The sequence below is a fragment of the Noviherbaspirillum autotrophicum genome (assembly GCF_000818395.1).
Taxonomy (GTDB): domain Bacteria; phylum Pseudomonadota; class Gammaproteobacteria; order Burkholderiales; family Burkholderiaceae_D; genus Noviherbaspirillum; species Noviherbaspirillum autotrophicum.
The window spans coordinates 3800904-3858574 of the sequence record NZ_JWJG01000028.1; the positions used below are offsets into that span (position 1 = coordinate 3800904).

Consider the following 57671-nt stretch of genomic DNA (forward strand, 5'->3'; position numbering starts at 1 on the left):
AATGTGACGTTAAGTAACAGGTTACGCCGACAAAACAGGCACAATGCATGACAGCCATGCAACACGGCCGTCGGCGCGGGGCGGAAGGGGATGGGCGCGGCTACCTTAACGAAAAATCCACCTTGCTCAGTGGGGCCGGGTTCCCGCCCGTCTTCGCTTCCTGCTGCCCGGACTTGGAAGCGAGGATGAAGATACGCTCGCCGGGGATCTTGCCGAACTTGAGCAGCCAGTCCTTGACGGCCTGCGCGCGCCGGTTCGCAAGGAAATTCAAGTCATCCTCGTCGATCGGGGTGTTCTCCTTGATCAGGTTTTCCATTTCCGCCGCCGGCAAGGCTTTTTGCAGGCCGATCACATTGCGCGGCTTCGGAAACTTTTCATCCTTGTAGACGCGGGCGAGCAGGCCAGGGTATTCGTCGGGCGTGACGGTGATGCTGGACAGTTCAGCAAACTGTCCTTTTGCCTGCAGGTCCTTTTGCTTGATGGCGCGCATCTTGCGGTCGATGGCGGCGCGTTTCAATCCTTCGTGGTCCGCGACCTGGTCGGCCCAGCCGGTGATTTCCAGCTTCAGCGCAGGGCGGGCGGCAAGCGCCTTGGCCAGCGTATTGAGCGCGGGTTCGGCCGATGGCCGGATCACGGCGCGCCCTGGCTCGAACGGCAGGGACGACAGTTCGGTGCCGCCGCCAAACATCGAGCCGAGCAAGGCAAATGGCTTGCTGACTGCCTTGAGGACGGCATTGCCGATCACCTTGAGGACGATGCCGCCGACCGAGAAATGGGGATCGTCGAGCGATCCGTCGACTGGCACGTTGACGTCGATGACACCGTTGCTGTCCTGCAGTAGTGCGATCGCCAGCTTGACCGGCAGCTTGGTCGCGGCGGAACTGGCGCTGCGCTCGCTCAGGGTGAGCTGGTCGAGGATGAGGCGGTTGGCCGCGTTGAGCTGGCGGTTTTCGACATGGTAGGCGACCTCGAAGGACAGCTTGCCCTTCTCGATGCCATACCCAATGTAGCGGTCGGCGTAGGGCGACAGGTCGGCCAGCTCCATGCCGCGCACATTGGCCTGCAAGTCCAGCAGCAGGTCCTTGCGCAGCGGGTGGATGCGTCCGACGATCGACAGCGGCGCGCGGTTGACTTCGCCGTGCAGGTCCACCCCCGCGCTGGCCGACGGATCGGAGGACAGGCCGGCCACCACGCCGCCGAGATTGGTGAGGCTGGCCGAGTAATTGGGCTTGATGAAGTTGTCGGAGAAGCGTACCCGGCCGCCCTCGAAAGTGAGCTTGCGAATACTGATCGGGGGCATGTCATGTTTTGATTCGCCCTTTGAGTCGGTGGTGGTACCGGCCTGCTTGGCGGCGGCGCGCGCGGTGCCTGCCTCGGTCAAGCTCCTGCGCTCGTTTGCGTCGCCGCGCGCGATGTCCTGCAGGTTGATGCGCCCGGACGGATCGATGATGATGCGGGCGAAGAAATCTGCCAGCGCGAGGTTGTCCACGGCCAGCGCGAACGGCGCAAGCCGCACGTCCATGCCGTTGGCGGACAGCGATTTCCAGCGCAGGAAATCGTTGCCGCTGATTTCGTCCACGGTCGCCAGGTTGGTCAGGCTGGCGTCGCCCTTGAAGCCGCCTTTCAAGCTGCCGTCCTGCGCCGTATCGAGCTGCAGCTTGCCTTTCGAGGACAGGCTGGCGCGGGTGACGCGCAGATTGATCCTGTCCTCGACCAGCGGTTGCAGCGGAAGGATATCGACGCCGCTCAGGTCGAGCATCAGGTCGGTGTGGAACGGCGCAAGGCCGAGGCTGCCGTCGGCCGCCAGACGGCCGCTCTTGTTGACTGTCGCCTTGAGCGCCACGCGCGCCGGCGAGGTGCCGGCGGTCGAGGCGTCTTGCACGGAGATACTCAGCGGCGCGATCGTCGTCACGATCGGCTGCGGCGCGTTCTGGTCTTCCAGCCGCGCCGACCAGTTGTCGATGCGCAGCCGGCCGACGCTTACCGCATAGGCCGGGCCGCTATCCTTGGCGGCGGGCACCTGCGGTTTGTTCGTGGCAGGTGCGGTTGCGCCGGACGCCGCTGCGCCGGGCTTGCCCTGGTGCAGGAACAGCGCGGCATTGTTCGACACGGCGTCGCCAATGCTGACCGTCTTCTTGCCGGTGTCGACGGCAAGCTTTTGCAGCTTCAGCGCGAATTTCTCGACACCGGCACGCATCGGGCGCGCGCCGGCATCGTCCGCATAGCGCACGGCGCCGTTGCGGATTTCCAGTTCGTCGAGCGCGATGCGCAGCGGTGCCGATGGCGAAGCTGGCTTGGCGGCCGGCTTGGACGCCGGCGCCGGCAGCAGGCGCTGCAGGTTGAGCTGGCCGTCGCGTCCGCGCGTCAGATCCGCTTCCAGGCCGTTCAATGTCACTTTCGTCAAGACGACAGGGCCGCTGAACACATTGGTGCTGCCCAGAGTGACGGCCAGTTCCGGCAGCTTGAGGAGGGGGGCGCCGTTTTTCTCGACGAGCTGCGCCGACTTGAGCGCGGCGCTGCCGGCCAGCAGAAGCACCGGCGCGCCATCCTTCGGCTGCTGGAAGCTCGCGCTCAGGCGGGTGTCGAGCCGGGCGCTGCGCAGCGTCGCACCAAATGCGAACGGCAGGTACTCAACATAGCGGGTCAGGTCCAGATCGTCGAGGTTGAGCTCCACCACGGCATCCCTGGCCTCGGCGAAGGGGCGCGCCTTGCCCTTGAGTTCCAGCGGCGAGCCGTCGACCTGCATGCGCAGCAGCGGCTCGACGAAGATGTTGACCTGCGACGGCAGCGACGAGATGAAGGGGATGCCCAGCGACAGGTCGGTCACGGCATGGGAGGACTTGCCCGGCCGGTCCTGGAAGTCGACGCGGCCGTTGTCGATGCGGATATTGTTGACGGAAAAGCGCGCGGGTTGCTGCGAAGGAGGCTGGCTGGTAGCCAGTTCGATCAGGTCGTCGATGTTGTAGCGGTAAGGGGCGCTGCGCACCAGATGCACATAAGGCTTGTCCAGTCGGACTTGCTGTATCACCGGCGCCAGGCGAAACAAGGATTCGGCCGCCAGGTTGACCTCGAGTATGTCGAACGAGGCGAAAGCGACGTCGCCCTCCGGCTCCATCAGCTTGAAGTCGCGGATGGTCATGTCCAGGGTAAACGGGTTGACCTTGACATCGCCGAAGCTGCCGCGCCGATGGAGCTTTTCCGCAAACAGCGTTTCGGACTGCGACTTGATGACGATCGGCAGCACGACGAAGCCGACGAGGCTGTACAGAAGCAGCAAGGCGACCAGCGCCACGAAAGACCGTCGAACCGCGGTGTTGTGCAGGATGGAATGGAGTCGCTGTGACGGGGCATTGGACATGAGAGATTGAGGTGAGCGACAGGACATGGAAGAGTGAAATTTTACCAGTGGCGCGGGTGGGAATATTTACCGAATGGAAGCTGTTTGGCCCGACCTTCGTTGCGGCGCGTGAATAGCCCCTGTTGAACATGGCAGTCAGATTGAGCCGTATCAAGATTGCATTGGCGTGGAAACCTAGATTGGATGAGACCGAGCACGGCTGCGGGCTTCACTTGCCGTGCTCGCGCCGCTTTCCATGTAGACGCCAAGCCGAAAGAAACCAGATGAACCCTTCCGTCCTCGACGAATTCCTGCACGTGTCGCGTATCGCCTATTTTTCAATGGAAATCGCCCTGGAGTCGGATATTCCGACCTACAGCGGCGGGCTGGGCGTGCTGGCCGGCGACAGCATGCGCACGGCGGCGGACCTAGAGTTGCCGATGGTTGCAGTCACGCTGTGCAGTCGCGCCGGTTACTTTACGCAAGAGATCGATGCCGGCGGCCGCCAGATCGAGCATGATGCCTGCTGGGACCCGGCGGCGCGCGCCGTTGCGTTGCCGGCCAAGATCGCGCTTGCCATCGAGGGGCGCGATGTCTGGATCATGAGCTGGCTGTACGAGATCGATGCCGGCGCGGGCGGCAGCGTTCCGGTGCTTCTGCTCGATACCAATCTGCCCGAAAACGCCGAGGATGACCGTCGCATCACCGACAAGCTGTACGGCGGCGATCCGCAATACCGGCTCAAGCAGGAGACCGTGCTCGGCATCGGCGGCATGCGTATGCTGCGCGCGCTCGGCTTTCGCATCCAGTGCTACCATCTGAACGAAGGACACGCGGCGCTGTTGTGTCTGGCCTTGCTGCGCCGCACGCGCGGGACGCAGCGGCCCGCGCTCCATGCGCACACGTCTCTCTATAACGTCGATGAAGTGCGCTCGCTGTGCGCCTTCACCACCCATACGCCGGTCGATGCCGGGCATGACAAATTTTCATACGAGCTGGTTGCGCGCGTGCTTGGTCCATGGGCCGACCTGGCCCTGCTGCGCGAACTGGGGGGCGAGCAGCATCTGAACATGACCCGGCTGGCGCTCAACTTGTCCGAATACGTGAACGGTGTGGCGCGCAGCCATGCGGAACAGTCGCGCCGCATGTTCCCCGGTTACCGGGTGCATGCGATCAGCAACGGCGCGCATCTGCATACCTGGACCAGCCCGAGCTTCCGTGCTTTGTACAGCCGGCACTTTCCGCATTGGTGCCACGAGCCCGAGACGCTCAGCCATATCGACGTCGTTGATGATGACGAGTTGTGGCAGGCGCATGCGGCGGCCCGCGCTGCGCTATTTGACTTTGTGCGGCGTCGCTGCGGGCTGGCGCTGCGCGAGGAAGTTTTTACACTGTGCTTTGCGCGCCGCATGACCGGTTACAAGCGGCCCGATCTGCTGTTTGGCGATCTGGATCGCCTGCGGCGCATTGCGCGCGGCCATCCGCTGCAAATCCTCATCGCCGGCAAGGCGCACCCGCACGATACCGAGGGCAAGTGCCTGATCGAGGCGCTGCACCGCCACATCGAGGCGCTGCGCCCTGACGTGCAGGCGGCATTCATTCCCGACTACACGATGGATATCGCGCGCCTGATGGTGGCCGGCGCCGACGTCTGGCTCAACACCCCGCTGCCGCCGCTCGAAGCATCGGGCACCAGCGGCATGAAGGCCGCCTTCAATGGCGTGCCCAGCCTGTCGGTGCTGGATGGCTGGTGGCTCGAAGGCTGCATCGAGGGCGTCACCGGATGGGGCATCGGCTCGGCCAGCGATGCGGCGCCCGCCCACGGCGAAATGTTGTACGAAAAGCTGGAAGGGGAAGTGCTTCCGCTGTTCTATGGCGACCGGGCAGGTTGGCTCAAGCTGATGAAAGGCGTGATCGGGCACAACGCGGTGCTGTTCAACTCGCAGCGCATGATGCGCCGCTATGCCGCCGAGGCGTACCTACGGCACGCTCTATGAAATGAGGACATGCGACGCGCCGGAAAGGGAGGATGGCGCTGGCCTCGCGCGCCATTTACCCGAAGCGTCGCGCGGCATCCAGCGCCAGTCCAGTGCCGATGCTGCCGAATAAATCGCCCTCGACCCGCCGCGCGGCAGGAAACAGCGCCGCGATCCTTGCGCGCAGCAGCGGCACGCTGCTCGACCCGCCAGTGAAGAACACCGTGTCGACCGCGCCCGCGACGACGCCGGCGTCGCGCAATAGTTGAACGACTGTCTTTTCCACGCCACCGACCAGGGGCGCGATGGCGTCGTCGAAGGCTGGCCGCTGCAGCTGAAGCATCAGGTCGGGTGCCAGGCGGTCGAGCGCCAGCTGTGCCGTGTCCTGCGCCGAGAGCGCGATTTTTCCTTGCTCGACCTGCAGCGCCAGCCAATGGCCGTCGCGCTGTTCGATCAGCTTCAGCAGGAGGGCGAGCTTGTCGCGCTCGCGCGCGTCGCGATACACCTCCTGCAATTCGCGCCAGACTTTTTGGGTATAAGCGAAATTGATGGTGTGCCAGGTCGCGAGGTTGAAGTAGTAACTCGACGGCACTTCCTTGTCGTTGGCCAGCCGGGTGCCGAGGCCGAGGAACGGCATGGCGCAGGCCAGGCTCAGGTACTTGTCGAAGTCGGTGCCGCCGATGTGCACGCCCCCGGTGGCGAGGATGTCGTCGCGTCGTTCGGTCTTGCGCGCGCGCTGCGGCGCGAGCCTCAGCAGCGAAAAGTCCGAGGTGCCGCCGCCGATATCGGCGATCAGCACCAGCTCTTCGCGCGCGATGCCCGATTCATAATCGAAGGCGGCGGCGATCGGCTCGTATTGGAAAGCGACTTCCGCGAACCCGGCCGCGCGCGCCACTTCTTGCAGCGTGCTTTCCGCTTGCCGGTCCGCTTGCTCGTCGTCGTCGACGAAATGCACCGGCCGGCCGAAAACCGCCCGCGTGAAAGAGCTGCCTGCGGCTTGTTCGGCGCGGTGCTTCAGTTCGCGCACGAATTGCGCGAGCAGTTCGCGAAACGGCAGGGCCCGGCCCTGTACTTCGGTCTGCCCGTCGATCAGGCTGGTGCCGAGCAGGCTCTTGAGCGAGCGCATCAGGCGGCCTTCGTGGCCGGCGAGATAGTCGGCCAGCGCGGCGCGGCCGAACGTGACGGCATTGTCGTCGGCGTTGAAGAACACCACGGAGGGCAGGGTGGGCTTGCCGTCTTCGAGCGGGAGCAGGGCGGGATGGCCGGGCCGGTAGCAGCCAACGGTCGAATTCGAGGTGCCGAAATCGACGCCGCAAACGTCAGACATGTTCAGGCTTTCAACGCAAAAGGGGGACCATGATACGGGAAATGAAGCGACTCCGATGCAGGAACGGCGCTTTCGTCGCCACCGGACGGGAGCGCGCCGTCCGCCGGTGCCGCGCGGGCTGTCGCCGTGACATGATTATTAGAAATATTAGACAATCTCGTGGCGCAGAATGCCGTTGCATGTTCGGCACTCGACAACCTGAGGAAAACGGAAATGACGGATAGAAGCCGCAGCAACTGGTACTTTGGATGGAATATCGTGGCGGCAGCTACCTTGCTGACCCTGCTGACGGTCGGCATGCGCATGGGGATCGGCCCATTCTTCCTGCCGATCGCCAGGGACCTCGGGTTCAGCCGCAGCCTGCTGGCCGGGATCGTCGCCCTCGGCATGCTGTCGTACGGCCTGGCCATGCCGCTGGCCGGGCACATGGTCGGGCGGTTCGGCACCCGCTTCGTGCTGCTGCTCGGAACCGCCATCGTCGTGTCATCCGCCATCTGGACCGTCATCGCGCACACTGCCGCCACCTTCCTGCTGTCCTTCGGCGTGCTGATGTCGGCCGGCCTCGCATTGACCAGCCCGGTGGCGCTCACGCCCGTCATCAGCCGCTGGTTCACCCGGCGGCGCGGCATGGCCCTGTTCTTCCTGTCGACCGGCTCGATGGCCGGCATCGCGGTCATGACGCCGGTGTTTACGTATGCTATCGACGTGGCCGGCTGGCGCGCGACGCTCCTCGGTTTCGCCGCGGCCTTTGCCGCTATCACCGTGCCGGCCGCGCTGTTCGTGATCCGCGACAGCGCGCCGCCGCACACCGATCTGCTGCCCGAGCAGATTGCCGCCCAGGGAGCGCGGACGGCAGGAACGCCGCCGGGGCTGACGTTCGGCCAGGCGGTCCGCACCGCGCCCTTCCTGAAAATCTGCCTCGGCCTGTTTGCCTGCGGCTTCAGCATGAACCTGCTGGGCACGCACGGCATGCCCATGCTGATGGACCACGGCTTCGATGCGATGACGAGTTCCCTCGGCATCGGGCTCATCGGCCTGGTCGCCATCTTCAGCACGCAGATGCTCGGGCGCTTGTCCGACAGCCTGCCGCGCAAAAACCTGCTCGCCGCCATCTACTTCGTGCGCGGACTCGGCTTCTTCGCGCTGCTGCTGGTGGGCACGCACTGGGAGCTGTATGCGGCTGCCACCATCGGCGGGATCGTCTGGGCCGGCAGCATCGCCATGTCGTCCGCCATCCTGGCCGACGTCTACGGCGTGCGGCTGGTCGGCATCCTGTACGGCTGGGCCTACCTCGGACATCAGGTCGGGGCCATGATCAGTTCATGGCTGGGCGGCTGGGGCTACGAAACCTTCGGCACCCACTGGATCGCGTTTGGCGCGACCGGCGCGCTCCTGCTGGTTGCGGCCGGCGTGTCGCTGCGCTTGCCGCTGAAGGATTTTACGTTGATGGCGCCGCGGCCGGCCGCGCAATGAAAAATCGGTATTGCTTCTGTCGAATGTTCCGCTATAATTGCGGCCTTTCGCATCGCCCAGATGGCGGAATTGGTAGACGCACTAGGTTCAGGTCCTAGCGGTGGCAACACTGTGGAGGTTCGAGTCCTCTTCTGGGCACCAAGTTTAAAAAAGGTCCGCACTTGCGGACCTTTTTCTTTTCCGGCTATCACCACGGAGTCCTCGATTGCCTGCACTTCCAACATATCCGCATGTGCCAGCATTCGATAAGTAAAAAACCCGTTGGCTAGCCAACGGGTTTTTTACTTATGAGTCAGAAATCACGATCTAGTTTCACTCAATTCACTTCACCCTTTTTCAGCCATGCAGTAAGCTGATGGGGGCGCAAGCCGTCGAACTCTTCAAAAGGCTGATGAATCCACGGATTGTGCTGCAAGTATTGCAAAAAATAATCCGGGTGGACTGCTGAACAGGCTTTACACCAGATGACTGCAGATCGGACCTCGGTCACGGCAGGAAAATTCTCCTTCAGATGGTGCTGTACATTCTGCAAAGTGACGCCGGAATCGACGAGGTCATCAATCAACAGAACTTTTCCGCCCAACGTTCCTTTCGTCATCGTGATGTGCTTGGCGATATCCAGCACTCCTTGGACTGTACCGGCCTCTTCACGATATGAGCTGGTCGAGAGAATCGCCAACGGCACATCAAAGATCCGCGAAAAGATATCGCCTGGACGCAAGCCGCCGCGAGCCAAACACAACACCTGCTCAAACTTCCAACCGGACTCATGGACCATGCGTGCCAGCTCGGCAATCGCATTGTGATATTCGTCCCATGACACCCATAAGTGCTTCTCGTTCGAAACGTTCATTGCTTACCCATCCACCTTATTCGAACGGATGGCGCAAAACAATCGTCTCTTCGCGATCAGGGCCGGTCGACACCATGTCGATGGGGACGCCGACCAACTCCTCGATTCGCTTGATATACGCACGCGCATTCGCCGGCAATGCGGAAAGCGACTTGGCCCCAACAGTCGACTCTTTCCAGCCGGGCATTTCTTCGTAAATCGGCTCACAGCGGGCCGCATCTTCGGCCCCGACCGGGAATATATCAACAATCTTGCCGTCGAGCTTATAGCCAGTGCACAGCTTGAGTGATTCAAGGCCATCAAGGACATCGAGCTTGGTCAGGCACATGCCGGAGACGCCATTGATTTGCACTGAGCGACGCAGCAATGCTGCATCGAACCAGCCGCAGCGGCGCGCCCTGCCCGTGACCGTCCCGAATTCATGACCAACGCTGGCAAGGTGCTTGCCGATACCCTGATCAGTCAGCAGTTCCGACGGGAATGGCCCGGAACCAACACGAGTTGTGTAAGCCTTGGTAATACCCATAATGTAATGCAGCATATTGGGACCGACGCCGGAGCCTGCCGCCGCATTGCCCGCAACACAGTTACTCGAAGTAACAAACGGATACGTGCCGTGATCCACGTCCAGCAAGCTGCCCTGGGCACCTTCGAACAGCAAGCTAGCCCCTGCCTTATGGGCGGCGTAAAGAGCACTTGATACGTCCGCTACCATCGGCGCAATACGCGGCACCGTTGCAAGAGCATCATCCAGCGTTTTCTGGTAATCGACCGACTGCGCCTTTAAATAGTTGGACAGGACGAAGTTGTGATAATCGAGATTCTCTTTGAGCTTCTCGGCAAAACGCTGCTCGCTCAGCAAATCGGCAACACGAATAGCACGGCGTGCGACCTTGTCTTCGTAAGCAGGGCCGATGCCCTTGCCGGTCGTACCGATCTTCGCTGCACCACGGGCAGCCTCGCGCGCTGCATCCAGTGCGGTGTGATATGGAAGAATGACCGGGCAGGCTTCCGACACCTTCAGGCGCGACGCAACTTCGACGCCATTGCCTTGCAGCTTATCGATTTCCCGCAGCAGATCCGGGACCGACAACACAACACCGTTGCCGATATAGCATGCCACGCCGGCACGCATAATTCCGGATGGAATTAGTTGCAGAGCCGTTTTCTGTCCGCCAATCACCAGCGTATGGCCGGCGTTATGCCCCCCTTGAAAGCGGACGACGCCCTGCGCATGATCGGTCAGCCAATCGACGATTTTTCCTTTTCCCTCATCGCCCCATTGGGTGCCGATGACAACGACATTTTTTGCCATACTGATAACCTAATTTTTAAGAACCCAGTTTCCGTTTTCAAACACGATTGCACGATCGCAATCGAATTCATCCTGATCGTTTTCATGCCCCGGCAAAGCCTGGATGACAACCTCGCCCATTCTTCGCAAGTCCGCGATCTTTTCCTTCAACGCCGGCTCCGCACTCCAGGGAGCCCGAATCGCACTCTTGCGCTCCGCGACCGGGATCAAGCGCGCGAGCTCGCGTAAATCGAGCGAAAAGCCGGTTGCTGGCCGTGCGCGTCCGAATGCCTCGCCGACATGATCATAGCGCCCACCGCGCGCCACGGCGTTTGGCAAGCCCGGCACATAGGCGGCAAACATCACGCCGCTGTGATAATGGTAGCCGCGCAAATCGGCCAAATCGATTGTGACGCTCGCGCCGTCAGCCGACCTGACCAGAAATTCAAGCTCGTCCATCGCCTTCGCAATTCCGGCCACATCCGGCAGTACGCGACGCGCGCGTTCAAGCGTCGCCGCGTCGCCATACAATGTGGGCAGCGCTAGCAATGCATCGCGCGTCACACCCTCAAAATCCTGTGTCAGATCCCGCAGCCCGGGAAGGTCTTTCGCCTCCAGCAGGCTGAACAGCTCTGCCTCATACTTTTGCGCTCTGACATCGTTTGCGATGATGGCACGCAGCACACCTACATGGCACAAATCGAGGCGTACCTGCGAGATACCGGCCAGCGATAGCGAAGCCAAAACCAGCTCTTGGATTTCCGCATCGGCTTCCAGCCCGCAATGACCATAAATCTCTGCGCCGATCTGCAGCGGCTCACGTGTCGCATGCAAGCCGGAGGGACGGGTCTGCAAGACGCTACCTGCATAGCACAGCCGCGTAACCGATGCACGATTAAGCAGATGGGCATCGATGCGCGCAACCTGTGTCGTCATGTCTGCGCGAATCCCCATCGTGCGCCCGGACAGTTGATCAACCAGTTTAAAGATGCGCAGGTTCATGTCCTGCCCGGCGCCAGTGAGCAACGATTCCAGATACTCAAGCATCGGAGGCATTACAAGCTCGTATCCGTATAGCCGGAAGTTATCGAGCAGCTTACGACGCAACTCTTCAAGTTTGCGCGCTTCAGACGGCAAAACGTCGGCGATGTTTTCAGGTAATAGCCAATTGGGCATGACGAGAATGTCTTAAGAAAATAGTTCGACGAACCCCAGTACTAGGATGCCGCACGATAGCGCGATTAGCCCCAGGAATCGGATCTGGCCGTCAGAGAAACGAGTAATGCGGTTAAATGTTTCGCGCCACTGCCTTGGAAAGAGAAAAGGAAAGATGCCCTCTAACAGCAGCATCAATCCGAGTGCGACGATCAATGATCCTTTCACGACGCATCCGTATCATTTCCTCGGTGAGCCCGAAGCTGCTCCCGATCCGGCGCCTCTGAAATACTTGAAAAACTCCGAGTTCGGATCAACCACCATCAAATCGTTATGGTTCCGGAAGCTAGCGCGATAGGCTTCAAGGCTCCGATAGAACTTGTAGAACTCTGGATTCTGCCCGAACGCTTGCGCATAGGTCTGAGATGCCTTGGCATCCCCATCGCCTCGAATCTTTTCGGCATCCCTATAGGCTTCCGCAAGAATCACCGTTCGTTGCCTGTCAGCATCAGCACGGATTTTTTCGGACTCTGCGGCCCCTGTGGAGCGCAACTCGTTGGCAACCCTCGCACGCTCCGCCTTCATGCGTTCATACACAGAATTATTGATCTGCTCGACATAGTCCACCCGCTTCAGGCGCACGTCGAGTATCTCCACGCCAATCTGCTTCGCCTCTTCGGCGACCTTCTGCCGGATTGCATCCATCACCTTGCCGCGCTCGCCGGAAATCACTTCGCGTACCGTGCGCTTGGTGATCTCGTCATTCAACGCTGCCTTCACGATCTGCGACATGCGGTCTTGCGAGCGTCGCTCGTCCCCGGTAAAGCTGATGAAATACAGACGCGGATCGACGATATGCCACTTCACATACGCGTCAACCAGGATGTTCTTTTTTTCCGCAGTGATGAAACGATCCGCTTCCGGGGTATCAAGCGTCAGAATCCGTTTATCCAAAAACAATACGTTTTGAAACGGTGGCGGCAGCTTGAAATGGAGGCCAGGATCATTGATCACTTTTTTGACTTCACCGAGCGCAAACACGATCGCATACTGTCGCTGGTCAACCACAAACAAGGTCGAGAACATCAGTGCTAGGACGATCAGCGCCGCAATGACATAGGAAACAAGACGATTCATTACCGCGTCTCCCTTTCACGCGAATCGCGTCCGTCGCGACTGCGAGAATCCCTTAATCTTTGGGTATCCATCGATTGTAATGATTCGTTGTTCGATTGTGACACGGCAGGTGCTTGCTGCTGCGTCGCGGCTCCGGACCTCGCAGCTACCTGATCGCCAGCGGCAGACTGTGAAATCAATTTATCCAGTGGAAGATATAGGAGATTGCTTCCATTCTTACTGTCCACGAACACCTTCGTGGTATTAGCAAAAATCTGCTGCATGGTATCCAAGTACATCCGGTCGCGCGTCACTGCCGGCGCTTTCTGATACTCGACCAATACTTGCTTGAAGCGAGCTGCATCTCCCTCGGCATTAGCCACCACGCGCGCGCGATAGGCTTCCGCTTCCTGCATCAGGCGCGACGCCGCACCACGCGCCTTCGGAATAACATCATTGGCGTAGGCCTGCCCCTCATTCTTCTGGCGTTCGCGGTCTTGCCCCGCCTTGACTGCATCGTCAAATGCCGCCTGCACCTGTTCCGGAGGCTGTACGCCTTGCATGGTGACGTTGGTGATCTGCACGCCAGTCTTGTAGCGATCGACGATCTGCTGCATCAACTGACCGACATCCATCGCAACTTTTTCTCGCCCCTCGTAAAGTACAAAATCCATCTTGCTGCGACCGACGACTTCGCGGATTGCAGTTTCGGCAACCTGCCGCACCGTTTCTTCGTTATCGCGGTTATTGAACACCCAGTCGGATGCACTCTTGAGCTTGTATTGAACGGCGAACTGGATATCGATGATATTTTCATCATCGGTCAACATTAACGACTCACGAGCCAGTTTGTTGCGGACATTGGACCGGTAGCCGACCTCGACCGTACGCACTTGGGAGACATTAACGATTTCATGACTCTGGATTGGATATGGCCAGCGCCAGTTAAAGCCGGCTGGCGCCATATGGCTGTACTTGCCAAAAGTCATGACTACCGCGGTTTGGCCTTCCTGCACGATGAAGAAACCGCTGACCAACCACAGAAATAGAATGATGGCGCCTATCAAACCGACGCCGACGCCAGCCCCTCGCATGTCAGGACTGTAGCCGCCGCCATCGCCTCCGCGCCCCCCCTTGTTTCCAAATAGGCGATTGAGGCGCTGATTAAAGTCGCGCCAAAGCTGGTCCAGATCGGGAGGGCCCTCGTTCGGCTTTTTGCCGTCCTGATTTTGACCATTGTCTTGAGAGCCACGCCCCCAACGAGGGTCGTTCAATGAAAACTTCAAGCCAATTTTTTTTAGTTGAGGAACAGGCATTCTCTCGCTGTCGGGCTAATGTAGTGGGTCGCAATGCGAGTTATTATTAAAGCTGCTTGCGAATTTATCCGGCGAGGCTCGAATCTTCCGCGCCAAATCCGAGCTGCACTTTTCGAGCCCGTTACTGCTGATGCCGGGCTCATTCCCGCCCCGCGCATATACTGAATTATGCGCGCGCATTATCGGATGGAAGCGTCGACAAACCCGCGAGATGCGTCGGTGCGTTTACCTTTGCATATTCAGCGATGGCGTCGCGAAGCAGGTCAAGACCGGCCCCAGTCTGGGCGCTAATAAAAACTCGCTGGATTTTATCATATTCATCACGCTCGAAACCCGGAGCAAGATTTGCAGCATCAATCTTGTTCCAGACGAGAATTTGCGGAATGTGATCAGCACCGATGTCGGCCAATACTTCATTGACCTGCTCAATTTGCTCCATGCGTACCGGGCTGGATGCGTCGACGACATGCAACAGCAAGTCCGCATGGATCGTCTCTTCCAGCGTAGCGCGGAAAGCGGCGACCAACTGATGCGGCAACTCGCGGATGAACCCTACGGTGTCGGAAACAATGACACTGCCGACCTCACCCAGGTAAATGCGACGGGAAGTCGTATCGAGCGTAGCAAACAACTGATTGGCGGCATATGCCTGCGCCTTGGTCAAGGCATTGAACAACGTCGATTTTCCGGCATTGGTATATCCGACCAACGAAACCGAGAATGTATTATTCCGGTCACGGGCTCGTCTTTGCGTTTCGCGCTGACGCTGCAACTTGTCGAGTCGCGTACGCAAGGCCTTGACCCTATCGCCCAGCAAACGGCGGTCCGTTTCCAACTGTGTTTCGCCGGGCCCACGCAAACCGATACCGCCTTTTTGCCGCTCCAAGTGTGTCCAGCCACGAACCAACCGAGTGGCGAGATGCTGCAACTGTGCCAACTCGACCTGCACCTTACCTTCATGGCTTTTTGCGCGCTGCGCGAAAATATCGAGGATGAGGCTGGTCCTGTCGACCACGCGCGTTTTCAGATGACGTTCAAGATTGCGCTGCTGCGCCGGAGACAAAGCATGATTAAAGATGACAATATCAAGCTGCCCATCTTCGACCGCGTGAGCAACTTCGTCGGCCTTGCCAGACCCGACAAACAGGGCTGCGTCCGGGCTCGAACGCTTTCCTGTAATAGTGACGACGGGATCTGCCCCTGCCGATTTGGACAACAGGGACAGTTCATCAAGACTAGCGGCAAAATCCCCCTTGCCGAAATCCACGCCGACTAATGCAGCGCGCATAGCGTATTTGGATTGTGTAACGATATGTTATTCCGAGTCGGAGTCAAGACTGATACTAACGGCACGAGCCGGAACCACCGTGGAAATCGCATGCTTGTACACCATCTGCGTCACAGTATTGCGCAACAGAACGACGTATTGATCAAACGATTCGATGTGTCCCTGGAGCTTGATGCCGTTGACGAGATAAATCGAAACGGGTACGTGCTCTTTGCGTAAGGCATTGAGGAACGGGTCTTGTAACAATTGCCCTTTATTGCTCATGGCGGCTCCATTGTGTAGTTGTGATTTAGGAGTTGGCGGCGACCTGAAGAATTTCAAGTCGCCGGTGAATTACGACTGTAATCGATTTTTGCTATTCGCGCCAATCATGTGCCGAGAAAAGCTTATTTTTCATTCTTGGCAAAAGGATTCTTGCTCGAACGCAGTTCGATACGTAATGGAGTCCCGACCAGCGAAAAAGTTTCGCGGAAGTGTTTCTCAAGATATCGCTTGTAATTGTCGTCTATCGCTTCCAGTGCATTTCCGTGAATGACGACAATTGGCGGGTTCTGGCCACCTTGGTGCGCATAGCGTAGTTTCGGGCGAATCGAACCCTTGCGGCGCGGTTGCTGGTGCTCGACCGCTTCAATCAACGCACGCGTCAGGCGCGGTGTCGACAGCTTTGCCATTGCCGCTTCATACGCTGCTTCGACCGACTTCATCAACGGTGCGATGCCGCTTCCCTTCAATGCCGAAATAAAGTGGAATTTCGCAAAAAACAGGAAGTTGAGCTTGCGTTCCATATCCATCTTGATCTGGTCACGCTTGTCGGCGTCCAGGCCATCCCATTTGTTGACACCAACGACAAGCGCGCGCCCCGACTCTAGAATAAATCCGGCAATATGGGCATCCTGCTCGGAAATATCTTGTTGTGCATCGAGCAGCAACAGGACGACATTCGCTTCCGAAATCGATTGCAGTGTCTTGACGACGGAAAATTTTTCGATAGCCTCGAATACCTTGCCACGGCGCCTGATGCCTGCTGTATCGATCAGCGTGTAGTGCTTGCCGTCGCGCTCGAACGGGATTTCAATCGAGTCCCGGGTCGTACCGGGCATATCGAACGCGATCACGCGATCTTCGCCCAACAAGGTATTGACCAAGGTCGACTTACCGACATTTGGCCGCCCGACGATCGCGATCTTGATCCCCTTGTTACCAGGGGCCGGTTCCTCTTCTTCCATGGCTGGCTGCTGGACGGCGACGAGGTCAAGCGCCTCATTCACCAGATCGTGGACTCCATCGCCGTGCGCCGCGGAGATCACGTACGGATCGCCCAGCCCCAACTCGTAGAAGTCGGCGGTGACGGAAGTATATTTCATGCCTTCCGCCTTATTGACCACCAACATGACGGAGCGCCCTGACTTGCGCAGAAAATCAGTGATCGTCTTGTCGTGCGGGGTCAGACCTTGCCTACCGTCGACAATGAAAATCACGACATCGGCTTCGGCGACCGCCTGCTTGGTCTGCTTGGCCATCTCGTGCATGATGCCTTCTTTGGCGACCGGCTCGAAACCTCCCGTGTCGATAACGAGAAAAGGTCTTTCGCCGACCCTGCCCTCGCCATAATGGCGGTCACGCGTCAGGCCTGGCAGGTCTGCGACCAATGCATCGCGCGACCGGGTCAGTCGATTGAACAACGTGGATTTGCCGACGTTTGGTCGGCCTACTAATGCAATAACCGGCTTCATTGAATCTCAATTGGCCGCTAGCGCAACCACTGTTCCTGCCTGGGTTTGAAAAATGACGTTCCTGCCATCGACCAGCGGTGTTGCCGCCGTAATGGCACTACCGTCCGGGTTCACGCGTGCGAGAAACGCACCGTCCTCGCGCGACAGGATATGTATGTATCCTTGCGCATCGCCGACCGCAACCTTGTCGTCAAATGCCACAGGAGTCGAAAGGTCGCGGTTGGCAAGCTTACTATTGCGCCACGCGCCAGAGCCGCTCTCGCGCGAAAACGCCGTAACGTTCCCCTTGTCGTCTGCGGCATACACGAAGCGGTCATCAATACCGAGACCGACATCGCTCGAAAGCTCTCTCCCCCAGCGCAACGCCCCGGTCATCGCGTCAAAACAGCCGATGCGCCCTTGATAAGCGATCGCACAAACCTCGCGACCGGCAAGAACTGGTGATCCAGACACGTCGGCTACGCGTTCCAACTCCGTGGTGCCGCGCGGGTCACCGACGGCCACTTCCCACCGCGGTCCACCGTTAGTCAATGTCAGAGCCAGCAGTCGCCCGCCCGGCATGGCCACATATGCTGTCCCGCCCGAAATTACAATGCCAGGTGCAGTGCGCAAGGTCAGCGGCGGCGCGGTCCGCTGCACGAGCCAGCGTCGCGCCCCGGATTCGGCATCGTATGCAGCGATACGGTTGTCGACGCTACGCACGATCACCAATCCCTGCCCCACAGCCGGCGCCGACAGGACTTCGCTCGACGCCTGCGCCTTCCAACGCAGCTTTCCGTCTGCATCAAACACCAGCAGCATGCCCTTTTCACCGGCAACCGCAACGGTCGTGCCGTCGGTGCCGACGCCGGCCGTCAGGCGCGTGCCAGCGTCAGTACGCCAGATGGAACGGCCAGTTGCTGTGTCGATGCGCGTCAACGATCCATTGGCGGCTGCGGCAAAGACGCTACCGTTTGCCAGTGCTGGCGAGAATACAAAACCTTCGGACTTCCCAACCGAGGCGGACCACATGGTACGCACAGTCAAAGCAGGCTTGAAATCCACCAACGGTGCTGGCGGATTACGAGTTTCCTTATGGGAAAACGGATTCAAGGATGAACATCCTGTCAGCGCGGCGGCGACAGCGATACAGCCCAGTTTTACTGCAATGCGCATTTCTTCCCCTTTTATCCGGCTTATGCCGCTGCCTTGTCCGCAGCGCCGCCCAACGCATCCAGCTTTAATTGGATCAATTGGCGTTCCGGGTTTTTCTGGTCCGTTTTATCGAGCGCCAGCTTGTATGCGGAGCGCGCTTCGTCGATCTTGTTTTGCGCGGCAAGGATGTCGCCCTTGCGATCAGCAACGGCGCCCGCGAATGCATCAGGAAATTCTCCCGATAACAGCTTCAATGCGTCATCAAAAGCCTTTTCATCAAGAAGAATGCCAGCAAGGCGAATCTTTGCAATTGCCTTGTACTCGTCGCTGCCATGTTCTTCCACCCATTGCAATTGCGACTTTGCCGCCTTCAGGTCATTCGCATCGAACGCGCTCTTGGCCGCTGCCAGAGCACCCATCTGCGCATACGCAGTGCGCCCGAACTTCTCGGTCATGTCGGCTGCGGCACGCTGCACTTTGGCGTTGTCCTTGGATGCCGCCGCCTTTTGCAATTCCTCATACAACTGGCCGGCCTGTACGGATTGGGTGCGCTGGTAGTAGTTCCAACCGGTCCATGCTGCATAACCGGCCAATGCGATGATCAGCAACCAGGTGACGAGATTGCCGAACTGGTTCCACCAAGCCTTCAGAGAAGCTAACTGCTCCTGTTCTTCGAGATCGTATGCCATGATGATATTGTTGTAGTGTTAATGGTGATGATGGTGATCCGGATGGTCGCAGTCGTCCCCGCAGGTGATCTGATCGACTACGTAGTTGGCGACCTGTTCGAAAACAACCACCGTCTGGTTGTTTTCCACATTCTCGCCGCGCATCGTCTTGACGGTTGCCACGCCCTTGGCAACCTCGTCTTCACCAATGATGACGGCAAAGTCCGCGCCGCTTGCATCGGCACGCTTCATCTGCGCCTTGAAACTGCCGCCGGCACTGGCCGTAGCGCAATGCAGCACAACATCCAGGCCGGCGTCGCGCAAGCGTTCCGCCACAACGAAGGCCTGCATTTGTGCAGCGGCGCCCTGATGCACGACATACACGTCGCAAAGCTTTTGCGCAAACTGTTCGCCCGATGCCTTCATCAATTCCAGCAGGCGCTCGACACCAATGGCGAATCCGCACGCCGGTGTCGGCTTACCGCCGAACATTTCGATCAACGGGTCATAACGCCCTCCGCCGCATACCGTACCCTGCGCGCCGAGCTGGTCCGTAACCCACTCGAACACTGTACGGTTGTAGTAATCCATGCCCCGCACCAAGCGCGGATTAATGGTGAATGGAATACTGTTATGGCGTAGGATTTTCTGCACGCCTTCAAAGTGCGCCAGCGACTCTTCACCCAGATAGTCAAGCAGCTTCGGCGCGGCATTGACCATTTCCTGCATCGCGGGGTTCTTGGTATCGAGGATACGCAGCGGGTTCGAATGCAGCCGGCGCTGCGCGTCGGCATCGAGCAGCTCCTTGTGCTGCTCGAAGTACGCAATCAAGTCGGTACGATGCCGGTTGCGCTCTTCCGCATTACCGATCGAGTTGAGCTCAAGACGGATATTCTGCAGCCCGAGGTCGTCCCACAGGCGCTGGCACAGCATGATCAGTTCGGCATCGATATCCGGCCCGGTGAAGCCAAGTGCCTCGGCGCCGACCTGATGGAATTGGCGATAGCGGCCGCGCTGCGGCTTTTCATGGCGGAACATCGGGCCGGCGTACCAGAGGCGTTTCGGACCTTCGTATGTCAGGTTGTGTTCGATCGCGGCGCGCACCACTCCCGCAGTGCTTTCCGGGCGCAGCGTAAGCTGGTCGCCATTCATCGAATCGACGAACGAGTACATTTCCTTCTCGACGATGTCGGTGACGGCGCCGAGGCCGCGCGCAAACAGCGCGGTCGGTTCCACGATCGGCGTACGGATCTGCTGGAAGCCGTAGCTCTTCAACACCGATTGCACGGTATTCTCAAACAATTCCCACAACGGAGCATCTGCCGGCAGGATGTCATTCATCCCTTTCACACCGGCAATTTTTTCTGTTTTCTTGTTTTCTGACATTCTATTCGGACGATTAATATACGGTGCGCTTCAGGCGGCAGCCATCGCGTTTCCATAGCGTGTTTTCACATAATCCAGCACGATGGCCTGGAACTCTTCTGCGATATGCTCGCCACGCAGGGTGACTTTCTTTTCGCCGTCGACAAACACCGGGGCCGCCGGCGACTCGCCGGTGCCCGGCAGGCTGATCCCGATATTGGCGTGCTTTGACTCTCCCGGCCCGTTGACGATACATCCCATGACTGCAACATTCATGTTTTCAACGCCAGGGTAGAGTTTTTTCCATGTCGGCATCTGTTCGCGCAGGTAGGTCTGGATCCTGTCCGCCAATTCCTGGAAAACGGTTGAGGTAGTACGCCCGCAACCCGGGCAAGCAATAACCATGGGCGTAAACTTGCGCAGCCCCATCGTCTGCAGGATTTCCTGGGCCACCACGACTTCCTTGGTGCGGTCGCCGCCAGGTTCTGGCGTGAGAGAGATACGAATGGTATCGCCGATCCCCTCCTGCAGCAGAACCGACAGCGCAGCAGTCGACGCTACGATGCCCTTGCTGCCCATGCCGGCCTCGGTCAATCCCAAATGAAGCGGGTAGTCGCAGCGCTGGGCCAATTCGCGATAAACAGCGATCAAGTCCTGCACGCCCGACACCTTGCATGACAGGATGATCTTGTCACCTGCCATACCAAGTCCCTCTGCGCGCTGCGCATTCTCGATCGCCGAAGTGACCAATGCCTCGTACATCACGGCTTGCGCATCCCATGGATCGGCGCGCTGCGCGTTTTCGTCCATGATGCGCGCCAGCAGCGCCTGATCGAGACTGCCCCAATTGACGCCAATACGCACAGGCTTGTCATACTTGCAGGCGACCTCGATCATCTGCGCAAACTGCGTGTCGCGCTTGGCGCCCTGTCCGACATTGCCCGGATTGATACGGTACTTCGACAAGGCTTGCGCGCATTCAGGAAAATCGGTGAGCAGCTTGTGGCCGTTGTAATGAAAATCGCCGACCAGCGGCACGTCCACCCCCATCTTGTCCAACTGTTCGCGTATCGCGACCACGGCTGCAGCGGCTTCAGGGTTATTGACGGTAATGCGAACGAGTTCCGAACCGGCGCGCGCCAAGTCCTTGACCTGGATAGCAGTCGAGATCGCGTCAGCGGTATCCGTATTGGTCATGGACTGAACCACAACCGGCGCGACACCGCCTACAACAACTTCGCGCGCGCCATAGCGCACCGCCACGCCGCGGCTGTTGCGACGCGCGCGCGGGCCGGAGGCAATTGGAGAATTCGTTTGGGACATGCTGATATTTACTTCAGGTTTAAGCGGGCGACATTGCTTTTGCCAGCCTTGATTTCCAGTGGTTCGCCACGCAAGGTCGCATCAACACCGGACGCGTTTCCGATGACCAGCAAGACGGGCGCTGCAACTTCGATCGTTTCGGTGTCACCGGCCTTCATCAGGCGCGACAGCACACTGCTCTTATTATCGATACGCCGGACTTCGACCCACGATTCTTCACGTGCAGTCAGCACCAGAGCATCTTTGACGGCAGGCGCAATCGCTTCCGGCGCAGCGGCAGGCTGCGTTAACGGCTGCTCAGCGGCAGGAGCGGCACTTTGCTCGACCACTGGTGCACTCGCCACCTGATTGTCCGGCACAACTGCAGGTAGAGCCGTCGTTGCCGTTTCAGGTTTAACCTCCTCCGTTCGGGCAGGTGCCTCGCCTTGCAGCTTCGGTTTCGATTCCGGTCCAGACAAATATGCCAATCCATTCTTGACCTGCGTTGTTGCCGCCTTCTGCAATTCGGCGACTTCAGTAATTTGCTGTGCCGCCCAAAGCGCGACCCCAAGCAACACCAGCAGCAGCAATCCAATCACCCATTTCGAAGACAGGCCCGGCCGCTCGGTCATGGACGGCAGCCGCGCTTCCGAAAAAGGCGTCGACAACGTCTTGCGCGGCACGAGCGGCTCCTGGGCCAGCACAGTTTCGCCCCCCAACAGTGTCAGCAACGGCGCAGCATCCACTTTCAGCAGCTTCGCATATGCGCGAACAAATCCACGCACAATTGGCATACCAGGCAAGGATGCATAGTCGTCACTCTCGATGGCCACAACTTGGCGCGGCGCCAGATTCAAGTAGTTGGCAACCTGCTCCACCGTCCAGCCCCGCTCCTTTCGGTACGCGGCAAGCTGTGCCCCCGGTGACAATGGCGTGTGCGGGACTTCCGACGGGCCGGCACTGCCAGCCGACGCATCATTCATTCCTGGCTCACTCATCGAATGCTCCACGTTGATAAGCTGCGTATTCGGGTGAGTCCGGATGACGCCTCCTCAACTGGTTAGCGAGGCTGGACTCCGCAGCGCGATTGCCGAGCTGGTGCTCAATCCTTATTGCGAGCCACAGCGCATCAGCCGCCATCACATCAGCCTTCATCACTCGGCCGATATAAAAGCGTGCTCGCTCGAAATCGCGCTGCTCGAAGTAAATTTTCGCCAGATTGGCATTGGTCGACGGATTGCCCGGATCGAGTTGAAAGGCTTGCGAAAAATATTTTTCTGCCGCAGCCCGATCCTTGACTTTCATGCTGCACACGCCGGCGTTGCTCAATGCCTTTTCAGGCGACTGGTAGCCACGGTTCTTGAACGCCGTCTCGAAATAAGAAATGGACTGGCGTTCGCGCCCGTTCTGGCACAGAAACCATCCATAGTTATTATTGAAATCCGGGTTTTGTGGCGCAAATCGAAGCGCTTGCAGGAAGTTTTCCTCCGCCAGACGCGTTTCACCCATGTCCATGTAGATCAAGCCACGCATGCTGTAAGCATCGGCAAAATCCGGATATGCCTGCAACGCCAGCTTGATCTCGTCCAGTGCAACTGGCAACTGCCGCTGTTGATAATACCCGATTGCCAGTTGCAACCGGATATTGGCGCGCTTTTGATTATCGGTTTGATCCGAGAGGGTCGGCAATTCGCCTTTACTTCCCGAAGCCGGATTGGTGCCACAACCAGCCAACAACACGGCGGCCGTGACGATAGCGGCAACCCAGTACAAGCCTGTCGCTCTGTTCACCGGGGCACCTCCACGATACGGCCAAAATTCTTTCCGAATTTTTCTTGGTATTCGGCCATTTTCTGCATGCGCTCCTGTACCCGGGTACGATCCTGCACTTCACCGGCCAACTGACCGCAAGCGGCATCGATGTCGTCGCCACGCGTTTTGCGGATGGTCGTGACAATACCGGCATCCATCAGGACTTGCGCGAAGGCCTTGATGCGCGCATTGTTCGACCGCTTCAAGCCCGACTCCGGGAACGGATTGAATGGAATCAGATTGAACTTGCACGGCACCTGATTGGCGCCATTTTTCACCAGCGCCACCAGTTCACGCGCATGCTCATCGGCGTCATTGACACCATCGAGCATGCAGTATTCGAAAGTGATGAAATCGCGTGGCGCGAACTCGAGATAGCGCTTGCAGGCGGCCATCAAGTCAGCCAGCGGATACTTCTTATTCAACGGCACCAAGCCGTCCCGCAACGCGTTATTCGAGGCATGGAGCGACACCGCCAATGCAACTGGACATTCCTGTGCGAGGCGATCGATCATCGGCACTACGCCGCTGGTTGAAACGGTCACGCGTCGGCGCGACAAGCCGTAGGCGTTATCGTCCAGCATCAGTTTGAGCGCGGTAACGGTCGGCTCGAAATTCAGCAAAGGCTCACCCATACCCATCATCACGACGTTCGTGATCTGGCGCTCGCCCTTGGGGCCGGGTTCGATGCCTTTCGATGTGCGCAGCGCGAATTCAGCCATCCAAAGCTGGCCGATGATTTCGCCCACGGCAAGATTGCGGCTAAAGCCCTGCTTCCCGGTCGAGCAAAAGCGGCAATTGACTGCGCAGCCCGCTTGCGTGGAAATGCACAGCGTGCCGCGATTTTCTTCAGGGATAAATACCGTTTCGACCGCATTGCCCTGCCCGACGTCCAACAGCCACTTGCGGGTACCATCGGCCGACGTATGATCGCTGATCACGGCAGGCGCAGCAATCATTGCACGAGTCTTGAGCTTGTCGCGCAACGATTTGGCCAGATCGGTCATTGCATCGAAATCGCTAGCACCGAATTGATGGATCCAGCGCTGCAATTGCTTGGCGCGAAACGGCTTTTCACCCAACTCGCTGCAATAAGCAACGAGTTGCGCGGGATCGAGGTCCAGCAAGTTGGTGAGAGCCGTCATAACTACTTTTCATTCTGCCGTTCAATTTTGAAACCGTGGAAGCATCAAATCGAACGGCTATTCCATCAACGTGAGTAAATTAACGCGAGTAAACGTTCAGTACCGGGAAGAAATAAGCGATTTCAACCTTGGCCGTTTCGGCCGCATCGGAGCCGTGTACGGCATTGGCGTCGATCGAATCAGCGAAATCGGCGCGGATCGTGCCTTTTTCAGCCTTCTTCGGGTCGGTCGCGCCCATCAGTTCGCGATTCTTGACGATGGCGTTCTCGCCCTCCAGCACTTGGATCATCACAGGACCGGAAACCATGAAATCGACCAGATCCTTGAAGAACGGACGCTCGCGGTGCACTGCGTAAAAACCTTCAGCTTCGGCACGGGACAGTTGCGCCATGCGGGCGGCAACGATCTTCAAGCCGGCGTTTTCGAAACGGGCATATATCTGGCCGATTACGTTTTTGGCGACTGCGTCCGGCTTGATGATCGAGAGAGTGCGTTCGATTGCCATCTGTAAAAACTCCAATAAAAAGAAAGGGTTAAGATCACTAATTGAGAATTCAACTAACCTTTAATTTTACCACGAATCACCTTACCCAAGGGATTTCACACCAGTACGTACAATCAATGGCGCAGCCAACCTGACAGCGCCCATCCAGCAACGCACCGCCGTGTTATTCTTTGGGCACTCATTCCGAAGCAATCGAAATTGGAGGCACAACAATGAACCAACCCCTGCAAACTTACGGCACGTCCAGTGAAGCACTGGTTGTGCGCAATCGGGTTCTGCGCAATACCTACTGGCTGCTTGCGCTGTCGATGATTCCGACCATCCTGGGCGCTTGGCTCGGGGTTCAGATCAAGTTTTCATTTTTCCCGGGAAGCCCGTTCATCGGCTTCATGATGTTTCTCGGCATTGCGTTCGGCTTCTTCTATGCGATCGAGAAGACCAAGAATTCCGGCGTAGGTGTGGCCGTCCTGCTCGGCTTTACCTTCTTCATGGGCCTGATGTTGTCGCGCCTGATCGAACACACCCTGCACTTCTCGAACGGGGCGTCGCTAATCATGACAGCCTTCGGCGGCACCGCAAGCATTTTTGCCGGTATGGCAACGATTGCCACTGTCTCCAAGCGCGACTTTTCCGGTCTCGGAAAATGGCTGTTTGCCGGCATGTTGGTGATCCTGGTTGCCGCACTTGCGAATGCATTTCTGCATTTATCCGCGCTTTATCTCGTCGTTTCAGTGCTGGCCATCGTGATTTTTTCCGCTTACATCCTGTTCGATGTTCAGCAGATCATCAATGGCGGTGAAACCAACTACATTTCGGCGACGCTTAACATCTATCTCGATATCTACAATATCTTCAGCAATTTGCTGGCCTTACTAGGCATTTTCGGCGGCGAACGCGATTGAACTCGCCACCTGAAAAAAAGCCGGCCCGTGAGGCCGGCTTTTTTATTTCAGCGCCAGCCGACTCAGCTCAACTCGAATACAGCCATCGACTCTACGTGCGCGGTGTGAGGAAACATGTTCACGACACCAGCCTGCTTCAGGGCATATCCCCCTTGGTGCACAAGGAAACCCGCGTCGCGTGCCAGTGTCGACGGATTGCAGGAGACATAAACAATACGCTTTGGCTTCATTTCGGGATGCGACTCTCCCATGCCGACAATCGCCTGACAGACAGCCATTGCCCCTTCCCGCGGCGGGTCGATCAACATCCGATCGAACTTGCCAAGCGCCACAAAATCTTCCGCCGTCGCCTCGAATAAGTTACGCGAATAAAATGTAGTTTTCTTGTCGAGTCCGTTGACTCGTGCGTTATCGAGCGCACGCTCGGTCAATGCCGTACTGCCTTCGATCCCAACCACTTCACGCGCCTGTGTAGCGATAGGCAATGTGAAATTACCCAGTCCGCAAAACAGGTCCGCGATCCGGTCGTCGGCTTGCGCCTCCAGCAAGCGCAACGCCCGAGCTACCAGAACACGGTTGATATGATGATTGACCTGGGTGAAATCAGTGGGTTTGAACGGCATTCGGACACCAAATTCCGGCAACACATATTGCAACTGAACATCCATTGGATAAAACGGATAAACGGTGTCCGGCCCTTTCGGTTGCAGCCACCACTGAACCCGGTATTCGTCCGCGAATGCCTTCAGCTTCGTTTCGTCATCCGCCGTCAGCGGGGCCATGTTACGCAATACCAGCGCTGTTACCCCCTCTCCCACGGCCAGTTCGATTTGTGGCATTTGCTCAAAGATTGACAGCGACTGGACCAGATGCCGCAACGGCACCAGCATCGCGGACACATGCGGCGGCAGGATTTCGCAGGTTTTCATGTCTGCGATGAACGATGACTTCCGCTCATGAAAACCGACCAGCACCCCGCCTTTTTTCTGGACATTACGTACCGATAAGCGCGCCCGGTAGCGATAGCCCCAGGTCGGTCCGAAAATCGGTCGCATTACCGTTTCGGCACGAACCTTACCCAGGTGCCACAAATTATCTTCCAATACACGCTGCTTGATCGCGACTTGCGCGGATGGCTCCAAATGCTGCATTGCGCATCCGCCGCAGGTGCCAAAATAGGTGCATTTCGGCTTAACCCGCAACGAGGACTCGCGATGCAGCTCAGTAAGGGTTGCCGCTTCCCATTTGGGCTTGCGTCGAAAAGACTGGAAGTTGACCCGCTCGCCCGGAAGCGCTCCCTCGACGAAGATGACTTTTCCTTGGGTACCATCCTCGTTCTGCAAATGGCCAACGCCGCGGCCTTCCATGTCGAGGGACTCGATTTCGATGATTGGGTGCTGCATGGTGATTGAGTGGCCGGAAGTTCATTCCAGCAAGAAAAGTAAAAGACTGGCGGAATTATACGGATTAGCGCGCCGGCTGCCACGCAGCCAGATACTCTTTCCAGTGCTGCCCGTCCAGAGCCGCGAGAGCGGAACGAACCAGTTCGATTTCCGCTTCGTAGGAAGCACGGGTCATGAGACCGCGCATGAGCAGGAAACGGCAATACACCAGATACGTGTTCACCACGTCAGTTTCGCAATAGTCGCGTATCTCACCCAGGCGCCCCTCCTGGAACAAGGTCCACACCTGAGAGCCGTCAACGCCCAGCTTGCCTGGAAAGCCGCACAGCTTGGCCAGGTCGTCGAGCGGCGCGTTGGCACGCCCGGTGTACAGGGCCAGCAAATCCATCAGGTCAAGATGGCGACTGTGATAGCGGCTCAAGTAGTTATTCCACTTGAAGTCGCGATCTTCATCGCCCATTTCCCAATAGCGCGATGCGGTTACACCATTGACCATTGCCCGGTAGTGCAGAACCGGCAGATCGAAACCGCCACCGTTCCACGACACCAGTTGTGGCGTGTACTTGTCGATGATGCGAAAAAAATCGTGGATCAGCTTCTGTTCGCTATCCTGAGGGTTGCCCAGGGATTTCACGCGAAACCCCTCGTCGTCTCGGAAGACGCATGAGATAGCTGCGACACGATGCAGGTGATGCGGCAGGAAGTCCGATCCGCTTTTTTCGCGGCGCGCTGCAAATGCCGCATCTGCGACTTCCGCATCGCTCAAGTCGCGAGGTGAGCCATTCAACGTGCGCAACCCTGGCACATCGGGAATCGTCTCGATGTCGAATACCAGAACGGGAATCACAGCAACGCATCCTTCCCGACACCACGCGCGGTCAATGCGCGCTTGAGCTTGACCAATGCTTCCTGCTGAATCTGCCGTACCCGCTCCCGGGTCACGCTCATCTCCGCTGCCAACTCCTCGAGCGTCGCCGGGTCGTCATTGTCGAGGCCGAATCGGCGAATAATCACGACGCGCTGCTTGTCCGGCAACTTCTTGAGCCAGTCGCGCACCAGGACCGTCATTTCATGGTGCTCGGCGCGCGAGTCAGGGCCATCGTCGAGATCACCCGGCAGCATATCCATCAGGCTTGCCTGCGGATCGTTATCCAGTGGCGCGTCAAGCGAGGTTGCGTGTTCGGAAAGAGCGAGAATATCCTGCACATCCTCGACCGGGCGGTCGACCAGATGCGCGATGTCCTCGGCCGTCGCATCCTTGCCATCATGGTGCTGCGCCTCAAGATGGTATTTCGCGCGCAGGATCTGGTTCAGCTCGCGCACCATATGCACCGGCAGGCGCACCGTGCGCGCCTGGTTCATGATCGCGCGTTCGATACTCTGGCGGATCCACCAGGTCGCATAGGTGGAAAAGCGAAAGCCGCGCTCCGGCTCGAACTTGTCGATCGCGCGCATCAAGCCAAGGTTTCCCTCTTCGATCAGATCGAGCAGCACGACCCCGCGGTTGATGTAATGCTTGGCGATCGATACCACTAGCCGCAGATTGTGCTCGATCATTTTCTGGCGCGCCTCAAAATTACCCTGCTTGGCCAGCGTCGCGTAATGAACTTCCTGGTCCACCGTCAGCAATGGACGCGCGCCGATCTGGTTGAGGTAGTGCTGCGTCGTGTCGGTCGACAATTCGGCCGCCAGAACGGTCTTGAGTTCATCGATCGGGTCGACCGCAGCCGCCACTGCACCGTCCACACGGTCCTCGCCCTCGCCATCATCGATGAGCGCAGCCTCGGCTTCATCACGCGCATTGAGCGAAATGTCATCGGACATATCATCCGAAGCGTCGTCATCGAGAGGATCGTGTGGAATACGGGTCATTAGTATCTAGCGGCTAGGCAGGAATTTTGACGGATCGACGGGTTTTCCCTGTTGACGAATCTCGAAGTGCAGTTTGACGGCATCGCTGTCGGAATTGCCCATTTCTGCAATTTTTTGACCTTTGCTGACGGTTTGATCCTCTTTCACGAAGATGGTTTTGTTATGCGCATACGCCGACAGCAAGTTATTGGAATGTTTGACAATGACCAAATTACCATACCCTCGGATTCCGCTGCCCGCGTACAGAACCTTGCCCGATCCTGCCGCTAGCACCGGTTGCCCGAGCTTGCCGGCAATGTCGATCCCTTTCTTGCCATCGCTAAAGGTTGCGACAATTTTCCCATCTGCAGGCCAAATCCAGGAAAGCCCCTCCTCGTCAGGCAAGGCTGGGACAGGTATCTCCGGCGCCTTTTCAGCCGGCTTATTCGGGTCGACTTTCGCAACAACGGTCGGCGGCACCGTGCCCGGCTGATTTGCGCCTTCCGGCTTTTGCAATTCCGCCAAGGCAGCCTCTGAATAGGGGCGCTTGTCGCCACGTGGCGCCGACTTGTTCGGCACAGTTGCCGAAGACGATACGGACGGTGACAAGGGACGCACCTCGACGCCCGATGAAGTTGCGGCACTGGCAGTTTGCGGGCCGCCTTCGGGCGGCAATACACGCAACACTTGATCGACCTTAATATCGTTCGGGTTCGCAAGGTTATTCCATGTGACGAGATCGCGATAGTGTTGACCAAAGTCCAACGCGATCTGAATCAATGTGTCGCCTCGCCTGACTACGTAATAGCCGCGGCTGTCGGCCTGCTTCGGCGTTGCGGGCGGCTGTACGGCAGTTTTTGCCGCTTCACTTGTTTTGGCGCCGGCTGTGCGGTCAACAACCGGAGCTGGATGGCGCGTCGTGCCGCATGCAGCAAGCAAACCCGGCAGTACCAGCAGGGATACAAAACGTACTTTATTCATTCTCATTCAATTCATTATTCGGGGACCGTGTGGCAGAAAACATGTCATGTCCTGTCGGGACATTCACACAGTGCCGGGTCGCAGCGGAACAAAATGGCATTCTTCCAAGGTAGTATTTGTCCACTCGAACTTACTGACCCGTTCGATAAGCTGCAGCACCTGATGACGCTCGCCTACGGGGGCAACCAGCCTGCCGCCGATATTCATCTGATCCAGCAGGGCCTGCGGAACCTGCAGCCCGGCGGCTGCGAGAATAATGCCATCGAACGGCGCCACTTGCGGAAGCCCAAGCATACCATCACCATAGTGCAAGCGGATATTGGCAATGCGCAGCGGGCGCAGATTTGTCTTGGCCAGTTCATGCAGGGGCTTGATGCGCTCAATGGAATAGACTTCTTTGGCCACAAGCGAAAGCACCGCCGCCTGATAGCCGCATCCGGTACCAATTTCCAGCACGCGATTGAGTTCGCCACCATTGGTGTTGGCACGCAGGATCTCGATCATGCGCGCCACGATATATGGCTGCGATATGGTTTGGTGATGGCCGATTGGCAAGGAAGCGTCGATATACGCCTGGCTGGCCAGCCCGGATTCGACAAACATATGGCGCGGCACCGCTTCCATCGCCGCCAATACCTTGCTATCCCTGACGCCTTGCTTGGCCACGCGTGCGACCATGGCATTTCGTACGGCACCGGAAACTAGCGGAGAGGCAAATGCTGCCCCTGCCGTAACGGGTGAGGGACGTGATACTGAGTTGAGCGGGGAATCTGGCGGTGCGTACGAGCGTACGATAGTATTTTGTGCTGCATTTTGGGTAGCTGTTTGCGGCGTCGCGATCCTGATTGCCGCTGGGGATCCACCGCGTGCAGTGCCAGCCGACTTATCCACCACGGACGACAGCGGCAGTGGAAAGCGTCTGTCTTTTCCCGTCATGGCAAAGCTTTCTGCAGCACGCCCAGCTGCTGCGAGTGAGTCAGATCAATCTGCAGAGGCGTCACCGACACAAACCCGTCCGAAACGGTGCGAAAATCGGTCCCTTCTCCCGCGTCTTTCGCCTTGCCAGCGGGGCCGATCCAGAAAATCTCTCTTCCGTGCGGGTCCAGTGCCTTGATTACCGGCTCAGACTCATGGCGCTTCCCCAACCGCGCGGCACGAATGCCCTTAATCTGTTCGTATGGAAGATTAGGAATGTTAATGTTTAGCAAATAAGGCTTTTGCAGCATGTCGAATCCACGCACGACGATGTCGCGCGCAACGCACGCCGCCGCATCAATATGCGCCCAGCCCTTCTCCGCTTGGGAAAAAGCAATCGCCGGAATACCAAACAAGAAGCCTTCGGTTGCCGCAGCGACTGTGCCGGAGTACAGCGTGTCATCTCCCATGTTTTGCCCTTGATTGATGCCAGATACGACCAGGTCGGGCCGGAATGCCAATCCGCCAGTCAACGCAACGTGCACACAGTCTGACGGCGTGCCGTTGACAAAATAAAATCCGTTATCGGCGCGGTAGACCGACAGCGGACGATCGAGTGTGAGGGAGTTCGAACTTCCGGACCGGTTGCTGTCCGGGGCAACCACGACAACCTCGGCAATGGGACGCAATGCCTCGACCAACGCGATGATTCCCGGGGCAAGATAACCATCGTCGTTACTAACAAGAATTTTCATAAGGCGATTTTAACCGAAGCACATCTCCGCGCTTTCTCCGTTTGCGCAGGGCGTGTGCGATTCATGATTCGCTAGGGTAATGAATGTTGACATTTTGCCGCATAAGCCTAGAATAAAACGATCGTTCTATTTTCTGACCAATAAGAAGGAGACAACATGAAAGCCATCCTCTGCAAGTCTTGGGGATTACCCGAAACCTTAGTTGTAGAGGATCTGCCGGATGTGGTCCCTGGTCCCGGCCAAGTCGCGATCGATGTACAGGCAGCCGGCGTCAACTTCCCGGATGTATTGATCATCCAGGGGAAATACCAATTCAAACCGGAGCTTCCCTTCACCCCGGGCAGCGAACTGGCCGGCATCGTTCGTGCCGTTGGTGAAGGTGTCAGCCATTTGAAGGCAGGCGACAAGGTGCTGGCATTCGTGAGCCAGGGCGCTTTTGCGCAGCAGATCGTCGCGCCCGCCGCCATGGTGATGCCGATGCCGCCTGGCCTCGATTTCGATACAGCCGCTGCTGTCACGCTTACCTACGGCACCTCGCACCATGCGGTGGTCGACCGGGCGCAGCTCAAGGCGGGCGAAACCATGCTGGTTCTGGGCGCGGCTGGCGGCGTCGGACTGGCTGCGATCGAAATCGGCAAAGCACTCGGCGCACGCGTGATCGCAGCTGCCTCCACCGATGAAAAACTCGACGTCTGCAAGGCGCATGGCGCGGACGCGACAATTAACTACACTACCCAGGACTTGCGAGAGGCGATCAAGGCCGCGACCGGAGGCAAGGGTCCGGACGTGATCTACGATCCGGTCGGCGGCGTGTATGCCGAACCGGCATTCCGTTCGATTGCCTGGCGCGGCCGCTACCTGGTAATCGGTTTCGCCAATGGTGAAATTCCGAAACTGCCGCTCAACCTGCCGCTACTGAAAGGCGCATCGCTTGTCGGCGTGTTCTGGGGCGAGTTCGCCAAGCGCGAGCCGAAAGCGAATCAGGCCGCGATGCGTGAATTGATGGGATGGATGGCGGAAGGGAAAATCAAGCCGCATATCTCCGGACGTTATGCACTAGCCGACACGGCACAAGCACTGAACGACATGGCGGCCCGCAAGGTCACCGGCAAAGTCGTGATCCAGCCACAAAGATAATCGGGTAACGAATCCATCCGATCAGTGCGCGCTGTCCCGCAACCCATGGCGGGATACCGCACAGTTTTCGGCGGCTAGAGGCCTTCGGCCAGGGTTTGGTGCACGAAGGCGGAAAGAATCAGGCTGTCTCGGCTTGCCACATCCAGGAACTCGATTCCATGCCTGTAGCCTTCGCCTGCTTCAGCCGGTGCGACCGACCGTAGCGCAACCCTGAGATTCAGAGTTTCATCCTGGTCGGCAGCACGCACCTTGAACCTGATCTGGCCTTCTTCTCCCTTGTTGCCCAATACCTGTTTGCTGACGGCGGATGCACCGCCGACGCTGATATCGGTCAGGGTCAGGTCTGCATCGCGAGCTGGCTGTCCCAGCGAAAGCGCGGCAACGAGCTTTACCTGAACCCGCACTCCGCGTCGCACCACCGTGCAACGCAGCTCTTTCGGATACGACAGATGCAGGTAAGGATACGGGACGTGCACTGACTTCAGTGCGACCGCAATGAACGCATAGGCCTTCTTGCCAGAAAACGCCCTCACCACGAAAGTCTGCCCGTCGCGCACGAATTCAAGCTTGCCGTCGACCATCGGCGACGTGACGAATATCGACTTGTTCTTGACGAAACCGATCAATTGGACCGAGTAACGGGTGTTGGTGTTATCCACCTGCTGCAGGTAAAGCGTCTCGCCGACGTGCCAGCGCACGTCATCCATGGCGACGATGATTTCCTTGTTGCTGCTCGTATCCTCCGGTGGCGGCGTATCCACCGGCTTGCGTGCGGCCTTGACCAAAACGGTCTCTTTCGGCCGGGCCGGCGGCATTCCCTGTCCCCAGCCGTAATCCTTGATGAAACCATGCTGAATCAGCCCGTCAAGCTGGCTGCGGCTCTCGATCACGCAGCCGGATGCCAGCAGCAGATTGCCTTGCCCGTCGTAGATCGCTCTCGGCAACGGCTTGCCGATCGCGATGTCGCCCATGCGCACCGGTACGAGTGAAATGGCAGATTCGGACATGTAACCTCTTCTAAGGCCAAAGCGAAACGATGAAATTCAGTATCCGGCAGCCTGTTGCAGACACTATGTCAACAACAGTATAGCGGGTAACTAGCTGATTTTGACATGCCGTCGATGCACCTCAAGCATCGCGTCGTGCCTACTGCCCGTTATTGTCATCGTCCTGCGAAGGCTCGAAGAATGCGCGCGCTACGGCAGCATCGCGGGTACGCCTGAACGGCGGCAGACTTTGCCAGATGCGGCGACCATATGGCTTGGAAATCAGGCGCGGATCGCAGATCATTAATACTCCGCGGTCGGTTTCGTCGCGGATCAGACGTCCCGCCCCCTGCTTCAGGTTGATGATGGTCTCTGGCAGCTGGTGATGCACAAAGCCGTTCAAGCCCTTCCGCTCCAGCGCCTCGATCCGGGCAGCCAGTACCGGGTCGTCCGGCGGCGCAAAAGGAAGCTTATCGATGATTACGAGCGACAGCGCGTCGCCGCGTACATCCACCCCCTCCCAGAAGCTCTGGCTGCCGATCAGGACCGCATTTCCCGCGGCGCGAAAGCGATCCAGCAACTCGGTACGCCCAGCCTCGCCCTGCACCATCAACGGAAATGGCAGGTTGCGCTTCGCGAACTCTTCCCGCAAACGCTCAGCCGCACGATTTACTGCGCGTATTGTCGTGCAGAGCAGGAAAGCCCGGCCGCCGGCCGCTTCGATCATGGGCAGAGCCGCCTCGATGACGGCATCCGTATACTCGAAGGAATTGGGTTGCGGCAGATTTTCCGGCACATACAGCAACCCCTGGCGGCCGTAATCAAACGGGCTGGGCCAGGATTGCGCCTTCTCATTCCACAGCCCCATTTGAGAGGCATAGTGATTGAAGTCGTTCTTCACCGCGAGAGTGGCAGACGTGAATATCCAGGCACGCGGCGAACCTTCGCGCTGCTTGCTGAAAATCGGCGCGATCGACAAAGGCGTCTGGTGTAGCTGCAAGGAAGATGAAAACGCTTCCACCCAGAGGACACGCTCCTGCTCGTCCGGAACTTTGCCGCCTCCGTCTTGTGCAGGCGCACTCCAGCGCTCGAGCCGGGTGGCGAGTTCGACGGCACGCGTGCGGCATTGCTCGATCGTTTCCGCTCGCTCTGCCTGATTTTCCAGAACTGCAGTCATGCCCTGCAATTCCTCCTTCAATGTTTCAAGCGCGGGGAAGAAAGCGCTGGACGGCGCTATCTGATTGACCGCCAGGCGCACCACGTCCTGCGGGAATGCGAGCCGCAGATCGCGCGCGGCGCGCTCCACCGGCGCCACCACCTTCGCCCACTCGGCGCCATCGCGCGCATGGGCCAGCCCTTCGGCCAGCACGTCCCGGCACAGCTCCAACACCTGCGATGTCGACACGCTCTCGCCGAAAAACAGCGTCGCCGTCTCCGGCAGCTGATGGGCTTCGTCGAAAATGATGGTGTTCGCCGACGGCAGCAACTCGGCAACACCGGTATCCTTTAACGCGACATCGGCAAAAAACAAATGATGGTTGACCACTACCACGTCGGCCTGCTGCGCCTCCTTGCGCGCCTTCATCACAAAGCAGTCCTGGTAGTACTGGCACTCGGCACCGAGACAGGTGTCGCGGGTCGACGTCACCAGGTTCCAGACCGGCGCCGATTCCGGCACTTTCGATAATTCCGCCTTGTCGCCCGAGGTAGTTGTCTTGATGAAGCGAGAGATTTCGCGGAGATAACCGACATCCTCGCGCGAAGTCAGCCTGCCATTCTGCAGTGTGCGCTCAAGGTGAAAATGGCAGACATAGTTGGCCCGCCCTTTCAGCAGGGCGACTGACACCGGCGCACTGAGCGCCTTGCGCACTGTCGGAATGTCACGCAGGTAAAGCTGATCCTGCAGATTCTTGGTGCCAGTCGACAGAATCACCTTCCCCCCCCACAGCAGCGCGGGGACGAGGTAAGCGAACGTCTTGCCGGTGCCGGTACCGGCTTCGGCAATCAATGTCTGACGTTGCGCCACCGCTTGCGCGATGGCCTTGGCCATTTCGGTCTGTGACTGACGCGGGCGAAAGCCGGCGACAGTCTGGCTCAACGAGCCCGACGCATCAAACAGCTGCTCGATATCGGCATCATGCTCGCCCAATACGGGCGATGAATCGGAATGTTCTGTCAAAGCGGAGCGAGGTGGGCAATGCCATTACCCGTGCCCAAAAAGATTAAGCGGGAATATCAGGAACCAGTTGCATTTTCAGCAAGGTGATATGATCCTTCAGCTGAAGCTTCCGTTTTTTCAGGCGGCGTAACTGAAGCTCGTCATGCCTGCCATCGCGGTTCAACAGTTCGATGACGGCATCCAGATCACGATGCTCAACTTCCAGCTCGATAATTCGACGCTGTATATCTTCGGATGGGATCATGGTCTGTTCTGGCGAATGCTATGAAGTATATTGTAAGAGTGAATAGCGTGCCCGGCTAGCGTGCCGACATGATTTCAATGCCACAAAACAACTGATTTCTAGCCAATATGTAAGATTTTGCAAGAGCATCCGATTGCGCGCCGCCAGCGGAAGAAAGATAACAAAGGTCATCAGACTGCCAGGCAGAAATGTAACAAAGGCTGACAAATCCAAAGATGATATTTTCCACATGCCATAATTTCTCGCAGCAAAGCAGTTTAATCTACCCAGACCTATGAGCCAATACAAGATCGAAGCTGGTACAGGTCAACATATCGGCGACCGCAAGGAACAACAGGACCGCGTCGCCCTGTTTGCAGCGCCGCGCGCACCGGGCTATGTAATGGCGGTAGTGGCGGACGGCATGGGGGGATTGAGCGGCGGCGCACTCGCAGCCGAGCAGGTTATCCGCACCGCGAAACACGCATTTGATCTGTTTTCGCCGCAGACCGACGATGTCGAAAAGATGCTGGTTGCGATTGCGCAGGAAGCGCACACGGTCATCAGGCTGACCGCCATTTCATCCGAGAAGGAACCTCACAGCACGATCGTCATTCTGGTCGTGACACCCGAACGGACGGCATTCTGGGCCCATGTTGGCGACTCGCGGCTGTATCGCTTCTCCGGTCCGAACTTTGCCGAACGCACGATCGACCATTCATATGTGGAGCGCCTGGTCAAAGCAGGCAAGATGCAGCGTGAAGAAGCGCAAAACCATCACCTGTCCAATGTCCTGGTCAGCGCGCTCGGCGCCGGAGAAAATCCGCCCGAGGTGACGCTGGGGCGATATGCCGGGCTTCGTGCAGGCGATGCCTTTTTACTCTGCACCGACGGACTCTGGCACTATTTTTCAGAAATCGAACTGGGTGCCGCGATCGCAATGAACTCACCGCGGCAGGCATCGGAAATGTTGATCGGCAAAGCGCGCGAGCGTGCTGCCGGCAGCTCTGCCGACAACTGCACCTTGGCTGTCGTGAAATTCGTCGAGCAGCCGAAGGAAGTCAAGACCTACAGCGCGCAAAAAATGCGCCGCGCCGTATAACGGCACCTGCCCAGGCCAAGCGGCCGGACGCAGTCGTCGCGGCTTCCTCGCCCCTTGTTACCGAGTTGCCGGGGGGGTTGCACGCTGCTGTGCCTCCCTTTCTTTTTCCGCCTTCCTTCGTTCAACTTCCTGTTGATGCGCTTGCGCGGCCTGCACCTTTTTCTGATATTCGGCGATATTGTTTGCACGCTTTTGCGCATTGGCCGCCTCGTCGGCTTCTATGCGCCTGAGCTTTTCCTGGTGCCGTGCCTGGCGGTCGGAGGATCTCGCTTCAGCTTGGACCGCTTTCTCGGCATTCTGTCGCGGTTCAGCCTGGGCTCGCGGCTGCGCAGCGCGCTCATCCTGCTGGCGCATGCGCTCCTGCCGTTCCTTCTCGTCCTGTACACGCTTTTCTTCCAGCGCCCGGTCGCGCTCAATGACGCGTTCGCGGCGCTTGAATGCATTTGCTTCGACTTCGACTGCCTTCAGCCCCTCCAGCGCCGCGCGCCGCTGTTCTCGGGCGCCCTCTTCACAGGACGAGGCGAAAAAGCGGGATAGGCATGCGTTTTTCTCCGCCAAAAAGCGCTGTTCAACCTCCGCCCGCTCCTTGGCTGCATCGACAAGAGCCTGTTCGGCCGCTTCGACGGAGCGGATGGAGCCGGAAGGATAACGTGCTGCGACACTTGCGCTTTCGGCGGACTGCGCCGAGACACCCTGAGCAAGGAGCACTACGGAAAAGAACGCGATCCGTGCGTGACGTGCGCCTGTTTTCTTTCGCTTATCTGAAGTCATATCACCCCTTACGCAATGGAGCCGGCGACATCGCGCCGTTCGCTTTCCATATACTCCGAAGACTGCATTTCGATAATGCGCGACACCGTGCGATGGAATTCATTGGACAGCGTGCCTTCCGTATAAAGCTCATGCGGCTCCACTTCGGCCGACATCAGCAGCTTCACCTTATGGTCGTACAAGACATCGATCAGCCAGGTAAAGCGTCGCGCTTCGGACGACATGGCGGCCGACATGCGCGGCACGCCAGACAGGATCACCGTGTGAAACTGGCTGGCGATCTCCAGGTAATCGTTTTGCGAGCGGGGGCCGCCGCACAGGGTATGAAAATCGAACCAGATTACGCCGCCCGCCCGGCGCAGCGACCGGATCTCGCGCTTTTCAATATGGATGCGCGGGTCTTCGTCGGTAGTTTCCGCAATTCGCGCAAATGCGCTGCGCAAGGCATGGTCCGCTTCCGCGCTCAGTGGCGTGTGGTATGCCTCGACCAGTTCCAGCGCCCTCTTGCGGTAATCCAGACCAGCATCGACATTCAGCACATCGAGCTTTTCCTTCAGTAGCGCGATAGCGGGAAGAATCCGGTCCCGATGCAAGCCGTCCGGGTACAACGCGTCGGGCACATAGTTCGAGGTCATGACGAACGATACGCCATTTTCAAACAGTGCCTTCAGGAGGTTGTACAAGATCATCGCATCGGCAATGTCCGATACGTGAAACTCGTCAAAGCAGATCAGCCGGTATTTTTTCGCGATACGCCGCGCAACCTCGTCGAGCGGGTCGGCGACACCCTTGAGATCATCCAGCTGCCGGTGCACGCCGCGCATGAATTCATGGAAATGCAAGCGCGTCTTGCGCACCACCGGCACCACCGAAAAAAAGCTGTCCATCAAAAACGACTTGCCGCGGCCCACGCCACCCCACATATAGACGCCCCGCGGCACATCCGGCCGGCTGATCAGCCGTTTCAGCCGGCTCGCTCGATGCGACTTGTACCCGACCCAATCGTCGAACGCCTGCTGCAGGCGATCGATCGCGCTGCGCTGTGCTGCATCTGCCGTGTAACCGCGCTGTGCCAGCGCGTGTTCGTAGAACTCCCTGACGTTCATATCTTTTCTATCATCCGTTCCTGCCGCCGATCACTGCGATGCCTCGAGGGCACGAAAAAATGGGCGAGACAGGCTCGCCCATACTGATTGATTAGCACAATTAGTGCCGGGCAAATTGTAAATTATGCCCGTTTTGCGACATTCCGGCCCGCACGCAACTTACTGCGGATTTAACTCCACCGACACGCGCGACGGATATCCACCGCCGCCCAGCCTGATCGGGAAGTTCAAGCCGACGCCGACGCCGACATTGCCACTGCCGCCGCCAACACCGACGCCCATGCTCGATCCGACCGGGCTGGACGGCTTGAGGATCAGCTCGGAGGTGCGATAGCCGGCCTTGTTACACACTACGCGCAGGTCTCCGCCGGCACTTTCAATCGGCACCGTGGCAGGGGTGACGACATTCCAGCTTGCGCCGCCAGTGCTGACAGTGCAGTTGGCCCCGACCACTGCCTGCCCACGCGATACGGTCTCAACCGCCAGGCCGCCGTGCCCGCCCGATCCTGTGCTCGCGCACGCAGCGAGCGCAATCGCCAGTAACAGGATCAGGTGAGGCATGCCTTACTCCTTAGAAGTTGAGCGAACGCTTGTCGACAGCCAGCGCGGCTTCCTTGGTCGCCTCGGACAACGACGGGTGCGCGTGGCAAATGCGCGCGATGTCTTCCGACGATGCGCGGAATTCCATCGCCACAACCGCTTCCGAAATCAGCTCGGAAGCCATCGGTCCGATGATGTGCACGCCGAGGATTTCATCGGTTTTAGCATCAGCCAGGAATTTCACCATGCCGTTGGTATCGCCGAGTGCACGGGCGCGGCCATTGGCCATGAACGGGAAGGTGCCGGCCTTGTAAGCGACGCCCTCCGCCTTCAACTGCTGCTCGGTCTTGCCAACCCATGCAATTTCCGGCGATGTATATATGACCCAGGGTATTGTATTGAAGTTCACATGCCCGTGTTGTCCTGCAATACGCTCGGCAACTGCCACGCCCTCTTCTTCCGCCTTGTGGGCCAGCATCGGGCCGCGCACCACGTCGCCCACTGCCCATACGTTCGGCAGATTGGTCTTGCAGTCGCCGTCGACCGCGATGAAGCCGCGCTCGTCGAGCTTCAGGCCAACGCCTTCCGCGTTCAGGCCGATGGTGTTCGGCACCCGGCCGATCGATACGATCAGCTTGTCGAATACGGCCTTTTGCGCATTGCCCTTGTCATCGGCATACTCGACCGTGACATCCTTTTTGCCGGCAGTGATCGCGCCGATCTTCACGCCGAGGCTGATTGCCAGGCCCTGCTTGGCGAACAGCTTGTGCGCTTCCTTGGCGATCTGCTCGTCGACAGCGCCGAGGAAGGTCGGCAGCGCTTCCAGCACGGTCACTTCCGCACCGAGGCGGCGCCATACGCTACCCATTTCCAGACCGATCACGCCGGCGCCGATCACGCCAAGCTTCTTCGGTACAGCGTCGATTGCCAGTGCGCCAGTATTGGAGAGAATCAACTTTTCATCGAACGGCGCATTCGGCAACGCACGCGGATTGGAGCCGGTTGCAACGATAATCTGCTTGCCGGTAATCGTTTCCTCGGACGCACCGGCCACGTTGATTTCATAGCCGTTAGCATCGCCTTTCACGAACGAACCGCGGCCGTGGAAGAACGTGACTTTGTTCTTCTTGAACAGGTACAGGATGCCGTCGTTGTTCTGTTTGACGATCGTGTTCTTGCGGGCGATCATCTGGCCGACATTCATCGCCAAGCCCTTGACCTCGATCCCGTGATCAGCAAACGCGTGCCCTGCGTGTTCGTAATGCTCGGACGATTGCAGTAGCGCCTTGGAAGGAATACAGCCGACGTTGGTGCAGGTGCCGCCCGGGGCGGGACCATTCTTCTCATTTTTCCACTCATCGATACATGCAGTGGAAAAACCCAGTTGTGCAGCGCGAATCGCCGCGATATAGCCACCGGGACCGCCACCGATGACAACCACATCGAAATTCTTAGACATGTTCTTAACCTTTTTTCGCAGAATGGACTGCGACCACGGAACAGGATCGCTGCTCCGTGGCCGCTACGCGTGATTCCTTACAGATCCAGCAGCAGACGTGCCGGGTCTTCCAGCGCTTCCTTCATCGCGACCAGGCCAAGCACAGCTTCGCGGCCGTCGATGATGCGGTGGTCGTAGGACATCGCCAGATAGTTCATCGGGCGAATCACGATCTGGCCGTTTTCGACAACAGCACGGTCCTTGGTGGCATGCACGCCGAGAATGGCGGATTGCGGCGGGTTGATGATCGGGGTGGACAGCATGGAACCGAACGTGCCGCCGTTAGAGATCGAGAAGGTGCCGCCGGTGAGTTCATCCAGCGTCAGCTTGCCGTCTTTAGCCTTGGCACCGAACTCGGCAATCTTCTTCTCGATATCGGCAATCGTCATTTGATCCGCATCGCGCAGAATCGGCACGACCAGGCCACGCGGCGAGCCTACGGCGATGCCAATGTCGAAGTAGCCGTGATAGACGATGTCATTGCCGTCGACCGATGCATTGATGATCGGGTATTTTTTCAGTGCGGCGACTGCTGCCTTGACGAAGAACGACATGAAGCCAAGCTTGACGCCGTGCTCCTTCTCGAACTTGTCCTTGTACTTGTTGCGCAGGTCGATCACCGGCTGCATGTTCACTTCATTGAACGTGGTCAGGATCGCGTTGGTCGATTGCGACTGCACCAGGCGCTCGGCGATACGGGCGCGCAGGCGGCTCATCGGCACGCGCTCTTCCGGACGGTTTGCCAGGTTCAGGCCGACCGGAGCGGCGACCTGTTGCAGTGCCGGCTTAGCGGCAGCAGCAGGAGCCGGCGCAGCGGCGGGTGCAGGCTTCTTATCCAGAGCGGTGATCACGTCACCCTTGGTCACGCGGCCATCCTTGCCGGTGCCGGCGACTTGAGAGGCGGACATGTTATTGTCGGCCAACATCTTGGCGGCAGCCGGCATCGCGATGCTTGCTGCGCTTGCTGCCGGTGCGGCAGCGGCGACCGGAGCAGCGGCCGCAGCCGGAGCGGCAGCAGCGGCGGGTGCAGCAGCAGCGCCTGCCTTGGCCTCGGTATCGATCTTGGCGATCACTTCGCCGGCAACGACGGTGCTGCCGTCACCCTTGATGACTTCGACGATGACGCCAGCGTCCGGCGCAGGCAGCTCAAGCACGACTTTGTCGGTTTCGATATCGATCAGGTTTTCATCGCGGGCGACAGCTTCGCCCACTTTCTTGTGCCATTGCAGCAGGGTCGCTTCGGCGACGGATTCCGACAGTTGCGGAACTTTCACTTCAAGAATTGCCATGTAACTCTCCGTTTCGGGTTGTTCGTTCGGCGCGCCAGCTTCTAGCGCGCCGTCGGGTCTTTACTTAGTCAGCACGAAGCCCTTGAGCTTCGAAAACGCGGTGTCGATCAATGCCTTCTGCTGCGCATAGTGCTTGTCGTAGTAACCGACAGCAGGCGATGCGCTGGCCGGACGGCCTGCGTAGGCGAGCTTCTGGCCATCTTCGAGGTTTTCAAAGATGTTGTGCTGGATCTGGAACCACGGGCCCTGGTTCTGCGGCTCGTCCTGCGCCCACACCAGTTCCGTGAAGTTCGGGAACTTGCGCAGTTCGGCATTGAACGCCTTGTGCGGGAACGGATACAGCTGCTCGACGCGGATGATCGCGACGTCGGATGCGCCACGCTCCTTGCGTGCATTGACCAGGTCGTAGTACACCTTGCCGGAGCAAGCCAGCACGCGCTTGACCTTCTTCGGATCGATCTTGTCGTCCACTTCGCCGATCACTGTCTGGAACGAGCCCTTCGCAAGTTCGGACAGCGGCGAGCCGGCATCCTTGTTACGCAACAGCGACTTCGGCGTCGCGATGACCAGCGGCTTGCGGAACAGGCGGATCATCTGGCGGCGCAGCAGGTGGAAAATCTGCGCGGCGGTTGTCGGCTGCACCACTTGCATGTTGTTGTCGGCGCACAGTTGCAGGTAACGCTCGAGACGCGCGGACGAGTGCTCCGGACCCTGACCTTCATAGCCGTGCGGCAGCATCATCACCAAGCCGGAGGCGCGGCCCCACTTCACTTCACCGGAGCTGATGAACTGGTCGATCACGACTTGCGCACCGTTGGCGAAGTCGCCGAATTGCGCTTCCCAGATCGTTAGCGTGTTCGGCTCGGCGGTCGAATAACCGTATTCGAAACCGAGTACGGCTTCTTCGGACAGCACCGAGTCGATGACGGTGAACGGCGCCTGGTTTTCCGACACGTTCTGCAGCGGAATGTAGGTACCGGCATCCCAGCGCTCGCGCTTCTGGTCATGCAGCACTGCGTGGCGATGCACGAAGGTGCCACGGCCGGCGTCCTGGCCGGTGAGGCGAACCGCATAACCGGAAGCGACCAACGACGCGTAAGCCAGATGCTCGCCCATGCCCCAGTCGAGGTTCAATTCGCCCTGTCCCATTGCAGCACGGTCGGCAAGGACTTTCTCAACTAGCGGATGCAGCTTGAAGTTTTCCGGAACGCTGGTGATGCGCGATGCAAGACGCTTCAATTCCGCCATTGGCACCGCAGTGTCAGCCGCATCGGTCCACTTGCGGTTGAGGAACGGCATCCAGTCAACTGCGTACTTGCTCTTGAAGTTGGAGATGACCGGGTCCACGGTATGTTTGCCGGCATCCATCGCATCGCGGTAGGCCTTGACCATCGCGTCGCCAGCATCGGCGGGAATCGTGCCTTGTGCGGCCAGCTTGTCTGCGTACAGCTTGCGCGTGCCCGGATGCTGGCCGATCTTCTTGTACATCAGCGGCTGCGTCAGCGCCGGCGTATCCTGCTCGTTGTGGCCGAGTTTGCGGAAGCAGATGATATCAACGACCACGTCCTTCTTGAACTCGAGGCGGAAATCAAGAGCGATCTGGGTTGCCAGTACGACGGCTTCCGGATCGTCGCCGTTCACATGCAGAACTGGCGCTTCGATCATCTTCACCACGTCGGAGCAATACAGCGTCGAACGCGTGTCGCGCGGATCGGAGGTGGTGAAGCCGATCTGGTTGTTGATCACGATATGAACCGTGCCGCCGGTGCCGTAGCCACGAGTTTGTGCAAGGTTCAGGGTTTCCATCACCACGCCTTGGCCAGCGAATGCAGCGTCGCCGTGCACCAGGATCGGCATGACTTGCGAGCCGTCCTTGTCGCCGCGGCGTTCCATGCGCGCCTTGACCGAGCCTTCGACGACCGGATTGACGATCTCGAGGTGCGACGGGTTGAATGCGAGCGACAGGTGAATCGGACCAGCCGGGGTGGAAATATCGGACGAGAAGCCCTGGTGATATTTCACGTCGCCTGCCGGCAGATCGTCTGCGTGACGGCCTTCGAATTCGGCAAACAGATCCTGCGGCATCTTGCCCAGCGTGTTCACCAGCACGTTCAGACGACCGCGGTGCGCCATACCGATCACGATTTCCTGAATGCCTTTTTCGCCGGCACGCTGGATGGTTTCGTCAAGCGAGGCGATGAAGCTTTCGCCGCCCTCAAGCGAGAAACGCTTCTGGCCTACGTAACGGGTGTGCAGATAGCGCTCGAGACCCTCCGCTGCCGTCAAGCGGTCAAGGATGTGCTTCTTTTTCTCTGCCGAGAAGTTCGGGGTCGAACGTACCGACTCAAGGCGCTCCTGCATCCAGCGCTTCTGCGCCGGGTCGCTCATGTACATGAACTCGGCGCCGATCGAACGGCAATAAGTGTCACGCAGTGACTGGAGCAGGTCACGCAGCGAAGCGGTTTCAGGACCGAAATATGTGTTGCTGATATTGAACACGATATCCATGTCGGCGTCGGTGAAACCGTAGAAGCTCGGCTCGAGCTCTGGGATATTCGGGCGTTCCTGGCGTTGCAGCGGATCGAGGTTGGCCCAGCGGTTACCGAGGAAGCGGTGCGCCGCGATCAATTGTGTTGCGGCCACGCGCTTGCGGCCCATTTCAACGTCTGCCGTCGCAGTGACGGTGCGAATCGGGCCTTGCTTGGCGCGTTCGGCGAACGAGGCGATTACCGGAGCATGCGCGACGTCCGGCTTGTTGGAGCCATCGACTGCGGGAACATGCTGCATGGCGTCGAAATAAGCGCGCCAGTTATCGGGTACGGAGCCGGGATTGTTGAGGTACGCCTCGTACAGTTCTTCGACGTACGGCGCGTTACCTCCAAACAGATAAGAGTTGGAGAAGTACTGCTGCATCATCTTGCTCACCTTTCTTCGCGTTTCGCGAGATTAGCGGGTTAATTTAACCTTCCGCGACACGGCCTGACCGATTAGCGGATTGCACATCAAGTTGTGGGGGGAAGGGCTACGTGACCTGAGGTGTTACCAATTTTTTGGAATCGCTAGCATAGCATAATTATTTGCACCAAGAAAAAAGCGAGCCGCTTGGGCTCGCTTTTTTTAGGGCAATGTTTTGCAACCACCTCGAGATTAGCCGCGCTTGCTCATCGGCAGTACATCGCGCTTCGGGGAGCCGACGAACAGCTGACGCGGACGGCCGATCTTCTGCTCCGGATCGGAGATCATCTCGTTCCACTGAGCGATCCAGCCGACGGTACGCGCCATCGCGAAGATACCGGTGAACAGCGAAACCGGGATGCCGAGTGCGCGCTGAACGATACCGGAGTAGAAGTCGACGTTCGGGTAGAGCTTGCGCTGCACGAAGTAATCGTCTTCCAGCGCGATCTTTTCCAGCGCCATCGCCAGCTTGAACAGCGGATCGTCATGCAGGCCCAGTTCGTTCAGAACTTCATGGCAGGTTTCGCGCATCAGCTTGGCGCGCGGGTCGTAGTTCTTGTACACGCGGTGGCCGAAGCCCATCAGCTTGACGTTCGAGTTCTTGTCCTTGACCTTGGCGATGAACTCGCCGATGCGCTCGACGCCACCCTGCTTCTGGATGTCTTCCAGCATGTTCAGTGCAGCTTCGTTCGCGCCACCGTGCGCCGGGCCCCACAGGCAAGCGATACCGGCGGCGATACACGCAAACGGATTGGCGCCGGAGGAACCTGCCAGACGCACGGTCGAGGTCGATGCGTTCTGCTCGTGATCAGCGTGCAGGATCAGGATGCGATCGAGCGCGCGCACCAACACATCATTAACCTTGTATTCGGCGCACGGAGTTGCAAACATCATGCGCATGAAGTTGGCGCTGTACGACAGGTCGTTGCGCGGATACACGAACGGCTGACCGACCGAATACTTGTATGCCATTGCGACCAGCGTCGGCAGCTTGGCGATCAGGCGGATCGCCGACACTTCGCGGTGATGCGGATCATTGATGTCGAGCGAATCATGGTAGAAGGACGACAATGCACCGACGGTACCAACCAGAACCGACATCGGGTGTGCATCGCGGCGGAAACCACGGAAGAAAAATTGCATCTGCTCGTGAACCATCGTGTGATTGGTCACGGTGTTGACAAATTTTTCCTTTTGCGCTGCGTTCGGCAGTTCGCCATTCAGCAGCAAGTAGCAGGTTTCGAGGAAGTCGCAGTTAACTGCAAGTTGCTCAATCGGATAGCCACGATACAGCAACTCGCCCTTGTCGCCGTCGATGTAAGTGATCGACGAGTTGCAGGCTGCCGTCGACATGAACCCCGGGTCATAGGTGAACTTGCCGGTCGCGCCGTACAGCTTGCGGATGTCGATGACGTCCGGGCCGATCGAGCCTTTGTAGATGGGAAGTTCCAACGACGGGGAGCCGTCGGAGAACGACAGAGTTGCTTTGGTATCAGAGTTGGTCATGGCTCTTCCTTCAAATGAGGAGGGGTGAGTCGATAGGTAAAAAAAAACGAAAAACAAAAAACCGATGATGATGCCTGTTTCAGGCGGCGCGTATTCTTACGAGGAGCGCATGGATATGAGGCAAATCCACATCGCCGCTCGGCTCCTTGCGCGCTAGAAGCAAGTCCATCAATTCGTTATCCGCCAGATCCATCAACCGCGAAAATGCGTCAACCTCTTCATCGGTCAGACTGGCTTCGTGCGCATCAAGAAAACGCGTCACGATCAGATCGTTTTCGAGCAGACCGCGGCGCGCGCGCCAGCGCAGACGAGCTCGCTTGACCGGGTCAGCTTGATGGGTAATAGACATAAATCCTCATTCGCTTTATTTCGTTTGCCCTCATACAGAGGAAGGCAAAGGAAATAAGGCGGAAGCAGTATGCTCTTCCGCCCTTGCGCGGCACTTACACCGTACGGCGCACCATCAATTCCTTGATCTTGCCGATCGCGCGCGTCGGGTTCAAGCCCTTCGGGCAGACATCGACGCAGTTCATGATCGTGTGGCAACGGAACAGACGATATGGGTCTTCCAGGTTATCCAAACGCTCGTTGGTCGCCTGATCACGGCTGTCCGCGATGAAGCGGTAAGCTTGCAGCAGGCCAGCCGGGCCGACGAATTTATCCGGGTTCCACCAGAATGACGGGCAGGACGTCGAGCAGCAAGCGCACAGGATACACTCATACAGACCATCGAGCTCTTCACGCTCTTCCGGCGACTGCAGACGCTCTTTCTCCGGAGGAATCGTGTCATTGATCAGGTATGGCTTGATCGAGTGGTACTGCTTGAAGAACTGGGTCATGTCCACGATCAGATCGCGGATGACTGGCAGGCCGGGCAGCGGGCGCAGCACGATCGGCTCGGTCAGTTCGTTCAGGTTGGTGGTGCATGCCAGCCCGTTCTTGCCATTGATATTCATCGCATCCGAGCCGCATACGCCTTCACGGCAGGAGCGGCGCAGCGCCAGCGAATCATCCACATCGGCCTTGATGCGCTGCAGCGCGTCCAGCAGCATCTTGTCGGTATCCTGCAGGGTCACCGTCAGATCCTGCATGTACGGCTTTTCATCCTTGTCCGGATCGTAACGGTAAATTTGAAATTTGAGAGTACGTGCCATGTTCTTACCTTAGAAAGTACGTGCTTTAGGCTGGAAGGTTTCCACGGTCAGCGGCTTGGTGGTGACCGGCTTGTAGTCGAGGCGATTGCCTTCGGAGAACCACAGCGTATGCTTCATCCAGTTGACGTCGTCGCGCTTCTCGTAGTCGCGATGCGCGTGGGCGCCGCGCGATTCCTTGCGAGCAACGGCAGACGTAATGGTTGCCTTGGCGGTTTCGATCAGGTTGTCAAGCTCCAGCGCTTCGACACGTGCCGTATTGAATACCTTCGACTTGTCCTTGAACGCCACGTGCTTGCGACGCTCATCCAGCTCCATGATTTTCTTGTAGCCGGTTTCCAGCAGTTCGTCGGTACGGAACACGCCGCAGTATTGCTGCATGGTCGAGCGAATCGCATTGGCGACGTCCTGCACGCGCTCGGAACCAGTGCTGGTTTCTAGACGAGCCAGGCGCGACAGCGCGAGCTCGGCAGCATCCGCCGGCAACGGTTTGTGATTCTTCTGCTTCAGGTTTTGCGCAACGATATGGTTGCCCGCGGCACGGCCGAATACCACCAGGTCGAGCAGCGAGTTGGTGCCGAGACGGTTCGCGCCATGCACGGAGACGCAAGCGCATTCGCCGATTGCATACATGCCGTTGACGACTTCCTTCGGATTGCCATTCTTCGGCGCAACAACTTGACCATTGATATTGGTCGGGATGCCGCCCATCTGATAATGAATGGTCGGCACGACAGGAATCGGCTCCTTGGTCGCATCGACGTTGGCGAACTTGTGACCGATTTCCAGAATCGACGGCAGGCGCTTCTTGATGGTGTCGGCGCCGATATGGCGCAGATCCAGCAGAACGTGATCCTTGTTCGGACCACAGCCGCGGCCTTCCTTGATTTCCTGGTCCATCGAACGCGACACGAAGTCACGCGGCGCCAGATCCTTCAGCGTCGGCGCATAGCGTTCCATGAAGCGCTCGCCATTGGCATTGATCAGGATGCCGCCCTCACCACGCACACCTTCGGTAATCAGCACGCCTGCGCCGGACACGCCGGTCGGGTGGAACTGCCAGAACTCCATGTCCTGCAGCGGCAGGCCGGCACGTGCCGCCATGCCCATGCCGTCACCGGTATTGATGAAGGCATTGGTTGAGGCAGCGAAAATACGTCCTGCCCCGCCGGTGGCGAACAGCGTGGTCTTAGCTTCGAGAATCATTACGTCGCCAGTTTCCATTTCCAGCGCAACGACACCGAGGATGTCCCCGTCCGCGTCGCGGATCAGGTCGATTGCCATCCACTCGACGAAGAAGTGGGTCTTGGCACGCACGTTACGCTGATACAGCGTGTGCAGCAGTGCATGGCCGGTACGGTCGGCGGCGGCGCAAGCGCGTTGCACCGGCTTTTCACCGAAGTTGGCGGTATGACCACCGAACGGACGCTGGTAAATCGTGCCATCCGGATTGCGGTCGAACGGCATACCGAAGTGCTCAAGCTCATACACGACCTTCGGAGCTTCGCGGCACATGAATTCGATGGCATCCTGGTCGCCCAGATAGTCGCCACCCTTGACGGTGTCGAACATGTGCCAGTACCAGTTGTCCTCGGACATGTTGCCGAGCGAAGCACCGATGCCGCCCTGCGCCGCCACCGTATGCGAACGGGTCGGAAAAACCTTAGACAACACGGCGACGTTCAGGCCGGCTTCGGCCAATTGCAGTGATGCGCGCATGCCGGAACCGCCAGCGCCGACGATTACTGCATCAAAACGACGAACAGGAATAGATTGTTTGATTGCTGCCACGATTACACTCTCCAGATAATCTGCGCCGCCCAGCCAGCGCAACCGACCAGCCACAGGAGTGTGGCAACTTGGAATACGAGTCGCAGTGCGACGGACTTGGTGACGTAATCCATCCAGACGTCACGCATGCCGACCCAAGCGTGATAGAACAGCGCGAGGAAGGCAACGAAGGTGGCGATCTTGAACCACTGGCGTGCGAACAAGCCTGCCCAGCCCTCATAGCTGAAATTCGAGCCTGCCAGGAAAGACACCAGCAGGATGATGGTGTACAGCGCCATGACGATTGCGGTCACGCGCTGCGCGAGCCAGTCCCTCAAGCCGTAGTGCGCACCGACGACAAGGCGCTTCGGTCCAATATTGTTGTTTGCCATGTTTAGAATGCTCCGAACAGTTTCAATGCAACCAGTGCGGCCAGCGGCAGGCTGACGGCGAAGACGGCGACGGAAGACTTGCGCGCACTGTCCTTGTCCAACCCCATGTGCAGATCCATGAACAAGTGACGCACGCCGGCACAGAAATGATGCAGATACGCCCAGGACAAAGCCAGGATCGCAAGCTTAACCAACGGCTGGGCGACGTATCCCTTGAAGTATTCGAATGAAATTTCGGAAGTGAGGCTCTTGTCCAACAGGTACAAGATGAAGGGCAACAACAAGAATATCAGCATGCCGCTGATACGGTGCAGGATGGAGACAATCCCCGCCAACGGCAACCGGTAATGAACTGTTTGAGCAAAACTCATTACATTGAATTGCCGCCGACTTTTCTTTACGGCTTCGGACATACAAGACCTCCCAGTGCTTAATAATCCCGTAATTTTCGCCTATTTTGTGCAGCACACCAATAGGCATTCTTCCCTCGAGCAATATATCTTTTCGTCAATCAGTAAAATCCCTGATTGCCTCGACAATTACTCAAACCATCAACTCAACTCGTTTTGGTAGTGATGATGATCCGTCAAATACAGTCCGCGCCGCACTTCGACCGGCTTATCGCCGTAAGTGAAGGAGACGCGCTCCACGCTCAACAAAGGGGTATGCACAGCAATCTTCAACAATTCGGCCGTCGGCTCATCCGCACTGACTGCCCGGATTTTCTCTGTCGCGCGAATCATGCGCGTACCGAACTCAGTCTCGAACAAGCCGTACATCGGCCCCTTGTATTCAACCAGCCGCTCAGCGGTCAGCCCCTTGAACATCACCCCGGGCAGCCAAAGCTCCTCGACGATGATCGGCTCGCCGTCAAACGACTGGACACGCTTGATGAAAACAACGGAATCGCCGGACTTGATATCCAGTAGGCGCGCAACTTCTGCAGGCGCCCGCAGTCTTTTGACTTCCAGGATATTGTTGTCGGCATTGTGCGGGTCACCGGCATCGGGCATCAACCGCAGAAATCGAAATTGCGCACGCTCTTCGTGATGCGTCGCAACGAATGTACCCTTACCCTGCCGGCGCACCACCAGATTTTCCGCAGCGAGCTCGTCGATCGCCTTGCGCACTGTGCCCTGACTGACCTTAAAGCGATTGGCCAGCTCGACCTCGCTCGGGATCAGCTCGCCCGGCTTCCATTCGCCGGATTGCAGGCTTTGCGTGATGAGTGCCTTGATTTGCTGGTAAAGGGGACTGAAGGTTGGCGAGACTCCGGAAGCAGACGCACCCGCACCTGCGGCAGGAGTAGCGTTGCTTGTCAGATTGGACGGGATGGAGCTCATAGGCGAGGATTTCACCACAAAACACCCATTGCCGTCTAGCAAAAAGTGCTAAGTAATATGTCTTATATAAGATATAAGATAGCCGTTGACAGAGGTGCTATGTCGTCCTACACTCGACGGCAATATTTACTTGTTGCAAGCCGGGTGAAAAGCGATATTTATTGCTACGCACAAAAGCCGGTCTTGACGAGGACACGGCTGTGACTTGGTAGGTTTTCAACGGTATTATTACAGGCTCGCTGGATTTTTTCACAAAACTTCAGTCACCGTTTTCATTCCCACTTTGGAGATTCATCATGGCTAAAGCCCCTATGCGCGTTGCCGTCACCGGCGCCGCCGGCCAAATCGGCTACTCCCTGCTGTTCCGCATCGCTAACGGCGACATGCTGGGCAAAGACCAGCCGGTTATCCTTCAACTGCTCGAAATCCCGGACGAGAAGGCCCAGAAAGCCCTCAAGGGCGTGATGATGGAAATCGACGATTGCGCATTCCCGCTCCTGGCCGGCATGACTGCGCATAGCGACCCGATGACCGCGTTCAAGGATGCAGATGTGGCCCTGCTGGTTGGCGCACGTCCGCGCGGCCCGGGCATGGAGCGCAAGGATCTGCTGGAAGCCAACGCCCAGATCTTCACGGTGCAAGGCAAGGCGCTGGACGCTGTCGCTTCGCGCAACGTCAAGGTGCTGGTGGTTGGCAATCCGGCTAACACCAATGCCTATATCGCCATGAAATCGGCCCCTAACCTGCCGGCCAAGAACTTCACCGCGATGCTGCGCCTGGATCACAACCGCGCACTGACCCAACTGGCACAAAAAGTTGGCAAGCCGATCACCTCGATCGAAAAGCTGTGCGTGTGGGGCAACCACTCCCCGACCATGTATGCTGACTTCACTCACGCCACCATCGACGACCAGCCGGCGAAGGCACTGGTGAACGACGAAGCATGGACCAAGGACGTGTACCTGCCGACCGTGGGCAAGCGCGGCGCCGCGATCATCGAAGCGCGCGGCCTGTCCTCGGCAGCGTCCGCAGCCAATGCCGCAATCGACCACGTGCGTGACTGGGTGCTCGGCACCAACGGCAAGTGGACCACCATGGGCATCCCGTCCGACGGCTCCTACGGCATCCCCGAAGGCACCGTGTTCGGCTTCCCGGTGACCACCGAAAACGGCGAGTACAAGATCATCAAGGGCTTGGAAATCGATGCCTTCTCGCAAGAGCGCATCAACCTGACGCTGAAAGAGCTGATGGAAGAGCGCGACGGCGTGAAGCACCTGGTAGGCTAACGCATACCAATCTAGCAAGGGACGCGGCCGCTTGTGGATGGGCCGCGTCCCTTGTTACACTGCCCTCCTTATCCCACCTGATTGTCGCTGCACATGCATCCCTCCGAGGTCTTATTCCAGGGCGCCCACAAACCGGTTTCGATTCCGGCCTGTGATCACTATGCAGGTTCCGAAAAGCTGATGCATAAGTCGATCGCCTTGCAACAAGAGCTTGGCCCAGTATTCGACATCACCCTCGACTGCGAAGACGGCGCTTCCGCCGGCAATGAAAAGGCGCACGCCGAGATGGTGGCGGCACTGATCAACAGCGACGCGAACCAGTTCAACCGTATCGGCGCGCGGGTGCATGACCTGACGCATCCACACTTCGAAAAAGACGTTTCCATTATCTGCAAGGGAGCCGCCAAGCGCCTGGCCTACTTGGCCGTGCCAAAGGCGGAAAGCGTCGACGAGGTCGCGCGCGCGATCGACATCATCAATCGCCACGCAAAGAAGGCTGGCCGGGAAAACCTGCCCGTGCACGTGTTGATCGAGACCCACGGCGCGCTGGCCGATGTTTTCGCCATTGCTGCACTGCCGCAGGTCGAATGCCTGTCGTTCGGCATCATGGATTTTGTATCGGCTCATTACGGCGCCGTCCCGGGCAACACCATGCGCTCGCCGGGCCAATTCACGCATCCGCTAGTCGTACGTGCCAAGCTTGAAATCTCGGCGGCCTGTCATGCATACGGCAAGGTTCCATCGCATAATGTCACCACGGATATCAAGGAACCCGCAACTGTTGCGAACGACGCAGCGCGCGCAGCGGCTGAATTCGCCTACACGCGGATGTGGAGTATCCATCCCGACCAGATCAAACCTATACTGAAGGCATTCTCACCGCGCAGCTCCGAAGTCAGTGAAGCCGCGAGCATCCTGACCGAGGCGCAAGCCGCGCAGTGGGGACCGATACAGCATAACGGCAGGCTGCACGACCGCGCCAGCTATCGCTACTACTGGACGATACTCCAGCGCGCGAAGGCAAACGGCATGCCGATACCGGAATCAGCAGGGAGCCTATTGTGAAGTACCCGCGTTGCCCACACGAATTGAACAATACCGGGCGCGCACCAGAGGAAATTGCATGAAAACCATAAACGCACTCGTTCTTTTGATCGCCAGCGCAGCAGCCGCAGCTTTGGCAGCAACGCCAGCCATGGCACAGAACACCGCCCCATCCGCCGCCGCGCATGCCGCAAAGAAAGGACATGCGAAAAAGGCGCCGGTCAAACCGGCCGAGGAGGATGAGAAGGAGCCGGACGTTGCTGGACTACAGCCGGTCGAATTCCACTGCGAACTCGGCAACAATCTGACTATTTATCGTAGCGCCAACGATGACCAGCAAATTGCGCTACGCTGGAACAAGCACCTCCATCACATGATGCGAGTGACAACTACAACCGGCGCCAACCGCTTCGAGAATGCAAAGAAGGGATTGGTCTGGATCGGTATTCCGGCAAAGGGGATATTGCTGGACTCAAAGAAGGGACACCAGCTCGCAAATGAGTGCAAGAGCAGCGAGCAGGCGCTGAAGGCGGATTCGAAAGGCTGATACCGCCTAACTAGATGGAACGGCGCCCGGGCATGTACCGGGCGTCTTGCTTGTACGGTTTGAAATTCATTTGTCACCAGTTCAGTTTTCAATAACAAAGGAGAGGCTATGTCCCGCAACACTCTGAACACGCTCAAGGAATTCAATCTCTCGGGCTCCAAGAAGGGCCAGTTCTATTCGCTTCCCGCACTAGCAAAGAAACTCGACGTAAATCTATCGCGCCTGCCGGTCTCGATCCGTATCGTGCTGGAGTCGGTGCTGCGCAATTGCGATGGCCAGAAAGTCACCGAAGAACATATCAGGCAACTGGCGAACTGGAGCCCCAACGCGACCCGCGTCGATGAAATTCCGTTCGTGGTAGCCCGCGTGGTGCTGCAGGACTTCACTGGCGTCCCTCTCCTGGCCGATCTGGCGGCGATGCGCGGCGTGGCAAGCAAGATGGGCAAGAAGCCCAAAAACATCGAGCCGCTGGTGCCGGTGGACCTCGTCGTCGACCACTCGGTGCAGGTCGACTACTTCCGCGACAAGAAAGCGCTCGACCTGAACATGAAGCTGGAATTCCAGCGCAACAACGAGCGTTACCAGTTCATGAAGTGGGGCATGCAGGCATTCGACACGTTCGGCGTCGTGCCTCCCGGCTTCGGTATCGTGCACCAGGTCAACCTCGAATACCTGGCGCGCGGCGTGCATAACAAGGATGGGGTGTACTACCCTGACACCCTTGTCGGCACCGATTCCCACACCACCATGATCAACGGTATCGGCGTCGTCGGCTGGGGCGTAGGCGGCATCGAGGCCGAAGCCGGCATGCTGGGCCAGCCGGTGTATTTCCTGACACCCGATGTCGTTGGCGTAAACCTGACCGGCCAGTTGCGCGAAGGCGTGACGGCGACCGATCTGGTGCTGACCATCACTGAAATGTTGCGCAAGGAAAAGGTAGTCGGCAAGTTTGTCGAATTCTTTGGCGAAGGCACGGCCTCGCTCTCCACCACCGATCGCGCGACCATTGCCAACATGGCGCCGGAATACGGCGCAACCATGGGCTTTTTCCCGGTCGACGAAGCCACCATCGAGTATTTCAAGGGTACCGGCCGCAGCCGGACTGAAATCGACGCTTTCGAAAACTACTTCAAGGCGCAAGGCCTGTTCGGCATTCCGAAGGAAGGCGATATCGACTATACCAACGTCGTTACCCTCGACCTCGGCACGGTAGCGCCGTCGCTTGCAGGACCGAAACGTCCGCAGGACCGCATCGAAATCGGCCATGTAAAGTCGACTTTCAGCGAATTGTTCTCCAAGCCGGTGTCGCAAAACGGCTTCAACAAGAAAGCGGAAGATCTGGAAGCGGTGTACGAGACGTCCGATGGCATCAAGGTGAAAAACGGCGATGTACTGATCGCTGCCATCACCTCCTGCACCAACACTTCGAACCCGAGCGTGTTGTTAGCCGCCGGTCTGCTGGCCAAGAAGGCCGTGGAAGCCGGCCTGACGGTCGATCCGCACATCAAGACGTCGCTCGCGCCCGGCTCGCGCGTGGTCACCAAGTACCTGGAAGCGGCCGGCCTGCTGCCCTACCTCGAAAAGCTGGGCTTTGGGGTGGCCGCTTACGGCTGCACCACGTGCATTGGCAATGCCGGCGATCTGACCGCCGAACTGAACGAAGCCATCGTCAAGAACGATATCGTCGCGGCTGCGGTGCTGTCTGGTAACCGCAACTTTGAAGCACGCATTCACCCGAATATCCGCGCCAATTTCCTGGCGTCGCCGCCGCTGGTTGTCGCTTATGCGATCGCCGGCAACGTCACCAGGGACTTGATGACCGAGCCAGTCGGCAAAGGCAAGGGCGGCAAGGACATTTACCTCGGTGATATCTGGCCGACCTCACAGGAAATCGGCAAGCTGATGAAGTTCGCGATGAACGCGTCCGTTTTCAAGGAAAACTACGCGGAAGTCAAGGAAGCACCCGGCAAGCTGTGGGAGCAGATTAAGGGCGTGGCCAAGGGCGAAGTGTACAACTGGCCGAAATCGACCTACATTGCGGAACCGCCGTTCTTCTCCGATTTCGGTATGGAACCGAAAGCTGCCGCAACCGGCATTTCCAGCGCACGTGCGCTAGGCGTATTCGGCGACTCGATCACCACCGACCACATTTCTCCTGCCGGCTCGATCAAGGAATCCAGTCCGGCTGGCAAGTGGCTGCTGGAAAACGGCGTGACAAAGGCGGACTTCAATTCCTATGGATCGCGGCGCGGCAACCATGAAGTCATGATGCGCGGCACTTTTGCCAACGTGCGCATCAAGAACTTGATGATCCCGCCCAAGGAAGACGGTTCACGCGTCGAAGGCGGCCTCACGATACACCAGCCGAGCGGCGAGCAAATGTCGATTTACGACGCCGCTATGAAGTACATCGACGAAGGCGTGCCAACCATGGTGTTCGCCGGCGAAGAGTACGGCACCGGATCGTCGCGCGACTGGGCTGCCAAAGGCACGCAATTGCTCGGCGTGAAGGCGGTGATCGCGCGTTCTTTCGAACGCATCCACCGTTCCAACCTGGTCGGCATGGGCGTGCTGCCGCTGCAATTCCTCGGTGACGACAGCGTCCAGTCCCTCGGTATTACGGGCGATGAAACCTTTGACTTGCAAGGCCTCGAAGGCGACCTCAAGCCGCAGCAGCAAGTCACGCTGGTAATCAACCGCGCCAACGGCGAGAAGCAGGAAGTGAAAGTCCTGCTGCGTATCGATACGCCAATCGAGGTCGACTACTACAAGCATGGCGGCATCCTGCCCTTCGTTTTGCGCCAACTGCTGGCTGCATAAGCGAAATGCAACCTGCAAGCCAGACGTAAGAATGCACAGGTAGCCTTGAATCAAGAAAACGCCGGTTAAGCCGGCGTTTTCTTTAAATCAATAATTCAGGAGACATACCATGTGGAAAATTTTTGCTGCGTTTATGGTGTTCGCGCTGGCGGCGTTGTTCTTCATCATGCAGGGTGGCGACAAGGTGGACATGCAAGGCGAAGCAGGCGGACATGCGGCTGCTGCCTCTGCGCCAGTCGCATCGGCACCCGCGGAATCAAAGTAAGTCGTCCCGCTTTCGAAGCCGCATGGTTCGGGCCATGCGGCTTTTTTATTTTGGCACTACACCTATAGTGGACAGTCGGTAGCCAGCGGCCGGCAGTCATTATCGGCGGGAATGCCTTCAGGCATTACAGGACGTCCCAATATGCTTTTTTCACT

51 protein-coding genes and 1 tRNA gene are annotated in these 57671 nt (G+C 58.3%); 11 read left to right on the forward strand and 41 right to left on the reverse strand.

Translation table 11 applies throughout. The features are described from left to right. Positions 1–100: 100 nt before the first annotated feature. On the reverse strand, positions 101–3358 hold the full coding sequence (locus TSA66_RS18930) for a DUF748 domain-containing protein (protein WP_040041097.1): 3258 nt from the start codon (positions 3356–3358) through the stop codon (positions 101–103). 263 nt (positions 3359–3621) lie between these two features. On the opposite strand from TSA66_RS18930, the gene glgP reads away from it, so the two are divergent. Beyond that, on the forward strand, positions 3622–5334 hold the full coding sequence (glgP, locus tag TSA66_RS18935) for an alpha-glucan family phosphorylase (RefSeq protein ID WP_040041098.1): 1713 nt from the start codon (positions 3622–3624) through the stop codon (positions 5332–5334). A 55-nt stretch (positions 5335–5389) separates the two neighbouring features. On the opposite strand, the gene TSA66_RS18940 is transcribed toward glgP, so the two are convergent. Further along, on the reverse strand, positions 5390–6640 hold the full coding sequence (locus TSA66_RS18940; RefSeq protein ID WP_040041099.1) for an Hsp70 family protein: 1251 nt from the start codon (positions 6638–6640) through the stop codon (positions 5390–5392). A gap of 213 nt (positions 6641–6853) precedes the next feature. Between TSA66_RS18940 and TSA66_RS18945 the strand changes: the two genes are divergently transcribed. Continuing rightward, positions 6854–8113: an MFS transporter gene (locus TSA66_RS18945; protein WP_040041100.1), complete on the forward strand. Its 1260-nt coding sequence runs from the start codon at positions 6854–6856 to the stop codon at positions 8111–8113. A gap of 54 nt (positions 8114–8167) precedes the next feature. Further along, a tRNA-Leu gene (locus TSA66_RS18950) sits at positions 8168–8254 on the forward strand. A gap of 175 nt (positions 8255–8429) precedes the next feature. Here TSA66_RS18950 and TSA66_RS18955 read toward each other — a convergent pair. From TSA66_RS18955 to ndk, 17 genes are all read right to left on the reverse strand, one after another. Continuing rightward, the gene (locus TSA66_RS18955) at positions 8430–8966 is read right to left on the reverse strand and encodes a phosphoribosyltransferase (protein ID WP_040041101.1); all 537 of its coding nucleotides are present in this window, start codon (positions 8964–8966) and stop codon (positions 8430–8432) included. A gap of 16 nt (positions 8967–8982) precedes the next feature. Then, positions 8983–10281, reverse strand: a complete 1299-nt coding sequence (locus TSA66_RS27405; protein WP_040041102.1) for an adenylosuccinate synthase — start codon at positions 10279–10281, stop codon at positions 8983–8985. A 9-nt stretch (positions 10282–10290) separates the two neighbouring features. Further along, positions 10291–11436, reverse strand: coding sequence for an ATP phosphoribosyltransferase regulatory subunit (locus TSA66_RS27410; RefSeq protein WP_040041103.1), 1146 nt, complete (start codon positions 11434–11436; stop codon positions 10291–10293). Positions 11437–11448: 12 nt separating this feature from the next. Next, positions 11449–11643 (reverse strand): DUF2065 domain-containing protein, encoded by a 195-nt coding sequence (locus TSA66_RS18970; protein ID WP_094299012.1) that lies wholly within the window; start codon positions 11641–11643, stop codon positions 11449–11451. 12 nt (positions 11644–11655) lie between these two features. Beyond that, positions 11656–12552, reverse strand: coding sequence for a protease modulator HflC (hflC, locus tag TSA66_RS18975; protein ID WP_040041104.1), 897 nt, complete (start codon positions 12550–12552; stop codon positions 11656–11658). Beyond that, on the reverse strand, positions 12552–13847 hold the full coding sequence (hflK, locus tag TSA66_RS18980) for an FtsH protease activity modulator HflK (protein ID WP_040041105.1): 1296 nt from the start codon (positions 13845–13847) through the stop codon (positions 12552–12554). Before hflK ends, hflC begins: the two co-directional genes overlap by 1 nt. Before the next feature lie 166 nt (positions 13848–14013). Continuing rightward, positions 14014–15135: a GTPase HflX gene (gene hflX, locus TSA66_RS18985; protein ID WP_052452437.1), complete on the reverse strand. Its 1122-nt coding sequence runs from the start codon at positions 15133–15135 to the stop codon at positions 14014–14016. Between the two features lie 27 nt (positions 15136–15162). Next, positions 15163–15399, reverse strand: coding sequence for an RNA chaperone Hfq (gene hfq, locus TSA66_RS18990; RefSeq protein WP_040041106.1), 237 nt, complete (start codon positions 15397–15399; stop codon positions 15163–15165). Between the two features lie 122 nt (positions 15400–15521). Continuing rightward, the gene (gene der / locus TSA66_RS18995) at positions 15522–16868 is read right to left on the reverse strand and encodes a ribosome biogenesis GTPase Der (protein WP_040041107.1); all 1347 of its coding nucleotides are present in this window, start codon (positions 16866–16868) and stop codon (positions 15522–15524) included. Between the two features lie 6 nt (positions 16869–16874). Then, the gene (gene bamB, locus TSA66_RS19000; protein WP_040041108.1) at positions 16875–18023 is read right to left on the reverse strand and encodes an outer membrane protein assembly factor BamB; all 1149 of its coding nucleotides are present in this window, start codon (positions 18021–18023) and stop codon (positions 16875–16877) included. Positions 18024–18043: 20 nt separating this feature from the next. Then, positions 18044–18691 carry a YfgM family protein gene (locus tag TSA66_RS19005; protein WP_040041109.1) on the reverse strand — a complete coding sequence of 216 codons (648 nt, stop codon included), beginning with the start codon at positions 18689–18691 and terminating at the stop codon, positions 18044–18046. A gap of 18 nt (positions 18692–18709) precedes the next feature. Then, positions 18710–20056 (reverse strand): histidine--tRNA ligase, encoded by a 1347-nt coding sequence (gene hisS, locus TSA66_RS19010; RefSeq protein ID WP_040041110.1) that lies wholly within the window; start codon positions 20054–20056, stop codon positions 18710–18712. Positions 20057–20086: 30 nt separating this feature from the next. Then, on the reverse strand, positions 20087–21358 hold the full coding sequence (ispG, locus tag TSA66_RS19015) for a flavodoxin-dependent (E)-4-hydroxy-3-methylbut-2-enyl-diphosphate synthase (RefSeq protein WP_040041111.1): 1272 nt from the start codon (positions 21356–21358) through the stop codon (positions 20087–20089). An 8-nt stretch (positions 21359–21366) separates the two neighbouring features. Next, positions 21367–22320 (reverse strand): helix-turn-helix domain-containing protein, encoded by a 954-nt coding sequence (locus TSA66_RS19020; RefSeq protein ID WP_052452438.1) that lies wholly within the window; start codon positions 22318–22320, stop codon positions 21367–21369. 7 nt (positions 22321–22327) lie between these two features. Beyond that, the gene (gene pilW / locus TSA66_RS19025; protein ID WP_052452439.1) at positions 22328–23128 is read right to left on the reverse strand and encodes a type IV pilus biogenesis/stability protein PilW; all 801 of its coding nucleotides are present in this window, start codon (positions 23126–23128) and stop codon (positions 22328–22330) included. Then, the gene (rlmN, locus tag TSA66_RS19030) at positions 23125–24294 is read right to left on the reverse strand and encodes a 23S rRNA (adenine(2503)-C(2))-methyltransferase RlmN (RefSeq protein WP_040041114.1); all 1170 of its coding nucleotides are present in this window, start codon (positions 24292–24294) and stop codon (positions 23125–23127) included. Before rlmN ends, pilW begins: the two co-directional genes overlap by 4 nt. A 79-nt stretch (positions 24295–24373) precedes the next feature. Further along, complete coding sequence (gene ndk / locus TSA66_RS19035; RefSeq protein ID WP_040041115.1) at positions 24374–24799, reverse strand: nucleoside-diphosphate kinase; 426 nt, start codon at positions 24797–24799, stop codon at positions 24374–24376. Positions 24800–25011: 212 nt separating this feature from the next. Here ndk and TSA66_RS19040 point away from each other — a divergent pair, with 212 nt between their 5' ends. Beyond that, complete coding sequence (locus tag TSA66_RS19040) at positions 25012–25701, forward strand: Bax inhibitor-1/YccA family protein (protein ID WP_040041116.1); 690 nt, start codon at positions 25012–25014, stop codon at positions 25699–25701. A 62-nt stretch (positions 25702–25763) separates the two neighbouring features. Here the strand turns inward: TSA66_RS19040 and rlmD are convergent, their stop codons facing one another. From rlmD to surE, 6 genes are all read right to left on the reverse strand, one after another. Continuing rightward, positions 25764–27104 carry a 23S rRNA (uracil(1939)-C(5))-methyltransferase RlmD gene (rlmD, locus tag TSA66_RS19045; RefSeq protein ID WP_040041117.1) on the reverse strand — a complete coding sequence of 447 codons (1341 nt, stop codon included), beginning with the start codon at positions 27102–27104 and terminating at the stop codon, positions 25764–25766. A gap of 64 nt (positions 27105–27168) precedes the next feature. Continuing rightward, the gene (locus TSA66_RS19050; RefSeq protein WP_040041118.1) at positions 27169–27951 is read right to left on the reverse strand and encodes a 3'-5' exonuclease; all 783 of its coding nucleotides are present in this window, start codon (positions 27949–27951) and stop codon (positions 27169–27171) included. After that, the gene (rpoS, locus tag TSA66_RS19055; RefSeq protein WP_040041119.1) at positions 27948–28976 is read right to left on the reverse strand and encodes an RNA polymerase sigma factor RpoS; all 1029 of its coding nucleotides are present in this window, start codon (positions 28974–28976) and stop codon (positions 27948–27950) included. The genes TSA66_RS19050 and rpoS overlap by 4 nt, the downstream gene beginning before the upstream one ends. A 6-nt stretch (positions 28977–28982) precedes the next feature. Next, positions 28983–29936: a peptidoglycan DD-metalloendopeptidase family protein gene (locus TSA66_RS19060; protein WP_040041120.1), complete on the reverse strand. Its 954-nt coding sequence runs from the start codon at positions 29934–29936 to the stop codon at positions 28983–28985. A 63-nt stretch (positions 29937–29999) separates the two neighbouring features. After that, positions 30000–30872: a protein-L-isoaspartate(D-aspartate) O-methyltransferase gene (locus tag TSA66_RS19065; RefSeq protein ID WP_040041121.1), complete on the reverse strand. Its 873-nt coding sequence runs from the start codon at positions 30870–30872 to the stop codon at positions 30000–30002. Further along, positions 30869–31606 carry a 5'/3'-nucleotidase SurE gene (gene surE / locus TSA66_RS19070; protein ID WP_040041122.1) on the reverse strand — a complete coding sequence of 246 codons (738 nt, stop codon included), beginning with the start codon at positions 31604–31606 and terminating at the stop codon, positions 30869–30871. The genes TSA66_RS19065 and surE overlap by 4 nt, the downstream gene beginning before the upstream one ends. A gap of 156 nt (positions 31607–31762) precedes the next feature. On the opposite strand from surE, the gene TSA66_RS19075 reads away from it, so the two are divergent. Further along, on the forward strand, positions 31763–32743 hold the full coding sequence (locus tag TSA66_RS19075) for an NADPH:quinone oxidoreductase family protein (protein WP_040041123.1): 981 nt from the start codon (positions 31763–31765) through the stop codon (positions 32741–32743). A gap of 74 nt (positions 32744–32817) precedes the next feature. On the opposite strand, the gene TSA66_RS19080 is transcribed toward TSA66_RS19075, so the two are convergent. The 3 genes from TSA66_RS19080 to TSA66_RS19090 all read right to left on the reverse strand — a co-directional run bounded on the left by TSA66_RS19080 (position 32818) and on the right by TSA66_RS19090 (position 36152). After that, positions 32818–33750, reverse strand: coding sequence for a flagellar brake protein (locus TSA66_RS19080; protein WP_040041124.1), 933 nt, complete (start codon positions 33748–33750; stop codon positions 32818–32820). Positions 33751–33889: 139 nt separating this feature from the next. Beyond that, positions 33890–35779 (reverse strand): ATP-dependent DNA helicase, encoded by a 1890-nt coding sequence (locus TSA66_RS19085; protein WP_408639511.1) that lies wholly within the window; start codon positions 35777–35779, stop codon positions 33890–33892. 172 nt (positions 35780–35951) lie between these two features. Further along, positions 35952–36152 carry a YdcH family protein gene (locus tag TSA66_RS19090; protein WP_040041125.1) on the reverse strand — a complete coding sequence of 67 codons (201 nt, stop codon included), beginning with the start codon at positions 36150–36152 and terminating at the stop codon, positions 35952–35954. A gap of 274 nt (positions 36153–36426) precedes the next feature. Here TSA66_RS19090 and TSA66_RS19095 point away from each other — a divergent pair, with 274 nt between their 5' ends. After that, complete coding sequence (locus TSA66_RS19095; protein WP_040041126.1) at positions 36427–37233, forward strand: PP2C family protein-serine/threonine phosphatase; 807 nt, start codon at positions 36427–36429, stop codon at positions 37231–37233. 57 nt (positions 37234–37290) lie between these two features. On the opposite strand, the gene TSA66_RS19100 is transcribed toward TSA66_RS19095, so the two are convergent. The 13 genes from TSA66_RS19100 to TSA66_RS19160 all read right to left on the reverse strand — a co-directional run bounded on the left by TSA66_RS19100 (position 37291) and on the right by TSA66_RS19160 (position 51554). Next, a complete protein-coding gene (locus tag TSA66_RS19100; RefSeq protein ID WP_157691729.1) occupies positions 37291–38004 on the reverse strand; it encodes a hypothetical protein in 714 nt (237 codons plus the stop codon). An 8-nt stretch (positions 38005–38012) separates the two neighbouring features. Beyond that, the gene (zapE, locus tag TSA66_RS19105) at positions 38013–39110 is read right to left on the reverse strand and encodes a cell division protein ZapE (protein WP_040041127.1); all 1098 of its coding nucleotides are present in this window, start codon (positions 39108–39110) and stop codon (positions 38013–38015) included. A 159-nt stretch (positions 39111–39269) separates the two neighbouring features. Further along, the gene (locus TSA66_RS19110; RefSeq protein ID WP_040041128.1) at positions 39270–39671 is read right to left on the reverse strand and encodes a hypothetical protein; all 402 of its coding nucleotides are present in this window, start codon (positions 39669–39671) and stop codon (positions 39270–39272) included. A gap of 10 nt (positions 39672–39681) precedes the next feature. Next, complete coding sequence (lpdA, locus tag TSA66_RS19115; protein ID WP_040041129.1) at positions 39682–41109, reverse strand: dihydrolipoyl dehydrogenase; 1428 nt, start codon at positions 41107–41109, stop codon at positions 39682–39684. A 77-nt stretch (positions 41110–41186) separates the two neighbouring features. Further along, positions 41187–42437: a 2-oxoglutarate dehydrogenase complex dihydrolipoyllysine-residue succinyltransferase gene (gene odhB / locus TSA66_RS19120; RefSeq protein WP_040041130.1), complete on the reverse strand. Its 1251-nt coding sequence runs from the start codon at positions 42435–42437 to the stop codon at positions 41187–41189. 60 nt (positions 42438–42497) lie between these two features. After that, positions 42498–45353 carry a 2-oxoglutarate dehydrogenase E1 component gene (locus TSA66_RS19125; protein ID WP_040041131.1) on the reverse strand — a complete coding sequence of 952 codons (2856 nt, stop codon included), beginning with the start codon at positions 45351–45353 and terminating at the stop codon, positions 42498–42500. A gap of 231 nt (positions 45354–45584) precedes the next feature. Beyond that, a complete protein-coding gene (gltA, locus tag TSA66_RS19130; RefSeq protein ID WP_040041132.1) occupies positions 45585–46898 on the reverse strand; it encodes a citrate synthase in 1314 nt (437 codons plus the stop codon). A 79-nt stretch (positions 46899–46977) separates the two neighbouring features. Then, positions 46978–47247, reverse strand: a complete 270-nt coding sequence (locus tag TSA66_RS19135) for an FAD assembly factor SdhE (RefSeq protein WP_040041133.1) — start codon at positions 47245–47247, stop codon at positions 46978–46980. A 94-nt stretch (positions 47248–47341) separates the two neighbouring features. After that, complete coding sequence (locus TSA66_RS19140; protein WP_040041134.1) at positions 47342–48052, reverse strand: succinate dehydrogenase iron-sulfur subunit; 711 nt, start codon at positions 48050–48052, stop codon at positions 47342–47344. A 9-nt stretch (positions 48053–48061) separates the two neighbouring features. Beyond that, positions 48062–49840, reverse strand: coding sequence for a succinate dehydrogenase flavoprotein subunit (sdhA, locus tag TSA66_RS19145; RefSeq protein WP_040041135.1), 1779 nt, complete (start codon positions 49838–49840; stop codon positions 48062–48064). 2 nt (positions 49841–49842) lie between these two features. Beyond that, a complete protein-coding gene (sdhD, locus tag TSA66_RS19150) occupies positions 49843–50211 on the reverse strand; it encodes a succinate dehydrogenase, hydrophobic membrane anchor protein (protein WP_040041136.1) in 369 nt (122 codons plus the stop codon). Between the two features lie 2 nt (positions 50212–50213). Continuing rightward, positions 50214–50624: a succinate dehydrogenase, cytochrome b556 subunit gene (gene sdhC / locus TSA66_RS19155; RefSeq protein WP_040041137.1), complete on the reverse strand. Its 411-nt coding sequence runs from the start codon at positions 50622–50624 to the stop codon at positions 50214–50216. Positions 50625–50762: 138 nt separating this feature from the next. Further along, positions 50763–51554 (reverse strand): GntR family transcriptional regulator, encoded by a 792-nt coding sequence (locus tag TSA66_RS19160; RefSeq protein ID WP_040041138.1) that lies wholly within the window; start codon positions 51552–51554, stop codon positions 50763–50765. Positions 51555–51850: 296 nt separating this feature from the next. Between TSA66_RS19160 and TSA66_RS19165 the strand changes: the two genes are divergently transcribed. From TSA66_RS19165 to TSA66_RS27415, 5 genes are all read left to right on the forward strand, one after another. Next, a complete protein-coding gene (locus TSA66_RS19165; RefSeq protein WP_040041139.1) occupies positions 51851–52840 on the forward strand; it encodes a malate dehydrogenase in 990 nt (329 codons plus the stop codon). 93 nt (positions 52841–52933) lie between these two features. Beyond that, positions 52934–53905: an HpcH/HpaI aldolase/citrate lyase family protein gene (locus TSA66_RS19170; protein ID WP_040042769.1), complete on the forward strand. Its 972-nt coding sequence runs from the start codon at positions 52934–52936 to the stop codon at positions 53903–53905. 58 nt (positions 53906–53963) lie between these two features. After that, positions 53964–54431: a hypothetical protein gene (locus tag TSA66_RS19175; RefSeq protein WP_040041140.1), complete on the forward strand. Its 468-nt coding sequence runs from the start codon at positions 53964–53966 to the stop codon at positions 54429–54431. 108 nt (positions 54432–54539) lie between these two features. Next, positions 54540–57251, forward strand: coding sequence for an aconitate hydratase AcnA (gene acnA, locus TSA66_RS19180; protein WP_040041141.1), 2712 nt, complete (start codon positions 54540–54542; stop codon positions 57249–57251). Between the two features lie 109 nt (positions 57252–57360). Further along, positions 57361–57516 (forward strand): hypothetical protein, encoded by a 156-nt coding sequence (locus TSA66_RS27415; RefSeq protein WP_198358848.1) that lies wholly within the window; start codon positions 57361–57363, stop codon positions 57514–57516. Positions 57517–57671 lie beyond the last annotated feature (155 nt).

Excerpts from the sequence above, each read along its gene's own strand:
- TSA66_RS18930 (WP_040041097.1), bottom strand. The coding sequence starts at position 3,358 with ATGTCCAATGCCCCGTCACAGCGACTCCATTCCATCCTGCACAACACC.
- glgP (WP_040041098.1), top strand. The coding sequence starts at position 3,622 with ATGAACCCTTCCGTCCTCGACGAATTCCTGCACGTGTCGCGTATCGCC.
- TSA66_RS18940 (WP_040041099.1), bottom strand. The coding sequence starts at position 6,640 with ATGTCTGACGTTTGCGGCGTCGATTTCGGCACCTCGAATTCGACCGTT.
- TSA66_RS18945 (WP_040041100.1), top strand. The coding sequence starts at position 6,854 with ATGACGGATAGAAGCCGCAGCAACTGGTACTTTGGATGGAATATCGTG.
- TSA66_RS18955 (WP_040041101.1), bottom strand. The coding sequence starts at position 8,966 with ATGAACGTTTCGAACGAGAAGCACTTATGGGTGTCATGGGACGAATAT.
- TSA66_RS27405 (WP_040041102.1), bottom strand. The coding sequence starts at position 10,281 with ATGGCAAAAAATGTCGTTGTCATCGGCACCCAATGGGGCGATGAGGGA.
- TSA66_RS27410 (WP_040041103.1), bottom strand. The coding sequence starts at position 11,436 with ATGCCCAATTGGCTATTACCTGAAAACATCGCCGACGTTTTGCCGTCT.
- hflC (WP_040041104.1), bottom strand. The coding sequence starts at position 12,552 with ATGAATCGTCTTGTTTCCTATGTCATTGCGGCGCTGATCGTCCTAGCA.
- hflK (WP_040041105.1), bottom strand. The coding sequence starts at position 13,847 with ATGCCTGTTCCTCAACTAAAAAAAATTGGCTTGAAGTTTTCATTGAAC.
- hflX (WP_052452437.1), bottom strand. The coding sequence starts at position 15,135 with ATGCGCGCTGCATTAGTCGGCGTGGATTTCGGCAAGGGGGATTTTGCC.
- hfq (WP_040041106.1), bottom strand. The coding sequence starts at position 15,399 with ATGAGCAATAAAGGGCAATTGTTACAAGACCCGTTCCTCAATGCCTTA.
- der (WP_040041107.1), bottom strand. The coding sequence starts at position 16,868 with ATGAAGCCGGTTATTGCATTAGTAGGCCGACCAAACGTCGGCAAATCC.
- bamB (WP_040041108.1), bottom strand. The coding sequence starts at position 18,023 with ATGCGCATTGCAGTAAAACTGGGCTGTATCGCTGTCGCCGCCGCGCTG.
- TSA66_RS19005 (WP_040041109.1), bottom strand. The coding sequence starts at position 18,691 with ATGGCATACGATCTCGAAGAACAGGAGCAGTTAGCTTCTCTGAAGGCT.
- hisS (WP_040041110.1), bottom strand. The coding sequence starts at position 20,056 with ATGTCAGAAAACAAGAAAACAGAAAAAATTGCCGGTGTGAAAGGGATG.
- ispG (WP_040041111.1), bottom strand. The coding sequence starts at position 21,358 with ATGTCCCAAACGAATTCTCCAATTGCCTCCGGCCCGCGCGCGCGTCGC.
- TSA66_RS19020 (WP_052452438.1), bottom strand. The coding sequence starts at position 22,320 with ATGAATGATGCGTCGGCTGGCAGTGCCGGCCCGTCGGAAGTCCCGCAC.
- rlmN (WP_040041114.1), bottom strand. The coding sequence starts at position 24,294 with ATGACGGCTCTCACCAACTTGCTGGACCTCGATCCCGCGCAACTCGTT.
- ndk (WP_040041115.1), bottom strand. The coding sequence starts at position 24,799 with ATGGCAATCGAACGCACTCTCTCGATCATCAAGCCGGACGCAGTCGCC.
- TSA66_RS19040 (WP_040041116.1), top strand. The coding sequence starts at position 25,012 with ATGAACCAACCCCTGCAAACTTACGGCACGTCCAGTGAAGCACTGGTT.
- rlmD (WP_040041117.1), bottom strand. The coding sequence starts at position 27,104 with ATGCAGCACCCAATCATCGAAATCGAGTCCCTCGACATGGAAGGCCGC.
- rpoS (WP_040041119.1), bottom strand. The coding sequence starts at position 28,976 with ATGACCCGTATTCCACACGATCCTCTCGATGACGACGCTTCGGATGAT.
- TSA66_RS19060 (WP_040041120.1), bottom strand. The coding sequence starts at position 29,936 with ATGAATAAAGTACGTTTTGTATCCCTGCTGGTACTGCCGGGTTTGCTT.
- TSA66_RS19065 (WP_040041121.1), bottom strand. The coding sequence starts at position 30,872 with ATGACGGGAAAAGACAGACGCTTTCCACTGCCGCTGTCGTCCGTGGTG.
- surE (WP_040041122.1), bottom strand. The coding sequence starts at position 31,606 with ATGAAAATTCTTGTTAGTAACGACGATGGTTATCTTGCCCCGGGAATC.
- TSA66_RS19075 (WP_040041123.1), top strand. The coding sequence starts at position 31,763 with ATGAAAGCCATCCTCTGCAAGTCTTGGGGATTACCCGAAACCTTAGTT.
- TSA66_RS19080 (WP_040041124.1), bottom strand. The coding sequence starts at position 33,750 with ATGTCCGAATCTGCCATTTCACTCGTACCGGTGCGCATGGGCGACATC.
- TSA66_RS19085 (WP_408639511.1), bottom strand. The coding sequence starts at position 35,779 with ATGGCCAAGGCCATCGCGCAAGCGGTGGCGCAACGTCAGACATTGATT.
- TSA66_RS19090 (WP_040041125.1), bottom strand. The coding sequence starts at position 36,152 with ATGATCCCATCCGAAGATATACAGCGTCGAATTATCGAGCTGGAAGTT.
- TSA66_RS19095 (WP_040041126.1), top strand. The coding sequence starts at position 36,427 with ATGAGCCAATACAAGATCGAAGCTGGTACAGGTCAACATATCGGCGAC.
- TSA66_RS19100 (WP_157691729.1), bottom strand. The coding sequence starts at position 38,004 with ATGACTTCAGATAAGCGAAAGAAAACAGGCGCACGTCACGCACGGATC.
- zapE (WP_040041127.1), bottom strand. The coding sequence starts at position 39,110 with ATGAACGTCAGGGAGTTCTACGAACACGCGCTGGCACAGCGCGGTTAC.
- TSA66_RS19110 (WP_040041128.1), bottom strand. The coding sequence starts at position 39,671 with ATGCCTCACCTGATCCTGTTACTGGCGATTGCGCTCGCTGCGTGCGCG.
- lpdA (WP_040041129.1), bottom strand. The coding sequence starts at position 41,109 with ATGTCTAAGAATTTCGATGTGGTTGTCATCGGTGGCGGTCCCGGTGGC.
- odhB (WP_040041130.1), bottom strand. The coding sequence starts at position 42,437 with ATGGCAATTCTTGAAGTGAAAGTTCCGCAACTGTCGGAATCCGTCGCC.
- TSA66_RS19125 (WP_040041131.1), bottom strand. The coding sequence starts at position 45,353 with ATGATGCAGCAGTACTTCTCCAACTCTTATCTGTTTGGAGGTAACGCG.
- gltA (WP_040041132.1), bottom strand. The coding sequence starts at position 46,898 with ATGACCAACTCTGATACCAAAGCAACTCTGTCGTTCTCCGACGGCTCC.
- TSA66_RS19135 (WP_040041133.1), bottom strand. The coding sequence starts at position 47,247 with ATGTCTATTACCCATCAAGCTGACCCGGTCAAGCGAGCTCGTCTGCGC.
- TSA66_RS19140 (WP_040041134.1), bottom strand. The coding sequence starts at position 48,052 with ATGGCACGTACTCTCAAATTTCAAATTTACCGTTACGATCCGGACAAG.
- sdhD (WP_040041136.1), bottom strand. The coding sequence starts at position 50,211 with ATGGCAAACAACAATATTGGACCGAAGCGCCTTGTCGTCGGTGCGCAC.
- sdhC (WP_040041137.1), bottom strand. The coding sequence starts at position 50,624 with ATGTCCGAAGCCGTAAAGAAAAGTCGGCGGCAATTCAATGTAATGAGT.
- TSA66_RS19160 (WP_040041138.1), bottom strand. The coding sequence starts at position 51,554 with ATGAGCTCCATCCCGTCCAATCTGACAAGCAACGCTACTCCTGCCGCA.
- TSA66_RS19165 (WP_040041139.1), top strand. The coding sequence starts at position 51,851 with ATGGCTAAAGCCCCTATGCGCGTTGCCGTCACCGGCGCCGCCGGCCAA.
- TSA66_RS19170 (WP_040042769.1), top strand. The coding sequence starts at position 52,934 with ATGCATCCCTCCGAGGTCTTATTCCAGGGCGCCCACAAACCGGTTTCG.
- TSA66_RS19175 (WP_040041140.1), top strand. The coding sequence starts at position 53,964 with ATGAAAACCATAAACGCACTCGTTCTTTTGATCGCCAGCGCAGCAGCC.
- acnA (WP_040041141.1), top strand. The coding sequence starts at position 54,540 with ATGTCCCGCAACACTCTGAACACGCTCAAGGAATTCAATCTCTCGGGC.
- TSA66_RS27415 (WP_198358848.1), top strand. The coding sequence starts at position 57,361 with ATGTGGAAAATTTTTGCTGCGTTTATGGTGTTCGCGCTGGCGGCGTTG.